The sequence below is a fragment of the Bradyrhizobium sp. i1.15.2 genome (genome assembly GCF_040548425.1).
Classification (GTDB): Bacteria; Pseudomonadota; Alphaproteobacteria; order Rhizobiales; family Xanthobacteraceae; genus Bradyrhizobium; species Bradyrhizobium canariense.
The window spans coordinates 1-41,097 of record NZ_JBEPRQ010000042.1 but is presented as its reverse complement, the minus strand read 5'-3'; the positions used below and the strand labels follow the sequence as shown (position 1 = coordinate 41,097).

Genomic DNA, 41,097 nt, shown 5'->3' with positions numbered 1-41,097 from the left:
GCTCCGCTGCAGAGGAATGCCGATACGCATTGATGGCGGAGTGTCACGGCGGCGCAGAGTGGAGCAATCCCGAATCCACTAAGCCGTCGTTCATGCGAGCCGGTGCAAGGATGAAGGCGGAATCGCGCATGAGCCGTTTCGGGCAGGCAGGAACCGTAGATCACGTCAGACGTCTGCATCATCCTTGCCGTTTACGCGCCGGCAGGAGTGGCAGGGCGCATAGCCGCTCGGTATCTTCGTCGTGCTGCACTTCCTGATTTTGGAATGGAGAAAGCATCTTCCGCTGAATGCCGCGACCGTCTCAAGCTGTGTCGCGTGTCCGCAAGCACTAGACCCTATGTTTGCCCTCTGAGGTGACGGGCGGCCGGCCCCGCGGCAAGCTCCTATCGAGGGTTGCGCCGGATGGTCCGGCGCCGAGCCTCAAGCATGGGGAGCGGGCCTGATGAACGATAGCATTTTCGTGGGGCTGGATGTGCACAAGGCGACGATTTCGGTTGCAGTGGCCGAAGCGATGCGCGGCGGGGAAGTTCGTAACTTGGGGATCATCCCTAATCGCGCCGATCAAATCGCCAAGCTGGCGAAGAAGCTTGGCAAGGGTGACCGGCAGGTAAGTTTTTGTTATGAAGCCGGCCCCTGCGGATACGGCCTGCATCGACAACTGACTGGACTGGGGTACAACTGCATCGTGGTGGCCCCCTCGCTGATCCCGACGAAAGCCGGGGATCGGGTAAAAACCGACCGGCGCGATGCGGCGATGCTGGCCAAGCTGCACCGGAGCGACGAGCTGACAGCCGTGTGGGTTCCGGATGCGGCGCATGAGGCCATGCGCGACTTGGTGAGAGCCCGCGCCACGGCGATGCGTGTGCTCGGCAAGGCGCGACAACATCTCCAAGGCTTCCTGCTGCGCCATGGGCGCATCTATGCCGGGAAGAGGGGGTGGACTCTGGCTTATCGTCGCTGGCTCACCACGGTGCGCTTCGATCACCCGGCGAGCCAAATCGTTCTGCAGGACTACATTCATGCCGTGACCGACGCTGAGGCCCGTGTGGACTGCTTGACCAAGCGGATCGAGGAGCTGGTGCCAAAATGGTCGATGACGCCATTCGTAGAGGCCGTGCAGGCCATGCGCGGCGTCGCCTTCATCGTTGCCGTAACGGTGGTTGCCGAGGTTGGCGACTTCTCTCGCTTTGACAACCCCCGCCAGTTGATGGCCTTTCTCGGCCTCGTGCCGTCGGAGTATTCGAGCGGCGCAACAGGCGGGCTCTGATTGAGGGGGCATGGACCTATCGCATGCAAGCTCGCATCAGTCGCAAGCTCCATGACCGTAACGAGCGCCTGCCTCAAGCTATCCGCGATATCGCCTGGAAGGCCCAGGTCAGGCTGTGCGCCCGCTATCGCCGCTTGTCGGCGGTCGGCAAACCCAAGGTGATCGTCACCACCGCCATTGCACGCGAGATGGTCGGCTTCCTGTGGGCGATCACTCGTCAAGTACAACTCGGGCCGGTCGCCTGAAGGGCGCTGCTCGACCATATCGGTGCCCAGGGCAGGAGGCAGGGCGCGGTGGGGAATCCTCGTGGCCTGTTATGAGCCGGCATTGCCGACGCTCGCCCCCTAGACCGAGGCAGCCCCAAGACGAAACCACGGTCATGCGGTAGCCAACCCGCGCATGAGAGCTTGATTAACCGTCGTCTTTGGCCCTGCCTCCTACCGTGGGCACCTTCGAAGTCCAGCGTCCGGGCGCTCAGCCGGAAGCGGCTCCGCTTGATCGAGTCCCTTGACAGCAAACATGAGAGCAGGCTGCTGAAAAATGGGTCTTGAAGGGCGAGTTTCCTGATGTGCGGGGCGAGGATGAGCCAATCGATGAGTGGTAAAGAGCGCTGTACGCGCAGTTTTCGCTGATGTTTGACGCTCCAGACAGGCTCATCCCGTTGCTGCCAGCATCTTCGGAATACGAACGAGATTGTAGGCTGCGGCGGTGAGCACGAAGAACCACTCGACCAGGCCTCGGCCACGATGCCGGGCCTTGCGCAGGCCGCCGACCGTCTTGATTCACCCCAATGGTTCTTCGATCCGATTGCGCCTGATCGTGCTGATGCGATAGCCGGGGTGCCGGGTCGTGCGCGCGTCGATCGCCGAGTGGCGGTTGGTTGGTTCTGCGAGACATGCAGCGTGCAGCCGCGCTCGCGGCAAGCGGTGACAAAGTCGGTGGTGTCATAGTTCACGTCGAGGCCCACGGTGCTGCCCGGCTTGGCGTTGTCCTCGATCATTTCGAGAGCGGTCGTTCGCTCCGCCGTACCGTTGGCCTCGGTGAGGCGCGCATCGACGATCAGCCCGTTGCGGTTCTCCATCATCAGTTGCCCCGTTTGGCAGAGCTTGGCCTCCCTGCCAGCGCCCTTGCGAGACAAGCGGGCGTCGGGGTCGGTCGTCGAAGAATGCGTGTCGTTCTTGCGCTTCTCGCCATGGAAGTCGCGCTCGACATTGCGTCCCTGACCGCTGCCCGATTGCTTGCCGGATGGGGATCGCCGCCACCCTCGGCGCGAAGCTCTTCATGCTGGCCGAGGTTTCGATCAGCTGCCATCGACGGACAAGTCGTCACTGGACAACAGCCCACGCACCTGCGGCAGGTTCAGCAACGGTGACAAAGAACTTGGCCGCGATTTCGCCGTTGAGCAGTCGATCCCGGTTCTTGCAGAACACGGTCGCATCCCACACCTGATCGTCCATAGACAGACGGACGAACCGGCGGAACAACAGATTGTAGTCGAGCTGCTCCATCAACTGCCGTTCCGATCGCACCGTGTAGAACGCCTGCAGCAGCAGCGCCCGCAACAGCCGCTCCGGCGGAACCGACGGTCGGCCATGGCGGGCGTACAGCCTGGCAAAGTCGCGCGACAGATCCTTCAGCGCAAGCGTCAGCCAAGTCGCGGATCGCACGCAGCGGATGATCCGCCGGAACGCGCTGCTCCAACCGCACGTAACTGAATATACCTTCCGACCGCTGATCTGCCCCGCGCATCGCATCCCCCAGCCAGGCGAAAGTGGTGGTGTTGGCCTTGCAGCCTTACTGAAGGCTGCTTCTGACCCGACCTTGCGTGGTTAGATTGGTCTTGGACCCAATGCACGGGTCTTCCTGATCAACACCGAGGGCGCGACAGATCCTCTCGTGTACGAACAGCTCGTCAATGCGACGCCAGCGCAAGTGACCGCGAAGAATAATAAGTCGGTCAAGAACGTGTCAACAGATGGGGCTAACTCCGTGAGCCTTTCGTAAGCCGTCCCATCCGTACGCCTTGGGAGACTGGCCAGCGTTCCGCCCTTAGAAGGCTCGTCGCCGCGCAGATGCTGCCCTCCGCGCACCGCGGAGAAACTCTGGCCCCCTACCGAAACCGTATTGGTCGCCCAAATCGACTAGCTCCCAATCCACAAATGGTAACTTTAGCCCGTCACCGCTGCGCCTGGCCGACCGGCGCGAGGAGCCGATGTGCTCCTCATGACCACGGTGCTTCACATGCGGGCATGCGGCCCTCGCATTCAAGCAACCGTTGACGATCCAAAGCGCCTCCATTCTAACGTCGGCCTCTCCGTCGGGCTGACGCCGCGCCGGTGTCCAGTTCGGCTTTCAGGCGAGCTCTCTCCAGCCGCTTCCTGAGCCCTGCAAGTCGGCTCGACAGTTTCACCATTTCCTCTATGCCAAGCTCACCGAAAACAAATTGATCCAGTTCATCCTGTTGTGCAGCGATGTTCGCGAGACGCTTACGGGCTTTGTCCGTTAACGAGAGCTGGACGACCCGAGCATCCCTGATACCAGTCTTGCGCCGCACAAATCCGACTTTCTCTAGCGCCTTCGAATGTAGCGTGATGAAGGACGGGTCGACTTTCATCAGTTTTGCGACCACGCCGGCGGGAGCACCGCCATCCTTGTCTAAGTCCATCACCGCCATCAAGATCGCCAATTGTGTTCCACTAATGCCGAGTGCCTCGGCTCGGACGTGAAGAAAATCCTCCAGACAGACGTTCAGGCATCTGATCTCCAACGTTAATCGCCGCACCAGCTCCTGACTCTCAGCAGAGCCGTTTCCCCGTCGCCTTGCTTGCTTAGCCAAATGCAGTGCCGTCGAATGTTAGGACCCTGCCCACAGCTCGTTCTCGCTGACAAGGTTTAAGACAGGACAATTTGTTGGGTCCCACGCGCTTACTTCCGTCGATTATTGGAGAATGCCGAGAAGTGGCCCGAAGTATGTGGCTCCCAGCGAGACTTCCGGCCTACATGTCGGCGGCTACTGCTTGCCAACCAATTGGCTTCGCCAAATATACGAGGCTCGCCGAGATGCACGTTCAAAAAGAGACCCTCGATTCGGAGTGTCGCGCACCGGCGCGACACTCCATCACTTGCGCTCTGGCCACGGCTTGCCCCAACGCGGAAAGACCGTAGTTCGGATCCGGGCAACGGCCTCGAATGTCTTTCTAACGTGCGGCAGCTCTGCGCTTAACAGAATCGCACTTTGCACAATCGATACGGTGGAATTCATCAAAAACGATCGCCCGAACGCCGAATTCAAGCGCCATCGCAGCGTTGCACCTCGTGTGTTGCCGCCCAGGAGCGGGTGTTGCCGCCCGACGAGCTAGAGGATTTGATCCGCGTCGAAAAACTCTTGATCCACCGTCGACAAAGCCGGATTGCTACTGTAGGTTAAGTCATCAATTTCGACGCTCTTCCCGCGAGCGCGCCATAATTACTTTGTTGCAGGTCCCCTGTATGTCCACGGGCTCGATCCCGTTCGGTACCAGCAGCACGAATGTCCGGAATCCGCGTCTGCTTTGCTAACTCCGTGAGTATCTCCACAAACCCCTTAGGGAAATAATGCGATGACTGTGCGCGAACAGCTCTTTGCCCTGTTACGCAACCTCCGGTGGATGATTGTCCTGTCGGTAGCCATCTCAATATTGCTATATCTGCCAGATCAGATCCAGGAGCTCTATCGGATAGCCGCTGACGACATTGGTTGGGTAACCGTCAGGGAGTTCTCCGCCCTAGGCGTAATTGCCGTAACGATCTGGGCAGGCGCGTTTCAGCTCACAACTGCGTCCCTGCCCGAAATCGCCCACGCTAGGGGCCGTTTGGCCTTTTACATAAGACTTGCTCCCGTTTCGCTTGGGGCGCTGCCGATAATCGCCGCGACGGCAGGTCAATTCGCGTCGCGCCCAGCGAGAAAGATCGGTGAGGTCGAGGAAGTCGGAAGTATCTTCCGCATTCAGGACCAGGCGCTCGCGTTGGAGCGTAACATACTGCTCATCCTCGCAATCGCCATGCTGATCATGCTCGTTTGCTTCGTGATATTTACGTGGCGGATGGGATCAAGAGATCGATCGATTGTTCTCGCGAGCCGCGCCAACAATACCTACTTCATCCGCTACAGGTTTCTCGCGCTCACGATCGGCGGCATCGTCCTGTTGACAACAGCATTCATTCTGCTGCCGGATACGCTCGCACAATTTTTCGGATCGTTCGGCGTGATCGCTCTCTTTGCGGTTTGCGTCGTTGGTCTCACCGTCCACTTTGCCCTATTGACGATCAAGTTTACCTTTCCATTTATACCGGTTGTCTTTGGCGGCTTGTTTTTGCTTGCCTCCCTGTTGGGAGGCGACGACCACGAACTGCGCACCGTCGCTGAAGCAAACAGCCTGCCGAAAGACGCGCGCATGTCTGCGGTCGCGGCGTTCCGTGAGTGGCTCTTACAGAAGCCGCGGCTGGAGGAGGCCATGAGGCTCGGCGAATATCCCGTCTTCATTGTCGCGGCTCAAGGAGGAGGCATCTATGCTGCGAATAATGCGGCGCGGTTTCTTGCGAGAATGCAGGATCTCTGTCCGGCATTTCGACAGCATCTGTTTGCGATAAGCGCTGTCTCCGGAGGCAGCGTCGGTTCCGCCATCTTCGCCGCTGCGCTCCACGCCGAGAATGCGTCCCTCGATTCGAATGCCGCCGACGGAAAGACATGCCCGAAAATCGCGGATTTTCTGGCCGGTGTCGGACGAGTCCAAGATATTGATGCCCCTGGGCCGGTGGAGCAGCGCGTTGCAAGCGTCTTGGCGACCGATTTTCTGTCGCCTTTGGTTGCCGGCTTCCTGTTTACCGATTTCACTCAGATGTTTTCTCCGGTCGCGATCCCCGCCTTCGATCGCGCGCGTTTTCTGGAATATACTTTGGAGAACGCCGGCGACAGAATGCTCGACAGCCACAAGGGCACCGGCGATCAATCCAATCTGCTAAGGGCCGACTTTCAGTCCCATTGGACAGCCGGCAACAACATGCCGGCGCTGTTGTTCAACACGACGGATGCCGGCAGCGGCAAACGGGCCGTAATCTCTCCCTTCGATTTCGATCCGCTACACCCGAATGACACGGACCTGTGTATTCTCGCGGGACTCGAACGCGTGACAACGGGGGCCGACCAAACGGTCAAGAGCCACTCACTTCGGATTCCGCTCAGCACAGCTGCATTCACGAGCGCGCGATTTCCATGGGTGACACCGGCAGCGACCATCTCATTGAAAAATGACTGCATAACCACGAATCCGCAGGCGCGCCTGGTGGATGGCGGATATGTGGAGAATTCGGGAATCGAGACCGCGCTCGACCTGATTGAGAAGCTTAACAGCATCAAGGGCACTTCTGACGCGCCAAAATTCCGGATCTACCTGCTGTCCCTGGTGAGCGGGCAATTCGGTGATCATGGTTCATTCATGTTCGGTGAGCTCATGGAGCCGGTACGCGCGCTCTTGAGCACGCGAAGCTCCCGAACCTATGTCGCGCTCAATCATGCAACCAGCATCGATCGTTCGCCGGACGCGGAAGTCACCCCCAGCGTGCAGCGTTTTCCCACCTTCGGCCGAACCGACATAACGGGCTTGTTCTATAGCCTTCCGCTCGGATGGACGTTGTCCCAGAAGACCGAAGATATCATCTCACTGAGCAGTGGCCGGTTTTGGGACTGCGTGCCGAAGGACGACTTCGATCAGTCCCGCCAGAGGCAGAGCAACGCTGATTGCCTGCAAGTGAAATTGTTTCATCTTCTGAATGGATCGGTCGCGTCCGCATTCGAAACGCTCAAAGACGCCAAACTCGCACAGGCTGCCTACACCGACGAGCTAGCCAAGGAACATCCACTAACTCCAAAAATCAAGCCGCAGCCATTGCTTGCCTGTTATGAGAGCAATTGGTTGCAAGAGCGCGGTTATGAGAAATATCAGGATCAAGTCGCCGCCTACGCGCGCCAGCTGACTGAATCGAGCAAGGACCATTCGCCGGCCCCTTCACCTGTTCCGCCATATCGCAAGAGCTATATGGCATATTTTCAGGCCGAGCAGGTCAAAGCCTTGTTGCAGGAATGGGATCGCGTCGACGAGACGGATCCCCGCATCCTGGCCTATATTTTGGGATCAGTCTCCTACGACAGCTCCGACTTTACGCGCAGCAGCGAGAACTTCTCTTACAGCGCGGTTTCTCAACTCCCGCAGAAATGGCACGATCGCATCGACAAGAACAACGCAAAGCTTGTGGCCGCAAACAGGCCGGCCGTCGACGTGAACTCATTGCTTAACCATCCCAAGGAGTTGGCCAACTTCGTTCTTGGCTACGAGGGCAACCCGTTCGGAAACCAGCCTGGAACCGATGACGGATGGCTGTTTCGTCCGCGAGGAATGTATCAATTGGTCGGGCGCGAACAATATCGGGAAGCGCAGAGGCAAACGCAACAGCTTGACGAGCTGGAAGGACTTGATCTGCTAGCGCTTCCCGACGCGCTAAGGGATGCAAAGATTGCAGCCAAGGTGACGTTCGCTCACTTTCGACTCCGTCCTTACGAAAACCATCAGACACTGTTCGAGTTGCTGAAAGATCGTGCGAAGGATTGGACGGCCGTGCGTGCATTGCAGACGGACATGGAACATGCCCCGGCTGACGGCGCGCACGTCAATGCAAGGAGTGAGATGTTCCTCGGCTGTATCGAGGAGGCGTTGCATCCGACGAAAATCAAGACCCTGCAAAGCCAGTTCTACGGTGAGGAATGAGAAGCTTGAGCCGCCGGTCCGTTTTTGCATGTTGAGTGAACGTTGCGTCGAGATTTCGACCACTGATGTTTGAACTGTTTGGTTTCAAAGGGTGATTGCCAATGACGGCAAGGGGTGAAATGCGCGGATCAAGGTTTCGTCGACGGCTTGCAAGAGGGTTTGCGGCGGGGGTGGTGCTCGTCACGGCTTTGGGGGTGGGAGCGGCTCCGGCGCAAACGGCCGCAAAGCCCCTTTCGCCCAACGATGTATCCATCCTCTTCCCTCCACCGCAGTCGTCGGCTGACCTGGCCAATCTGATCGCGGCATCCGATCTCGCCGGGCCCACAGGATCTCCGCAGCGACTTTTTTCCGACGCAGACTTTGCACGCTTTATCGCCAACGCCGAGAATCCCGAGCGTCCGGGAGTGCCCGACTCAGGTGTACGCCACATCCAGCTGCCCGATGCCGTGAAAAAGATCGACGCCTGGTTTGTTGCCGGCATCAGAATCGACCCGGGCGCGCCGGGATTGTCGCCGGATGTCATTGCCCAGTTTGGCCGACAACCGCAAATCCGCCTCATCATTCAGCCGGTAACCAATGGACCAGACGGATTCAAAGTTCATGACACCGCCGGCCACCTCATCTTTAACTTTAGCCTCGACCCGGATCCGCCTCTCGACGGTTGTGCGCCGTTTCCGCGGTTCAAGCCGGACGATGAAGTCTTCAAGGCAATCATTCGTGACGTCGCGACCTTGCGCGATCAACTTGCAGCCGGACATTTTGGCAATGTCAAAGTCTCGACTGCTGGTGATCTGAATGTGCATCCGGGCCTTGTTGGGGCATCGGCAAAGGCGTTTCGTGATGCACTCAAGGCTTTACTTGAGAAGCATCTTTCACCGCAGCGCCTCAACACCATGGCTGTCATGGGCATCTCGCCGCCCGAGCCCTGGATTTTCGTCTCGATGTTAAGGGTCCCGCAGGCTGGCTTAATACCCGTGCCCGGCCCGACGCTTGATGGCGTACACGCAGCGCAGATGTTCAGCATCGTCGGCGGAAAACACGTCATCCCGCAGCCGATTACCAACAATCAGAGTCCGATCACCTGTCGTCACGCGGCATTGCAAAATCCGCCTTTAGCAGCCGCCGATCGCAAGGGTGTTTCGACATCCGAGTTCATTGATGGCAACGTGCCCAACAGTCGCATACTCGAAATCGTCAATATCATTACCGACCCGAAGAAAAGCCACTTCTTCAATACCGATTGCGTCAGCTGTCACACCGAGACGGCGCAGCCACTCGCCAGGAAAGTTCCAAACTTCGCAGTGCCAGGCGTGGACCGAGCGGTCTTGCCAAAGGAAAACTGGAATGTTCGCAATTTCGGTTGGTTCCCATCGTTCTTGCAGGGCGGGCCGGCGGCGGCGACGATAACGCGACGCGCGGCAGCCGAGACGGCCGACGTGGTCGCCTTCATCAATAGAAAATTGCTGAACAAGTAACAGACGCTGTCGCCGTTTCCGGCTGCCCGCCGGCCCGGCTGAACGCGCGAAAGAGATAGATGGAGTACTTGCTATGGGGAGACGTTCTTTCGGCTCTCGCCTTTATTCCTGGGTGAGGCGCTGGCCTCATGTCGCCGGGCTGTTCTTCGCAATCGTCGTCGTCGCGATTGTGCCGGCCGGCTTGGTGTATTTCGCGCCTGAGAAGGTTCGCGATGCAGCTCTCAAAATCAAGAACGACGCAAATCTCCTCGCTCAACTGCTGCCTGCTACCTTGCCGGAGCCATCGAAAATCGAAGGCGCCTATTGGCTCCCGCAGAATTGGAGCTCGCGCCAGCGTTACTGGTTTCACCACACCTCGCAGGGGACGGCGACCATACCTGTCCCTTATCAATGGTTCCTGGCGTTGGAGCGCCCGGAGCTGTCCTTCTCTTACACGAGCTTGACGGACGACGAGTACTTGCGCCGTCTTGGCTTTATTCCGAGTCCTGGCTCAAAGGACTTCGCCCGTAACGCGCCCTCATACGGTTATCACGAAGATGGGTCGAATGCGGGCGGTGGGAGCCCCGGTTGGAATCCAGACCTACCGGACAATCCAAATGGCTTGCCTGTCGGGTTTGCCATCCTTAAGGGCGGTATCGACCCGGCGACGGGAGCCTCGTACGAAGATCAGATCGGATTGACCTGCGCCGCCTGTCATACGGGGCATCTGGAGTACAAAAATGTCAGCCTTCGGTTCGACGGTGGGCCGGCGATGGTGAATCTCGGGGAGGTTGAACGAGTCGTTGGGCTGTCTATCGGCTACACGCTGATTTTGCCGTGGCGGTTCGAGCGTTTCGCCAGCAGACTGGAGCAGATCAAAGGTCAAGGCGTTGATCGAAAGCAGCTTCGAAGCGATCTGGACCTTGCACTTCAAAAGATCAAAAAGCAAAAGGCGCAGGGCGATAGCCTTTTGACGGAACAGGGAGTTGCGGATCTCGATGAAGGTTTCGGTCGACTTGACGCGCTGAATCGGATCGGGAACCAGGTTTTCTATAGCAACTTACTCGACCCCCTGACCGGCGAACTCACAGATCCACTCCTCAGGGGCAATTTAGCGCGCCACGATGCGCCCGTGAGCTTTCCGCCGATCTGGGACACACCGTATTTCCTCTGGGCGCAGTATGACGCCTCCGTTCTCAACGAACTTGTTCGCAATTCAGGCGAGGCGCTCGGTGTCAGCGCAAAAATCAATATGACCGCGCCCGCGCCCGGACGGCCACTGTTTGCTTCATCGATACATCTATCCGACATCGCGCAGTTCGAAGAGCTTCTGCGCGGCGCCGATCCCTTTTCGGCGGCCGATGCAAGCGGCAAAAAATTTACCGGGCTCGTAGCGCCCAGCTGGAAGGACGCACAGGAGAAATTTCGGAGCGACCCGGCATGGGGCATTGACGAAAAGCTCGTTGAAAATGGCCGCGATCTCTATCGCGCGCACTGCTTTGAATGCCACCGAGGCCCGGTCAACGATCCTGCCTTCGACAAAAGATGGCCGGAGGATTCGTTCTGGAAGCCGGAGAACCCCGATCGCTCCGTCAAGAACGAGAAGAATTGGGTGGACATAGGGGGGCGGCATTATTTCAATGTGGTTCAGATGCCGGTCACGGCGATCGGTACCGATCGTCAACAATCGGATGTCCTCACGACGCGCCGCGTTCACCTACCCGAGTCACTTGGATTGAATCCAGTCGATGACCTCAACAAAGCCTGGGCTTGCGGGCTTCCAGTGAACAAAGGGGCAGATCTTCTTTTCGTACTCGCACTCATGGACGTGGTCGGAAAGACAATCGACCAATGGATCATTGCGAACGGCACCTCGGAAGAAGCCAAGCAGCAGATCTGGGGACCCAGGAAGAATTGCCAAAACCAACGAGTCTACGTTGGGGCTCGGGCGAACCGTAACGGAAAGGCCGAAGATGTTCTTGCCCTCGAACCTCAATATCGGGCGCGCCCGCTGGACGGTGTTTGGGCGACAGCTCCGTATCTGCACAACGGGTCCGTGCCGACGTTAAGAGACATGTTGTTGCCGCAGAACGAGCGGCCGACGTCCTTCTGCGTTGGAAGTCGGGAATTCGATCCAGTCAATGTCGGGCTTGTTACGAAAACACAAGCGAGCGACGCCTGTGCGGCCGGTCTGACGGAATTCAATGTGTCGCTGCTTGGGAACGGCAATCGTGGACATTCGTTTGAAGGCAAGGAAACCGACTTAACGAAGCTGCTCCCTGGTGTTATCGGGCCAGAATTGAGCGATGCCGAGCGGCGCGCACTTGTCGAGTATCTCAAGACCCTGTGAGAGGTCCATTGGCCGCACATGGAAAGTCAAAGCGGCACCTTTCATACGAGCAGCTCTTCCCTCGGTCGCTTCTCGTGTATTCCCCTGAGGTGGGTCAAACGCCGTCGCATATCACAGATTGTCGCGAAGGAATGTGGAACCAGCTTTCGAAGCATCATTCTTATTGACGCAGGAGGTTCGGCAGCGCCTGCGCGAGGATGACTACCGAACTGTCACGCGACTGCGCACGATGCGATGTTTCATAATTACAAGGTGGCATTTCTGTCAGACCTGACCGGCCCAGTATGGGCTACGGAGCGCTCTATCCGGAGAGGTCGATTCTTGCGACGCTCTCGATTTGGCTTCTGTACTGCGCACGTGATGACTGCCGATGACGTGCTAACTCGCATGGAGGTCCGTTAACGAGAGGGCCGAAAAGGCCACTGGATAATGGCCGACCGTGTTGATCATCATCGGGCCGCTGATCGTCACGACGACAAGTTAGGAAAAATCGGATCTTCACTGAACGGATGGTTGATAACCGATAGCGCATCAGGCGCAGTGAATACGCGGTTGCGGGCATAGCCGGTCCGTCCACAAGAAACTTGCGCTCGACGAGCTGCTCCACTGCTCGGGAAGCTGCCTGCACGGTGATGTCGAGAAGCTTAGCCAGGCGCTTCATGCCATTCGAAGGCGTTGCTCCGCCGCCTTGAGGGAATCGTAATAGGCTACTTTATAGTATCCATTCGGCGTATGCCACAGGGTTAGCACCTGAGCAGTCCAGAGTTCTCTTTGTAGAACCTGCCATCTCGATGAGACGTTCGATGCCGAAGTCGGTGAACGCCTGGATGCCGTCTTCGCCGACGCCATAGACTCTGATGGCTCGGTCCTCGATCTCTATTTCATTGGCGACGTCTCGCAGCCAATCTTCGTCTTCGCCGCGGTCCCTCGCGACCTTGGTGACGGTGGTGACGTGATGGACCGTATTGAGGTGGGTGGTCATGGCGCTCGAGCGGAGATGGCTGATGCTGGCGTCCAATTCCATGGCAGAAGCTCGTTCAGACGGTGAACTCTCGATAACCCGGCAGATGCTCTATCGCTTCGTGTCGCCGGAGGGCCAACTGCGGGCGGATGCCCAGCGTCTTCTTGGCATAAAGCCCCAACGGCTCTGCAGCATCAATCAAACAACAAGAAGAGGAGGAAATTGCATGACCGCAATCATGCTCACCCCTAGAGAGATAGTGGCTGCCGCGGAGCGCCGGCTATCCATCAATCAAAATCCGGCCGCTGGCGGCGAATTTTAGGACAGCCCAGACGCGGTGGTCCGACCCAAGGAGCTGCCGATGATTGGGTGTTTTTCTTGCTTCGATCACCCTTGCGCCAAGGCGCCAACAGCAAGCACTAGCGGTTCGTGGGCGCCGTATTCGCGCTGTACTTGCTCGCAGAAGTCCTCGCGTTCGAACGTGTGTCTGTTCGCCAACCAATAGTCGTCTTGGTCGGCCTTCTCCCGAGCATGGGCGGCCTCGATCGGTTCGAAGTTATACGCATCCGTGTAGTATCGTTCTGGCTTCCTTCGCGAAAAGTCCGGGGGGCAGCTTGGGCAATGTCGAAGGCTCGCTCGGGCGCATGTGGATCGGCGCCGTGTTTCTCGCATTAACGGATGCGCCCGCTGTAGGAGCACATCCCGTCGTCCATACCTGGTCCTACAAACTCGCCGACCCCGCCTGATATGATAAGAACCAAGAAACGCTGACTACAACCTCCAGGTTGACTTGCCGCGCTTCCTGTCGTGCATTCGCATCACAGTCTCGTACTGCGGCTCGGTCAGGTAGCCCTTCGCCTCGTAGTACTCGGACAGCGACGCGAGAAACATGACGGTGCTCGGGTCGTGTCTGCGCTTGGTCAATTCCTTGAGATAGGTTCCGATGTTGTCGTCGTATATCTTCTTGTCTTCGGTCTTCGGACTCCGCGGATCGGCCCTGCCGTACTGCCTCGTCGCGCGCTGGCTCGGCGGAGTTCGGTAGTCGCTCGGGGCGGGGGAGCCGTAGGACTTGGGCGCCGGAGCCGCGACGCCGGACACGACATCCTCCCACGTCTTGCCTGCGGAGCGTATCAGCTTGTTGGCCATGCGCATGGCGGCGATAGCCTCGCCGTCGTGGTCGGACTCCGTGAGCCTCATAAATTTGAGCAGGCGCTCGCGGTCTATTATCATCCCCTCTTCTCTTCGATGGCCATTGCGAGCCACGTCCTGATCCGCGCTAGGTTCTTGTGACCGACACCCGGAAGCAGCAGCATGTCCCGGTCAGACATCGCCGCCACCGTCTCCAGTTCGATTAGCGCGATCGCGAGATGGCGCTTTGGCGTGGCCGCCGCGCATCTGCCACAGCGGCATGAGCACCGGGTCGAAGAGACGGAAGCGCGACAGTCGGCGCGCCGATAATCGGAATCGACAACTGCAGAGGCCCCGAGCGGTCGGTGACCAGACGACAGGCGGTGCGAAATGCGCGCGGAGATCGAGGAGGCGCTGTCGGCAACGCACAAGAAGATAGCGAGTATCTTCATCTGATGCCGGATGTTTGTGGGCTTGCACCTGAGTTTCCATTTCGAATGAGCCAGGCAGTACGCGACGGCCTGCCGCGTCTGGTCGGCCTCGTCGGGGGCCAGTCCATCGGTGGCGTCGGCGAGGCTCCCTTGTGCCGGCCTCTTTCGTTCCGTCGGTGCCGATGGCAAGCGAGGCCGATCCTGCTGGTGTCCGGACCAGAGATCGCAGCCGCGGCGCGTACATACCCGCGAAATTACGAGCAAGAACGAGTCTCCGGGCTCGTTCATTGCGTGTGTCATGCAGACGATGGAGCGTCCACTACAAGATCCGGTAGATGCCAATTCCAACTTAAGGCCCTAGGATCCCGCACTGTTCCCCCGCCGATCATCACCGGAGGAAACAGATGTGAACGCAAACGACGAGAAGCCAACAAGGGGCTGAGCGGCACAATACTAGGTGGCCACGCCACGCACACCTCAATCGGGTCCTCGCTATTCTGCTAAGGCCCCTAGACGGTTACGATAGGCGGGGGGTATGCCTACGGAAAATCGATCTGCAGCGACGTCGTCGTATTGGCGCCGAACGACGAAACGATCGCCCGCATCAAGTCCTGCGCAGGGGCGACCTGCACGAACGTATTGGACGCGGCGCACGACGCATTGCCAATTACCGAATCCTCTACCGGATCACTGTTGAGGGTTGCTCGATGACAAAAATGCACCGGTTCGGGATCCTGAATAAGGCGGAGAGCCGCCTGCTTCGCGCCTTCAAGGCTGAACTCTCGTCCGGGCCACCTAATTCGGAAAGTAGCTTTTCGACCGCTTCTGCGATGGCGTCCTCATCTCCTGGCGTGCCTCTGCGCGAAGCCGTGCCCCCGTGGGCGGGCCTTGCGCTCAGCGCCAACACGACCAACCGTCACATCAATCCCTTTTGAGGGAATCCATCGTCAAAAGGATGCAGAAAACTCAACTGAGAGCAACTATCAAGCTCGGTAGTGAATAGAACCTCCGCACCGCTATAAGCAACAGAGGTGAGGTAAGTGCAAGATGCTGCCGTTCTCAAAATCGACCGCGGCTTGACCGGCTGCGAACTCATGATGGACTTTCTTCGATCGGAAAATAAATGGACCAGACGGCACATCGGCGCGTGGGCAAGCCGGCCATGCCGATCAAACATTCGTAAGAGTGGTTTCCGACCGTCATTCACGAGCTACTTCATGCAGTATATCGTGCACCATGATGATCGCCGCGCCAGAGGGCGCATCAGTCCGAAGATGAGATTCCCCACACTCGCGTGCGTCACTCGACAACGTTGCGCCAAGAGGTATCATGCGCGTGCGCCAGACAAAATCGTTCAGAACAACATCGCGAAAGATTTTGCACTGCCGTGCATTATCTTAAGCTTACCTCGAAGAATCGAAAGCTAACGACAAGCGCAGCTTGTTTGGACCATCGCTCCTCGTTTAAAGGGTCGTCACGGAACGGGAGTGGTTGCGATGGAGCATGGGCAGGCCGAATTGGTCGGACGAAAACCTGTAATCTTCGGGCAGCGTAAGGTGCGGCCGCGAGCCTGCGTGGCCGTCGGCAAGCAGCATCTGCGCGCCTTTCTACGAGATGTGCTGGAGGATATAGGATTTGTTATCAGCGAATGCAGCACTGCTGACGAGCTGCCGCACGTACTCTGCACGGAGCTCCCTGATCTGATCCTGCTCGGCATTGGCTCCGATCGCATCGAGCCTGGAAGATTGCTCGAGATACTCGTACGCGAAAAATTTGCAGGCAGAGTGCTGGCATTCGGCGCCCGCGAATCGATCATCATGACGGCAGTGCAGCAGGTCGGGAGCGAATATGGACTTGCTATGCTGCCGCCGCTGAGGACGCCGTTTGCGGCCGAGACGCTGCGCGATCGGGTCGCCATGCTCTTGCCCAGAGAGCCGGCGCCCCGTCCCGCGGTCCATGTCGGAGAAGCCTTACACGCTGGATGGCTTGAGCTCTGGTATGAGCCGAAGTTTGACGCGTGTACCCTCAGCCGCCGCGGCGCCGAGGCGCTTGTGCGAATGCGGCACCCGACCTGGGGCGTTGTTCCGCCGGCCTATTTCATCCCAGAGCCTCACGATCCGCATTTTAGGGAATTGTCGGAGTTCGTGATCGACCGCGCAATCAAGGATTGGCGCTATCTTTTGGAGCAGAAAACTTCAATCGATCTCTCCATCAATCTCCCGGCAGTATTCCTGATGAACCCGCAGGCGGTACGCGATCTGTGTCAGCGCATGCCGTCGCACCCCGCTTTCGGCGGTTTGACGATTGAAATCGAGAGCGAGGAAGCCATCCGGAATCTAGATCTCCTGATCGAGGTCGCGCGTGAGGTTCGCTTTTACAACATTGGCCTTGCAATCGACAATGTCGGCGCCAATTGGCCGCAGCTGATGGGGGTGGAGAGATTCCCGTTCAGGAAATTGAAAGTGGACCGGCAGTACGTCTCCGGTTGCGGAAATGGGCCCCTGAAGCGAACGGTGTGCCGCCAGATCGTCGATCTAGCCAAAGAATACAGTGCGCGCACCGTCGCCGAAGGTGTGGAGAGCCATGCCGACCTGATCGCTGTGACCGAACTCGGCTTCGACCTTGCGCAGGGCCATCTGTTCGGAAAAGCCATGCCGCTGAAGCAATTTGCACAGTCATCTTTCAGCACTCCTCCACTTCTTCCAAACTAGAGGCGTGAGGAGTGGCTGAGCACAGTCAAGCAAAGCCTAGCAGCGCTCGCCCACACCGCCCTGCTTACCCGGCGCCAGGCACGAGGCTGACTGCAATTACCGGTCAGTTTGCAAGGCCAGTGTCGCTCCTCCTGGCGGGCATCATTTCCCTCCGAAGCGACACCGAAGCTTATTGTAGCACAAATCCGTTTTGGCAAGCCTCCAGCGAGTCAATCCGCGGAAGCAAAGTTGCAGCCATGAGCGAGGCTTGTACAAAATCTCCAGTCAGGGCGTGTGACCGGAGGTTTGCCGAGATCCGGCTAGACGTGCCTGGCTCGCGGCTTCTAGTCGCGCCGCCGGTTTCGGTATCATCGAGCGTCGCGTGGCCCCGCGCTGCCGTGCCGGACAAACCGACGGAAGCTCGCGACGGTCGAGTCGCGACTTGCTCTCGGAGTACTGCCGAGGGCTCTCACAGCTTGAATTGAAGCGGCCTTGTTGCTGTAGGAGATGCAACATGGTCTCAGCCCCGGGACAGCACAATGCGCAAATTGCCCGCCATTGAGCCTGTGTGTTTGGCACGGCATTTGAAGGCATCGCCAATGGCATCGCTCGCCTAAGGAGTCGGAAGGCATGGCTTACAAGATCGTCGCTTCGCAATGCACCATTTGTGGTGCATGTGAGTTCGAATGTCCCAACGCGGCAATCAGCCTAAAGCGCGACATTTACGTTATCGATGCCAAAAAGTGTACGGAGTGCGAGGGCCATTCCGACACGCCGCAATGCGCGGCCGTCTGTCCGGTGCCTGACACCTGTGTCCCGTCTAAGACAGCATAAGCAGCCCGTGTAAGGCTTCATCGATGTCGCGAACGAAGTAGTCGAGGTCGAGCTCGAAGGGGCTCTGTCGGAAGACACCTCAAATTTATCTCGAATAAGGACAAGGCCGCTTCGATGCTCCAGTGGCCGCGTTGAGGCTTGTCCTCGCTGGCTGACGAGCCGAGGCGAGGTGGACGGGCGTCGAATGTATCAAGATCGCTTGCAGAATATCTAGAACTGGTCACTTCGGAGCCGAAGAGCCGGCCTCCTCGCGCGATGAGATCGTTCCGGAGATCCTGAAGCGGTACGAGAAGCTCGACCTCCGCTTACCGGTGGTCACCGTGCACGAGGGCCTGGAGTGTAGGGTCATAGTCCGACCCCGCCGCCCGCGCTCTGGCTGCTTACTCCAGTTTCGCAACTCAGAATGCAGCCCGAGGTCAGCAGCTATTCCTGCATATTGCCCGCGTCCAGGCTCCACTTGCCAAGCGGTGGCGGACGCATCGACGGCGCGCGCCAAAGTCGCTCAGCACGTGAATACCTACCGCACCGAGGAGATCATCTTGGCCAACGGCACCGAGGCGATCGAGCTCATGGCTCGTCGCGGGGCCAGCCGAATACCAAGCTGTCCGACCTGATCATCCCTGCGGTTCTAGAGTAATCCGGCATTGGCAATTCCTAAGGGGCCTCATGGCGGTGTGACCAAACGGACGCCGGCCGAGGATGATCGCAACTTCCTGACGGGCGGGTTTGAGAAGCTGCTGACGGAAAAACCAGGCCCGTCGCGATCACACAGATATCGAAAGCGGCCCAGGCTCGTTCCGGCCGCGGAGCTCATCCGGTTACCCGAACGGGGTATCGACCGCGAACCCATTCACAGGCGGAGCCTGCAGTAGCTTATGGTGTTGGTGCCGCAGCGAGTGTCTGATCGGAAGCTCTGGATCAATCCCGGCTGCGGGCTGAAAACTCGAAAGTCGGAGGAGGTGCGTCCCGCGCTCGTCTGCCGATCGAAGTCATTAACGCTCGACGCTAACCACAGCTCTACTATTCACTATCCAGCGCGTGGATGCGTCCCATCACAACAATCTATTTTACCTCCCTTACGGAATGTCATAGGAGATTGGCGCCTTGGCGCGATCTTCGGGAAGATAATCGAGCGTTTCTGGTGTTTTGGGGAAGCCAAATGCTGCTGCGCGACGGCAAGCGGCTCCAGATTTGCGCGGAGGCGATATCCGCTTCTCGTTGTTTGACGGCGAATGCCCTTGCCGTAAATCGATCGCCGGTAGTCCTCCCTACCGACGAAAGCTGGTGCGATGCGTAAAGCAGCGTCGCTCCTGCGTGACTTTCGCCCGGCCCCCCGAGTAGGCCGGGCGCTTTTTTATAGGACTGGCTATGAGAGACGGCATGGGATGATTCATTTTGACGTCTTTGCGCGACCCCGGGTACGTGAAAGGCATCTGCTACACCAAGCATGAGGCCGGTGCTGTTAAATCCTATCTGTCTATGGAAGGCTTTGGCCTCATGTTCGTACGCGTGGGTGGTGTCGGATACTTGATCTTAGGTACCCGCCCAGTCAGGGAATACAGAAACGCTACGATGTCGTTCTCTTCCTCGTCGTTAACCTGGCGCAGAGCTGGATCTCAATCATCAGGGCAACAGCTTGCTTCACGCTCTAAACTTGGCCCGAGGGGCTCGCCACGCGACGTTCCGCAAGGGCGCTGCGCGGGAGACATATTCGTCACCGACTGCCTTGGTGACCGCGAACCAACCCTTATCAGCGGCCCGGAAGCAGGCTTGCGTCAGGCTTTTTCATCACGCCGAATGGGAAGTGGGCCTGTCCACCGACGTTGATTCCCTTGTGGCAAGCGGAGCATCCGTTCTCTATAAACAGTGCCAACCCTGATTTCTGCTGATCAATCCGGAGCATGTGTATTGCCCTCCACATACTGATCGAATGGGGCCGCAGGTGAAATGAGGGCCGCTTCATTAGCCTCGATTGCCTTCGCATAGTTTTCAAAGGTGACCGGTCTCGCTTCGTTCGGGAAGGCATTTTTGACCAAGGCGACATAGCTGGCCATTGCGTTCAAGCTGTCGAGCACATGATTCGGAGTCGGACTCATTTCGGCACTCGCCTGCACAGGGCCGGTGGCTTGCGCCTTCAGGTCCGCGGCGCGGCCGTGCCAGAATGGCGCCACCTTGAACACCGCGTTGTAGACGGTTGGCGCCCGACGTAAGCCGACCTTCCAGACGTGACCGACTGAGGTCGGACCGGGATCGACTCCGCCGGTGCCGAGATTGCGGCACGTATTGCAGCTCATGATCTCGCTTGCCGATAGCCGCGGATCCAAGAACAGCATCTTGCCAAGATAAACCCTTCCATGTGTGACTGAATTGTCCTTTACCGCAGGAATGACTGAGGGGATCGGATGGAAGATCTGATTGGCGGTTCTCATCAGATCATCGTCAGCGTTAGCTGCTGGCGACATCAGCAGCTCAATCGCCAAAACAGATGCTTCAGCCGCAAACCGAAGCTTCCGGATCGATTTGTTCATAAACCCACCTCATCAGCTTTGGTTGTTATCGCGGAAACAGTCGACAACGAGGCCACCCTCCGTTCTTTCAACAAGTCGGCGCAGTATGCACCGCATCCTCTGAAAGGGAGGCTGCATCAAACGTGGGATTTCGAGGTGCTCGCGGCCGGTGTGCGCCCAGGAGGGAGGTTTGGCCCTTATTTGATTCGCGAGTTCGCTTTGAGCCAGATCACGACATTCGTGTTGGTAGATCAGACTAGCGCCTCGCCTTCGGCGTGATGGTCGATCTGACAACAACGGGTGTGCCGCATAAGGGTAAGCTGTCCGGTACCTGCATCGGTGCTCCATCAAGCGATTGGGTGGCCACTACGCTCCCTCGAAGTTGATCGTATGCGTCTTACACCGCCGATCGCGCTCAGCGCTGACGGTGTGGCTGGACCATAGCAACCGCCAGGCCAGTTGTATCTGACGTGCAAGCAGCTGATTTACTTTTAGAACGAGTCCGGGCGAACAAACAGCGTCGGATGTCTTGGCTTGATGAATACATGCAGTGTTACAGGTGCGACAAGCGTCGGTCCCGGCTAGACATCATCGCACAGAGAGTCTTGTGATGAGATCGAACTGCTGCTTGCGCGCCGAACGCGAGAACGGCGGTAATAAGGTCTACGCAGGTTTGGCGAGACACTGGACCGAGGCGCCAGGCGGTGCGCATCGCTCACGATTTCGTCGAGCCCTGCCGACTGAAGCCTCTCCGACTCATATCCGGGGCCGCTTCGGGGCGCGACCGCCGCGACATCCCGCCCTTTGTAAGGACCGACCTCGAGCCTGAACATGGCCTTGCCTCCCACCTGAGGTTCGCTGGCATGACAATTGCCGTTCTCAATCCGAAAGGCGCGGTTACCCAGAGCTTGACGGTGCGACGGCCCGATTAGTCAGATACTCCCATTCGGCACCAGCTTAATTCTCCGGCCTGACACCGGATCAGGCCGGGTGTCGGTTGGAATAAGATAAACCAGTTCGGCCCGCTGGCGGGCGAGTGGCAGCTTTTGAAGTCCTGCGCGCTGATGGCAAAAGGCGCTGAACTTCTGCAGAAGCAACCGTCACTTCGTGCCCTTGCGTTGAAAGACTGCGATACAAGAGGACATGCTGGGAGGAGATCGTGACATCATATCCGCAGATGGGCAGGTCGTGAGATGTCATCGGCGTCTTCCCGGGATCGACGTGATTGACCAGTTGTCGATGGCTGGTTCAGGCTAAATATGGTATGGGTGATGGCTTCGATTGACGATCGCTTGAATGAGATTAGATACGTGCGGAATGACATTTGGCGCTGTCGCAGAAGGCTTCAATGTGAGCTGACTGATCTCGAGCGTAAGATCCTCGAAGAGGGTCTGCTTGAGCGGCAGTCTGCCTTTGACCAGCTCCTGGCGACCACGTTTCCTTTTACATTGACACTGTGAAGAAAATTGCGGGACCTGTGCCGCGGGGGGCAATGGCGCGGAAATGGCATTCGCCCGCAGAACGCCTGGGCCCGCGTCAAGAACGTAGCGCTCCGGCCGCGGGCCGTCGCGCCCCTGATGGCCGCCGCCGAGCTGAAAGGCGTCGGTCCATAGCCTCGGTTCACCGACGTGCTGGCTCGCTGCGCGCCGTGAACGCGGATAATGGAATCGTTCGGGTACCCATTCAACGGCCATCGCCGGGGGATACCGATCGCCTCGTTTCTGCGACACCGCGATTACCGTGAGTAGCTTTCACCCGACAGAGTGATTGAAGAAGCTTGAATCGGCCGTAGCGTCAGATTGTACAGAGCAGGCGGACGATATTTCAAACCAGGTGCAGCCGAATGATAAGGTCCGTTCTCGCTTGTATATTATGTTCCGCTCTCGAGTTGCTCGGGCCAAGTACGGGCGCGGTTGCGGACACAAGGCGGTACGCGTGCACGATCACTGCCGCCGATCGAGAGCCGGTCGGAGTTCCGAATGAGCGGGTCATTCTCAGCGTTCAATATGGCTGTTGGATCGCGGGTGGTCTCTTGAGCGAAGCGGGAATCAAAGTGGTGTCGGTCAGCGAGTGGGCTGCTGACAAAGGGTCATACTTGGCTTCCCTGGAAATTCACCGCGCGCTGGAGGGAGTTGCAATCGGACAACTCTACGAGGCGGCCGGCTTCTCAATCATCGAAGGCGAGCAAGGCATTGCGGTCGCTACTTCCGGCACGACAGTATTCAAATCCGCATCTGGCTCGTTGGCAGCCCTTTCAGGGAAGACCCTTAAATTCACGACCAAACCCACTGGCCTACGTAGCTTCGAATTGGAGTTCACAGATTGGCCAGAATCTCTTCTATGGAAGTGAACTCGTGTCTTACGCTGATTTCCGCAGGCGCGCGGACGCACGAATTACCGTCCATACTCTTAGCCGCACACAATACGTGCTCCCCGGCCTGTGTGCTGTCCTCCAAGGCGAGCACGCCCGCAACAAGTTAAGCTAAAACTCCGAAGGTAGTCGGGCCCTGTAGAGCTTTCAAATTAACCTTCACCCGAGCCGATCAGCAGCTCTTTAAGGCGCTGATCAGCATCAGGGACGAACTGGTCTCGCAGAAGGGGCATCTCTTCGGCAGCGCCTGCGCGACACCGAAGCTATCGACAAGGAACAGACGCAGCCCGATGTTGAGCACGAAGAAGAAGCTGCCGGCCCACAGCCGGGGCTCCAGAAACATTTTTGCTGATCTCGGCCTGGCGAACGCCCGGGAGTACCAACTCAAGGCAGCACTCGTCCTATAACTGAAGCGGTTGATGGCGGAGCGGGAGATCACTCAGACCGAAGCCGCGAGGCTGTTGGGCGTGAAGCAGCCCAACCTGCCCAGGATGCTTCGTGAGCAGTTCAGGCCGGTTTCTGTGGTAAAGCTGCTGCGTATGCTGACAGCGTTCTAGTCTTACGAAGGTCGCGGGCGTTGTCCTGTGAGAATCAGTTAGCGGTTGAGATTCAGGCATCGGCAACGGGGGCTGATATGGATCTCCGGACATCAGGCGGCAGTGAATGGCGATTTTCGGCTTTTGTCGGGGGACTTGTGAGCGTGATCGGATATGCGGAAAGGGCCCGGCCCTTGTTTGATTGTCGCATCGGCTTAATCATGCCGGGGGAGCATAAAGGCGTTGAGCCGATGGCAGCGGTGACAGCACCTGATCGGACGTCGGCGCAGCATCAGTCGCTGCTGCACTTCGTCGGCCAATCGCCTTGGTCCGACGAGGGCGTTTTGGCCAAAGTTGGCGAGATGGTACTGCCGGCGATGGAGCGCCGTGGACCGATCGAAGCGTGGATCATCGATGACACCGGTTTTCCCAAGAAGGGAGCGCATTCGGTCGATGTGGCGCGTCAATATTGCGGGCAGCTCGGCGAGCAAGATAACTGCCAAGTCGCGGCGTTCCTGTCGCTTTGCCAATCACCACCCAGTCTGCCGGCGATGTATCGTCTCTATCTGCCGCAGGATTGGGCAGCAGATAACAAACGTCGGCACAAAGCGGGCGTGCCCCAGGAGATCAGCTTTATCCAAGAGATCGCACTTGAGCAAATCGAAGCAGCCTGCAGAGCCGGGCTTACTCGCGGCGTGGTGCTGATGGATGCCGGATATGGCTGCAACAGACCTGCGGACCAGCATCAGCGCGTTGGGGTTGACCTATGTGGCCGGTATCTTGCCAAACACCACGGTGTGGACATCCGACACGGCGCCGCTGCCGCCAAAAAAATGGTCGGGTAAGGGGCGACCACCAAAGCTGCTCCGCCGCGACCACAAGCATCACCGATTTCGGTCAAGGAGCTTGCTGTTTGCCTTCCTAAGGGGGCTGGCGCACGACCGAGTGGCGAGAGGATGCGGCCGAGCGGCTATCGTCGCGCTTCGCCCGCGCGCGCGTTTGCGTCGCGCATCGAGATTACCAGCTCACCGGACGCCGACCGGAAGAATGGCATTTGATCGAATGGCCAGAAGGTGAGGACGAGCCGACCAAATACTGACTTTCAACGTTGCCGGAAAAGGATCACTTTCGGAAAGCTAGTCGATCTAACCAAGCTGCGATAGCGCATCGAGCGCGATTATCAGGATCTCAAACAAGAGGTCGGGCTCGGATATTTCGAAGGGCGAGGTTGGCGTGGCTTCCACCACCACGCTACGCTGTGCATCGCGGCCTACGGATTCCTGGTCTCCGTGAGGGAGACGATTCCCCCTCGGGATCTCGTTCCGCTAGGCCGTTCAAGAAACTTGCGGTTTCGAACGGTTACCAACCCAGAGGCTCCGCCACTAAGACCCGAACGTCACATCCCGAACTCGGTTGCGACCATGCGGCGACGAATGATCATTGCCATCGCCTGGAACCTCTAACGCTGTCCCTGTTCCATTCGGCAATCGAAGCGTCTTCTTTTGTGACGCGGTAAGACTAGGTCCAGCGCGGTTTCATAGCGAACCTTCAAGAACCTGGCGGCGTGCTCATGGATTCTTAAGTTTTGAGCCAACAACGCCGCATGGATTGTAGCTATCCACGCCTCAAGCCAAGCTGAATACGCCGGAGAAGACTGGCAGCTCATATCGGGCGACAATATTGTTGAAGCGAACATGGGTGGGCAATCGGCGTGCCACAAGAGATGGTGTGCGAGACGTTGACGAAACGTTGCGTTTTGCACAGCGCCAACGTAGAACCGCGTCTCGGTGTCGGGTCACTGCCACGAACGTATCAAACCGAAGAGTGCTGAACGCGACAACACGGAGCGTTCATCGATATCGAAGCCTGGAGCATCGTTTCCTTTTAAGAACTTCAACAACTCGATGGCTGGATAACGCTTGAGGCGTTTGCCGATGACGGAAGCCCGAGCCTGGATCTGGCTTTATGAGGAATGACTGTACGATACGATATTCGATGCGAGACGAATGGCTGGACGGTTTACTACATCCGCACTGGTTTTGCTGCGCTGATCAATGACGTCGCCCCATAGCCTTCCCCTGGAAGACGCCGACGACCTGGCCGATCTGTTGAATCACCTACAATCAGAGCAGGCCTACGTCAGCAGTCACTAGCGCCGCGATTTTCGCTCTGGTCGCCGCGCTTTGGTGTGGCGGAGGATAAACGGTGTATCGACGGGAGCTTCCACGGGTCTCCGAACTTCGCGACTTTGTCCAGTATTCATCATCGCGAGACGTATTTCCAGAATTTTGCGAAATCGCTGTCGGAGATCCCTCAAAAACTGAAGCAGTTCCCGCGACATCGAGCGGGACTTCCGATGTCGACGAAGGCCTTGGCCATGCCGTGAAGGCCCAGCGCGTTGAGCTGACCAGCGGTCAAGCCGCCAATCGGGGCGATTGGCGATGGTGGTGGCATATGATCTGCACCCGCCGACGGTGACAACTGCTGACTCTAGTAGGTTTGTTGTTCCCACGCATGAGCTAGTAACTAGGTGGTTTTGACAGACACGCTTCGGGCACCAACAATGCAAGCCCTGCACAGGAGATCCTCTATGTCGTCGACCGCACTGCGCAGCAGCTCTGTTGCGTTGATCCTTTTTGCCAGCGGGATCATGGGGAGCGCGCAGGCAGACAATCCGCCCCCGCGCGCCAATGCCACGACGCCAGCCGGCCAGAACGGCGGCCCCGGCGAACGCGCCGGCCAAGCGCCGAGTACGCCGTCGGCCGCCGAGCAGCATCGCCTGCCGCCGGACTCCAGCACCAGGCAAACGCTCGATCTCCCTGGGCGGACGCTTTCTTTCATCGCGACGGCCGGCTCCATCCGCCTGTTCGACGAGAAAGGCGAGCCGGAGGCCGACATCGTCTATACCTCCTATCAGCTTGACGGCATCGATCGCGGTACGCGCCCGGTAACGTTCTTCTTCAACGGAGGACCGGGCTCATCATCGGCCTGGCTGCAGCTCGGCAACGCCGGACCGTGGCGGCTGCCGATCAATGCAGACGAGGTCACGCCATCCACTTTTCCGGAGGTGAGGCCAAACGCGGAGACTTGGCTCGATTTCACCGATTTGGTGTTTATCGACCCCGTAGGCACAGGCTATAGCCGTTTCGTGGGAACCGGCGATGATGTGCGCAAGCGGCTCTTTTCAGTTGACGGCGACGTCAACGCGCTCGCGCTGGTGGTCCGTCGCTGGCTCGAAGAGCATGACCGGCTGTTGTCGCCGAAATACATCGTGGGTGAAAGCTATGGGGGCATTCGCGGGCCAAAGGTTGTGCACCAGTTGCAGATGCGGCAGGGCATAGGAGTCAAGGGCCTGATAATGGTCTCGCCGCTCTTCGACTACGGCCAATTTGCCCGCACTGGCTTGCTGCAATACATCGCAACACTGCCGAGCTACGTCGCGACCCTGCGTGAAGCCGAGGGTCCGGTAAAGCGAGCCGATCTCGCCGACGTGGAAGCTTATGCACGCGGAGAGTTTCTGACCGACCTCATCAAAGGTCAGGCGGACAGGGAAGCGACCACGCGTCTGGCCGACAAGGTCGCGGCGCTGACCGGCATCGATCAGGCGGTGAGTCGCAGGCTCGCGGGCCGCTTCGACCTCGCCGAGTTTCGCCGTGAGTTCGATCGTAAGAACGGCATGTTAATCGGCAGATATGACGCCTCAGTGCGTGGCCTCGATCCGTTTCCGGACTCGGATTTCAATCTTTCCGGCGATCCGTCGAGCGACACGCTGCTCGCACCTCTGACCAGTGCCACTGTCGATCTCCTTACGCGCAAGCTAAACTGGCGGCCAGACGGCTCCTATGAGCTAGTCAACGGCGCGGTCAGGCGGGCTTGGGATTTCGGCCGCGGGCCTCCGGAGTCGCTCTCGGAGCTGCGCCAGATTCTGGCAACGGACCCGAAGATGAAATTGCTAGTCGGGCACGGCCTGTTTGACCTCGCCACGCCTTATCTCGGATCACAGATCGTGCTCGACCAATTGCCGCCATTTGCCTCAGCACCGCGCGTCAAACTCGTAGTCTTTCCAGGCGGCCACATGTTCTATTCACGAGATGGCTCGCGCTACGCGTTTCGTGCAGAGGCCGAAGCGATTATGGAGTAACCCGCACCGCGAACTAGGTCCCAAGCATGCTCGTGTTCGCACGAGCATAGTTACAGATGAAGCTGCTCATGGCGCCGGCTTCGGCATGTAAGTTCATGGTTCCCCCGGGTTTGGTTATGGGTTAGGGGAACCTACTTCTTTTCACTTGTGCCGCATCATTGTTGCCGACTCGGGTGAGGTTTGCCTTTCCCGACTCTGCGCGGTGCTGGAAAACGGCTTCTTGAGTGCTCCTATCTGCCCCGCATTGCGCCAAGCTTGTTGACGTACAACCTGAATCTCTCCAGAGAGCAGTTCTGCACAACTGGCATCTTCGGAGCGTCAATGGGAAGCACCTCTGGAGTGTCGTTCACAGCTAGTCGTAACTGTACACGGAATACCGAGAGGTTCGGTTGCGCGAGGCAGTCCTACCTTGCGCGGTATTCCGCCGATAGTTCTGGCTACGCCAGCGCCGATCACGCACCGTGCCGCCGAGGAACAATTGGGGCTCGGTTACCTGGCCAGTATTCTCAGAAAGCAAGGGGGCGAATATTCAAATCATCGACGGTTGGCTGGGCGGTCTGACGAGTGACGAGATCGTAGATTCGATAGCCCGGGTGCCGCTTCCGCTGTGAATTGGAATTTCCTGCTAGCAATCCAATATGGCTCGGGCAATAGAAGTCATGCAGCTGCTTCATCAGCGTGGTCTACAACCCCCGACGATCGCCTGCGGCTACGGGCCGACCTTTCATCCGGATGAGTTCCTGAACGCTGCGTTCGACGTCGCGGTCCTCGGCGAGGCCGAAGAAACTGTCTGCGAGTTGAGCGAGCACTCGCATTCGGTAAACTGGACCTCTCCGACATTCAGGGATCAGCTACAAACCTGCGGCAAGATCGTTCGTGGCGGGCGCAGGCCAGCGGTCGCGAACCTTGACGCCATACCTTTAGCCGCGACACGATCCTCGCCTCACTTGAGCGACGGAGCGCTGTGCCCGTGCTTTCGTCACGCGGCTGCGCGGCCCACTGCACGTTCTGCGTTCTGCTTGATCGTTGCCTTTGCGAAAGTATCGGATGGTTCGCATTGGAGGCAGCGTTCGATCGAACACTTCGTCGACGGGCTGGAGCAGGTTAACCGATCTTCGGCGGCGTCAATTTCCCGGAGAGCGCAACTGATTGTTTTGTTTCGGACAGGCCGTTGGCGGGTACGCCTCTCGGTGTCTGAAAGGGTCAGGTTTCTAACAATCGGCATCCTGCCAACTATCTAGCTCTACAGATGTGGGTTTTTGTATTCAACCAGCGCTGGCACACTCATTGCAAACCCCTGCGCAGGAGGCGGCTGTTAGCCCTTTGCAACAACATGCAGAGGGACACGCCCCTGATGGCAGGCAGTGAGTAAAGAAGCCGATATGACCACCCGCCGGAGAATAGGCATGACTTCACCGAGACGCACCTTGGTCAGCGATCCCGTCGATAAATCAACAGCGTCACACACACCGCGCTCGCAAGCGCTCAGCCGAGATGAACTACAACATCGTGAACGACCGCTGCCGCATGATCCAGAAGGCCGCGAAGTTGCGATCAGTAGGACCGGTCACGGAGATTGCACGCCTTACACCTGAATGCCGGATCGGAAATCCGTCCGTCTACCAGAAACACGTCGCTTCATGGTCTGAGGCGACAATCAAGGGAAATTTCTATGAGCCGAGCAACTACCCAGAGCGTCGCTGAGATCAAGGCGCGCAACAAGCAGCTAATCGATGAGGTGTTGAAGGCCTACCCAGAGAAGACCGCCAAAAGGCGCGCCAAGCATCTCAGTGTTCACGAGGCGGGGAAGTCGGATTGCGGCGTCAAGTCGAATATCAAGTCCATTCCGGGCGTGATGACCATCCGTGGCTGCGCCTACGCAGGCTCCAAAGGCGTGGTCTGGGGCCCGATCAAGGACATGATCCACATTAGCCACGGTCCGGTCGGCTGTGGTCAGTACTCATGGGGCTCGCGGCGCAACTACTACGTCGGCACGACCGGCATCGACACCTTCGTGACACTGCAGTTCACCTCCGATTTCCAGGAAAAGGATATCGTGTTCGGCGGCGACAAAAAGATCACAAAACTGATCGACGAGCTCCAGGAGCTATTTCCTCTCAACAGGGGCATCACCATTCAGTCCGAATGTCCGATCGGTTTGATCGGCGACGATATCGAGGCGGTCTCCAGAGAAAAATCAAAGGAATATGGCGGCAAAACCATCGTGCCTGTGCGGTGCGAGGGCTTTCGTGGTGTGTCACAATCGCTCGGACATCACATCGCGAACGATGCAGTTCGAGATTGGATCTTTGACAAGAGCGCCCCAGAGGCCAGCTCTAAATTTGAGCCGACGCCATATGACGTTGCGATTATCGGCGACTACAACATCGGCGGCGATGCCTGGTCGTCACGGATCCTGCTCGAAGAAATGGGCCTGCGCGTCATCGCCCAGTGGTCCGGGGATGGATCGCTCGCTGAATTGGAGGCGACGCCGAAGGCGAAGCTCAACATATTGCATTGCTATCGCTCGATGAACTACATCTCACGGCACATGGAGGAAAAATTCGGGATTCCCTGGTGCGAGTACAACTTCTTCGGCCCTTCCAAAATCGCGGAGTCGTTGCGCAAAATTGCAAGCTTCTTCGACGATAAGATCAAAGAAGGCGCCGAGCGCGTCATCGCGAAATATCAGCCGCTTGTCGACGCGGTGACCGCGAAATACCTGCCGCGGCTCGAAGGCAAGACCGTAATGCTGTTCGTCGGCGGCTTACGTCCTCGCCATGTCATTGGCGCCTACGAGGACCTCGGCATGGATGTTGTCGGCACTGGCTATGAGTTCGGGCATAACGATGACTACCAGCGCACCGCTCAGCACTACGTCAAAGATGGCACGCTGATCTACGACGATATCACCGGCTACGAATTCGAGCGCTTCGTCGAAAACATCCGGCCAGACCTCGTCGGTTCCGGTATCAAGGAAAAATACGTCTTCCAGAAAATGGGCGTGCCGTTCCGCCAAATGCATTCCTGGGACTACTCGGGTCCTTATCACGGCTATGACGGCTTCGCGATCTTCGCCCGAGACATGGACATGGCGATCAATTCCCCGATCTGGGGGAAGACCACGGCACCTTGGAAGGACGCTCCGCGGCCGAGCCTTCTGGCGGCGGAATAGGAACCCCGACGCCCGGGCCCTTTCTTCCGCGGAGGAGGGGAAGGGCAGGAGAACGAACACAAGAACCTAAAGAGTGCCATCATGACACAGAACGCCGAACACATACTCGACCACTCTGAGCTTTTCCGGGGAGACGAATACCAGCAGATGCTGGCCAATAAGAAGGCGCTATTTGAGAATCCGCATGATCCCGCCGAAGTCGACCGTATCAGAGAATGGTCCAAGACACACGAATACCGCGAGAAGAACTTTGCCCGCGAGGCGCTAACGGTTAATCCGGCGAAGGCTTGCCAGCCGCTAGGTGCGGTGTTCGCCGCGCTCGGGTTCGAGCGCACACTGCCGTTCGTCCACGGCTCACAGGGCTGCGTCGCGTATTATCGCAGCCATCTGTCACGGCACTTCAAGGAGCCGACCTCGTGCGTCTCCTCGTCGATGACGGAAGACGCGGCCGTGTTCGGCGGGCTCAACAATCTTACCGACGGGCTTGCCAACAGCTACAACATGTACAAGCCGAAAATGATCGCGGTCGCGACGACCTGCATGGCGGAAGTCATCGGCGACGACCTCAACGCCTTCATCAAAACATCCAAGGAAAAAGGTTCAGTCCCCGCGGACTACGATGTACCATTCGCTCACACTCCTGCATTCGTCGGCAGCCACGTTACCGGCTACGACAACATGCTCAAGGGCATCCTCGAGCATTTTTGGGACGGCAAAGCCGGCACGGCGCCAAAACTCCAGCGCAAAGCGAACAACACGATCAACTTCATCGGCGGCTTCGACGGCTACACTGTCGGCAACATGCGTGAGATAAAGCGCATATTCGAACTGATGGGGATCGGCTACACCATCCTCGCGGATGCCAGTGACGTATTCGACACCCCCACCGACGGCGAGTTCCGCATGTATGACGGCGGCACCACGCTGAAGGATGCCGCGAACGCAGTCCACGCGAAGGCAACCATCTCCATGCAGCAATATTGTACGGAGAAGACGTTGGCCTTCGTCAAGGGGCACGACCAAGAGGTCGTCGCCTTCAATCACCCCCTGGGCGTCAGCGCTACGGACGATTTCCTGATGACGCTGTCGCGTATCACCAACAAGGCAATTCCAAATGCGCTGGAGCGGGAGCGCGGGCGTCTGATAGACGCAATGGCTGACTCTAGCGCGCATGTTCACGGCAAGAAGTTCGCGATCTACGGCGATCCAGACCTCTGCTATGGCCTGGCCGCATTCTTGTTAGAGCTCGGCGCTGAGCCCACGCACGTGCTCTCGACGAACGGGGGTAAGGCCTGGCAGCAGAAAATGCAGGCGCTGTTCGCGAGCTCGCCGTTCGGTAAAAACTGCCGCGCCTTCCCGGGCAAGGATCTCTGGCACATGCGTTCGCTCCTGTTCACAGAGCCGGTCGATTTCCTGATCGGAAACACCTACGGCAAATATCTCGAGCGTGACACTGGAACACCGCTAATCCGCATCGGGTTTCCCATCTTCGATCGCCATCATCACCATCGTTACCCAGTGTGCGGCTATCAGGGCAGCATGAATGTGCTGGTCAAGATTCTCGACAAGATCTTTGATGAGATCGATAGAAAAACCAGCTCGGTCGGCAAGACAGACTACAGCTTCGACATCATACGCTAAGGCGAGCGCCCCGCCTCATCGTCCGCAGGAACAGCGGCGCTGTGGCGGGGATCACAGGTTATCCGCCGGCCATCCTCTTGGTCTGTGCGGCGTCTTGATATCCCCGAAAGAGACACCATGACTGCGCTTTCCACGACCATACTGGACGTCTTTAACGAACCGGGCTGCGCCAGGAACGCGAGCAAATCGAACATCGAGCGCAAGAATGGATGCACCAAGCAGCTGAAGCCGGGCGGGGCCGCCGGCGGGTGTGCCTTCGATGGCGCCAAAATCGCACTGCAGCCCTTCACCGATGTCGCCCATCTTGTGCATGGTCCAATCGCCTGTGAGGGCAATTCCTGGGACAATCGCGGTTCCGCCTCCTCCGGCTCCGATCTGTGGCGCAGAGGCTTCACCACTGACATGAGCGAGAACGACGTCGTGTTCGGCGGCGAGAAACGGCTGTACAGCGCAGTCAAGGAGATCACAGAGAAATACGACCCACAGGCCATCTTCGTCTACCAGACGTGCGTGCCCGCGATGATCGGTGACGACATCGATATGGTCTGCAAGGCGGCCTCCGCCAAATTCGGCAAACCGGTCATTCCCATCAATGCACCGGGATTTGTGGGGTCGAAGAACCTTGGTAACAAGCTCGCAGGCGAAGCACTGCTGGAGCACGTCATCGGTACCGGAGAGCCCGATTACACCACTCCGTATGACATCAACATCATCGGCGAATATAACCTGTCCGGCGAGCTCTGGCAGGTCAAGCCGCTGCTCGATGAGCTCGGAATTCGGATCCTGTCCTGCATCTCGGGGGACGGCAAGTACCGCGAGGTCGCTTATTCGCACCGAGCCAAGGCCGCGATGATGGTCTGCTCAAAAGCAATGATCAACGTCGCACGCAAGATGAGGCAGCGCTACGGCATCCCGTTTTTTGAAGGCTCGTTCTACGGTGTTGAGGATTCCAGCGATTCACTGCGCCAAATCGCCCGCATGCTAATCGAACGTGGCGCGCCGGCTGAGCTGATGGAACGAACGCAAGCCCTGATCGTACGCGAAGAGACCAAAGCCTGGACTGCGATCGAACGTTTCAAGCCGCGTTTTGTCGGCAAGAGGGTCGTTCTCATCACCGGTGGCGTGAAATCCTGGTCGATGGTAGCCGCTTTGCAGGAGGCCGGGCTCGAAATCGTCGGCACGTCCGTGAAGAAATCGACCGAGAAGGACAAGGAACGTATCAAGGGAATATTGGGCCAGCACGCCCACATGATCGAGGACATGTCACCGCCCGAGATCTACAAGTTCCTCAAGGACGCAAAAGCCGACATCATGCTTTCGGGCGGCAAGTCGCAATTCGTCGCACTAAAGGCGGCGACGCCATGGCTCGATATCAACCAGGAGCGCTGCCACGCCTATATGGGCTATGTCGGGATTGTCAAGCTCATGGAGGAGATCGAGAAAGCGCTCTACAATCCGATATGGGATCAGCTCCGCCAAGAGGCGCCTTGGGATGAGTTCGATTGGAAGCGTCAGGCAAAGACGGTTGCGCAGATGGATGCGCAAACCGTTGATCCAGTTCGGAGCGCGAACACGAACGGCGTCAAGACGATAAGTTTCTCCAACAAAAGTGAGGTCGGCGATGGTGAGCGCGCGAGTGCGGCGCATGGCCCGAACTTCGTCGAGCCCGCCAAGCCGTGCACCAATTCCACCGCAAGGGGCCTTGCTTGTAAGGACACTCTTTCCGATCTCCAGCCCCCGGCGCTGCAGGCGGCGGAGTAGGAGAACGACATGGCGATCGTCACTGCCTCGAAGAAAGCCTGTTCGGTCAATCCGCTCAAGATGAGCCAGCCGATCGGCGGCTCATTTGCCTTCATGGGCCTGCGCGGCGCGATGCCGCTTTTGCACGGCCCGCAAGGTTGCGCCTCCTTCGGGCTGACGCTGTTCGTGCGCCATTTCAACGAAGCCGTGCCGATGCAGACGACCGCCATGAACGAGGTTGCCACCGTGCTCGGCGGTCTCGAGAATCTCGAACAGGCGATCCTCAGCATCTACAATCGCGTCGAGCCCGAGATCATTGGTATCAATTCGACAGGCGTTACCGAGACCAACGGCGATGACGTCGAGGCCTTCATCCGGTTGATCCGGCAGAAGCATCCGCAGCTCGAAAAGCTTCCCCTTGTCTACGTCTCGACGCCGGATTTCAAGGATGCCTTTCAGGATGGCTGGGGCAAAACAGTGGCGCGGATGATCGAGGTGCTCGTGGCTCCCGTCGACGCAGCGAGATCGCGCGATGGCTCCCGCGTCAACGTGCTACCTGGCTGCCACCTCACGCCCGGCGATCTCGACGAGCTTCGCACGATGTTTGAGGATTTTGGGCTCAAGCCCTCCTTCCTGCCGGACGTTGCCGGTTCGCTGGATGGCCACATCCCCGACGAATTCACGCCGACCACGATCGGCGGCATTGGAATGGACGAGATCACGACCATGGGGCAGGCGGCCTGGACGATCGCGATCGGCGCGCAAATGCGCCGTGCGGCCGAGATCATGCAGGCGCGGACAGGCACGCCGTTCCGTCTGTTCGAGCGGCTCTGCGGCCTTATGCCAAGTGACGAATTCATCGCGTTTCTGAGCGAGATCAGCGGCCGGTCGGTGCCCTCGAAATACCGCCGGCAGCGTGGACAGCTGGCAGACGCCATGCTGGATGCCCATTTCCATATCGGCGGCCGCAAGCTCGCGATCGGCGCCGAGCCGGACTTGTTATTCGATCTCTCCAGCTTCCTTCACGAGATGGGGGCGCAGGTAACGGCTGCGGTGACGACGACGAACTCACCGGTGCTCCAGCGGGTCAGGACCGAGGACGTCCTGATCGGCGATCTGGAGGATCTTGAAGAGCTCGCCAGGTCACGTGACTGCGACCTCTTGATGTCGCATTCACACGGTCGCCAGGCCGCTTCGCGACTCAATGTTCCGTTCCTCCGGGTGGGCTTTCCGATGTTCGATCGCCTTGGCGCTGCGCACCTCACGAGCGTTGGCTATCGCGGCACGCGTGATCTGATCTTTGATATCGCCAATCTGATCATCGCCGACCGCGAAACCAACCATGGGCCGACGCCCGACACCTGGCCATCACCTGCGGTGACCTGCAGGTCCATCCGCCCCAGTTGCATTGAGCAGGAAGAGAAAAAACACGGATGAAAGTTGCATTCGCCACTCAGGACTTGAAGCACGTCGATGCGCACTTCGGCTGGGCCAGGAACATCGTGATCTACGAGGTCGACTCGGACGGGCATCAGTTTATTGAGGCGGTTCAGTTCGGCGGTGACCTCACGGAAGACGGCAATGAGGATAAGCTGACGCCGAAGATCCAGGCGATCAGGGACTGCGCCATCCTCTATGTTGCGGCGATCGGCGGCTCGGGTGCTGCGCGAGTCGTCGCGAGCAACATCCATCCGATGAAGGTGCTGCAACCAGAGCCCATCGACGACCTTTGCGTCAAACTCGAGACCGTGCTGAAGGGGTCGCCGCCGCCCTGGCTGCGGAAGCTGCTCACCAAAAGCTCGCAACGTACGGTGGATTTCGAAGCCTGAGGGAAAGAGGATGCCCGATCGGTCTGAAATCACTCCAGCCGCCCCCGCGGCAGAGCGGCCATTTCTCAAAGAGCTCATCAAGATCTGGCGCGCCCAGGACACCCACGGCGCCTGGGAGGGCAAGAAGGACCTCGACCTGCTAGACCCCTACATTCTGGACAAGTGCAAGCGCCGTGCGCTGCCGATCGTTGGCAATCCCGACCCCGACACGATATGGCGACTGCAGTTGTTCTTTGACGCCATTGCGCTCTCGATCGAGAAGGCGACGGGCGTGATGATCTCGCCAATGCTGAAGATGCATCATGAAGGGTTCGGTCGGATGGTGCTGATCGGGGGCCGGCTCGTTGTCGCGAGCAAGCAGCTACGGGACGTGCATCGCTTTGGTTTCAACAATCTGTGTCATCTTGCCGACCAAGGCGACGAAATCGTCAATAGTGGTGTTGAGATGATCCGCGAGTTCCCGGAAGTGGCGAATTATTGAGGCAAGTATGAGCGATCATGAAAGCCTGAAAGCGGAAATAAAGAAGCTGTCGGCCAAAGCGACCCAGGCCAAGATGGACCTCCACGACCTCTCCGAGGAACTGCCCGTCAACTGGACCGCGATCCTGAGCGTGGCGCAGAAGGCTCACGACGCCTTCAGCGAGCTCGAAAGCAAGCGCCAAGATCTCCAGGCGCTACACAAAGCATAACGGACTTCAAGCGATGTCATACAGGACCCGCGACGGCCGCGATTGGAGGCCGGACTACCTGGTTTGGATCGATCCAAACAAGTGCATCGGCTGCGGCCGCTGCTACAAGGTCTGCGGCCGCGAGGTCATGACGCTAAAGGGCCTGAGCGAGGACGGCGAGATGATCGATCTCGATGAGGACGATGATGAGGTCGAAAAGAAGGTCATGGTGATGAAGGACGAGGGGGCCTGCATCGGCTGCGGCGCCTGCGCCCGGGTCTGCCCGACAAACTGTCAGACCCACGCGCCAGCTGCTTGAACCGACTCTTCTCTCGCTTTGAACAGGGGTGGTTTGTCACAAACAAGGGTAGCTCGGGAGATCCGGCATCGCGCCGACGAACATGTACGGCGCGAAGCCTTGAACCCTGTCGAAAGTGCGCGTCAATGCTAAGCTTGGAGTGAACCATGGTAAAAAAAGGTGTGCCGTTGAAGTCGCGGATTGAAAGGCCAACGGCCTCGACTCCAGATGATGATCCCTATCTATGGTTGGAAAAGATCGAAGGCGGACGGGCGTTGAACTTCGTCGAGCGGCAGAATAGCAGAACGCTGCGGCTGTTCGGCGGAGCGGCCGCGGGACGAGATCGCGATGCGCTGACCGCGATTTACGATCGGGCTGACAAGATCCCCTATGTCAGGCGCCGCGGCAGCCATCTTCACAATCTCTGGAAGGATGCCACCAACCCGCGCGGGCTGTGGCGGCGGACAACAATGGCGGAGTTTCGAAGACCCAATCCGGCGTGGGAGATCGTGCTGGATATCGACCAGCTTGCAGCAAGCGAGCGCGAAGACTGGCTACTGAGCTCGATAGGCTCACTGCCGGGAAGCCCGCGATACATCTTAAGCCTCTCGCGCGGCGGCAGCGATGCCGTCACCTTGCGGGAATTCGACGCCAACACGAGGAGTTTCGTTGCGGACGGCTTTGCGATGCCGGAAGCCAAGGGCAGCGTCGACTGGCTCGACACGGACACGCTGCTGCTGTCCAGCGCCCATGGCGAGGGCATGGTCACGAGCTCCGGATATTCGAGGACCGTTCGCCTGTGGTGTCGTGGCGAACCTGTGGATCGAGCAGAAGTGATCTTCGAGACCGCGGCTGATCACATGCGTGTCTATGGCCTCGCGGACCATACCGGCGCGGTCCCGCGTACCTGGATCATCGATCGGATCGACTTCTTCAACCAGCGCATCTGGCTGCGCGATCACGCCGGCACCACCACGAAGCTCGAGCTCCCGTCCGGCATCTGGATGCAGGCGCATGGCGACTGGTTTGCGATGAAGCTGCGCCAGCCCTGGTCGACCGGAGGCCGAACCTATGCCACCGATGCCGTCCTCGGCATCTCGCTTTCGGCTTTCCTTGCAGGCAGCCGCGACTTTTCGCTCCTGTTCGAGCCCGGACCGCGGCGCGCATTGCAGGACTTGTTCTGGACTGCCGGCAGACTGGTGCTCTCGATCCTCGACGAACTTAAGCCGCAATTCCAGATCTGCACGCCATTCGCCACGGGCTGGAGCCGCGCGATACTCGACGGGCTTCCCGAAATCGGCGTGGTCGACGTCTGGCCGCTCGATGGTCATCCGTCTGAGAGCAACGGCGACTTGCTCGCCGAAGTGCAGGACCCGCTCACGCCGCCCTCGCTGCTGTTGATCGAGCGTGGCGTCGAAAGTCCTGTCGTGTTGAAGCAGGCATCGAAGACCTTCACCGCCGATGGCTTGGTGGTGACGCAGCATGAGGCGATCTCGATCGATGGCAAGCATATCCCCTATGTGCAGACCGGCCCCGCAGGCGAAACGGGGGATGCGCCGGTCTATATGACCGCCTATGGCAGCCTCGGTCGCTCGGTGAAACCATATTATAGTTCGTCGCTCGGCAAGCTGTGGCTGGAGCGCGGCGGAACCGTTGTGCAGGCGAATTTGCGCGGCGGCGGCGAGTTCGGCACGCGATGGCACGAGGCTGGCCGGCTCGCCGGCAAGAAGCTGTCGCATGACGATTTCGCAGCTGTTGCCGCCGATCTCATCCGCCGCGGTGTCACGAAAGCGAAACGGATCGCAGCCAAGGGCGGATCGAACGGCGGCATCCTCATTACCAACATGCTGACGCGATACCCGGAGCGTTTCGGCGCGCTGTTCTGCACCGTCCCGCTGACCGACATGCGCCGCTACACCAAGCTGCTTGCCGGCGCGAGCTGGATCGCGGAGTATGGCGACCCTGACAAGCCCGAGGACTGGGAATGGCTGAAGACCTATTCCGCCTATCACAACGCAAAACCCGGCCAGCCCTACCCGCCAATCCTGATCGCCACGAGGCGGCGGGACGACCGCGTCCATCCCGGACATGCGCGCAAAATGGCCGCAAAGCTCCAGGCGATGGGCTATGAGGCTTATTTCTACGAACCGGCGGCGGGCGGGCACGGCCACGGCAAGGACAACAAGGAGCGCGCCGGCCTCGAAGCGCTGGGCTTTGAATTTCTGAAGAGCAAGATTGGCTGGCATGAGGGGGAGGCGTCAGCCAGGTAATGCAATTGCCAAATGACATTCGTACGATATCGACCAGTGCGAGAGCGCTGTGACCGAAGTCCAGAACTCCCGCACGACCGATTCAAGATCCTGCGCGCTTGAACCAACGCATGGTGGAGTTAGCGTCTCGCCGGGACTTTGATAACGACCGTTTCTCTTCACCAACTCTATGACCTCACTTGCGTGCTGTATCTCAGCCCGGTACTGCGCGTGATCTTCCAGGACCGTGACTGGACTGCGTCTTGTCTGCCCTTTAGAATGTATCCTCACAAAAGCTCGCGATTTAAAGTTCGAATTGCCTTTTGTACGTTCCGCAGGCGGTCAATTCGGCGACAGGATTATCTTCCAGCAGCCGCGGCCGCGCTTTCTTTTGGAAGCAGTCAGACGGGCAGAGCGAGCGAGGCTCATACCAACAGCTATTTGCCGGTGCCGCGCGCCGGCGGTTACGGCAGCGATCGTCAAAACGCCATGAGCGATCGCCATGATGGGCGAGGCACAAACCCCGCGGCCCGAAGCGCACGACCCGCGTCCGATGTCTGACATCGAACGAGACCGTTAGCTACAAACGCACGTCGTATTGAGCCGCCGAGGCAATCTTGGACCGAATCAGGTGCGTGGTGTTCGTTGCCGGCGTTGGCACGGGCATTGCTGCTGAGATTGAGCACGGTGTCGGGCGGAGTGCATGGAGACGTGCTCTCTCGTTCATTGAACTCGTGCCGCGTTTCTTAGAGACAAACGAGCTTGCGCTTACAATCGCGCGAAGGTTTGGGCATAGATTCGGAGAACAACATGATTCTTCGTATGGAGTCGCCAGCTCCTCCGATCAGGGTGGAAGGCTGGATACGTGGCGAGCCCCTCACCAACTTTAAGCCGGGGACGCTGTATATTGTCGAGTTTTGGGCGACTTGGTGCGGCGGATGTGTGGCGGAGATGCCCCATCTCGCGAAGCTGCAAGAGAAATACGACGATAGCCGAATTGAGATCATTGCAGTTGCAGCTTCCGAGCAAGGCTCAACGGCCGAGGAGGCGCGAACAAACTTGGATGCGTGGTTGACCAAGAAAGGCGCCAAGCTGAACTTTCGGATTGCGTTCGATTACGCGGGAAAAATGAAGAAGTCTTGGATGGCGCCCAGTTTTTCTAACACTATCCCCACCTCATTCGTCATCGACCGTGACGGTCACGTCGCCTTTATCGGTCACCCGATGCAACTGTATGACGTGTTTCCAAAAATCGTAAATGGCACCTGGCGCACCAGCGATGAAGCCGAAGCAGCGGACGCTGGGCGAATCGCTGAAGCAGAAGCTGAAATGCGCGAGAAAGCCCGGATGCAAGCATTCTGGGGCAAACTTGGACTGCCGCTGAAGGCGCAGAATTCGTCGACGGCGCTTTCGGACGCTAGAGAGGGCGTCGCAGTGATGCCGGACGACATCAACGTTCGGCTAGTGCACGCGGATCTGCTCCTGCACAAAATCCAGGACATGCAGACGGGAGTACCCGTTATGCGTCAATTGGCTCGCGATGCGATCGAAAAACAATCCGAGTTGTGGAAGGTGCAAGCGATCCGCAAACTCTCTAATCCAGCGGAGAAGAACTCTGATGTCCCGCATTCTGATCGCTTTGCGATTGGCAAAGACTTGGCCGAACACATCCTCGCGCTGAACTCTCCAGAAGGCCCGGCCGGCCCCAAGTTTCTGTCCTATGTGGCGGTCGCTCAGTATTATTACCAAAGCGGCGACAACGATCGTGCGGTCGAGTTAGTTGAGTCGGCGGTGAAGTCGCTGGACGGCCCGGGGCCCATGGGGGCTGAACAGAAGGCGCACTACCTGCGTCTGTTGCTTGAGACCTTGGCCAAGTACAAGGATGAGGAGGCAAAGCCGTTCTCGGGGACGAAGAGCGCCTTGGGCTGAATTCTTGGCCTGAATTTAAGAAAATGCGGCTCGCGAGCGGACGAGCGGTGACCCAGAAGCGGGTGCCGCGGGACGCCCAAGGTGCGCCGAAGATGGCG

The 41,097-nt window shown here is 58.5% G+C and carries 26 protein-coding genes and 3 pseudogenes; 23 read left to right on the top strand and 6 right to left on the bottom strand.

What is annotated here, in order from left to right; all coding sequences use genetic code 11:
• The first annotated feature begins 442 nt into the window (after positions 1 to 442).
• Positions 443 to 1,512: pseudogene (locus ABIB80_RS37065) on the top strand (IS110 family RNA-guided transposase).
• Between the two features lie 408 nt (positions 1,513 to 1,920).
• Here ABIB80_RS37065 and ABIB80_RS37060 read toward each other — a convergent pair.
• Both ABIB80_RS37060 and ABIB80_RS37055 read right to left on the bottom strand, forming a co-directional pair.
• Positions 1,921 to 3,016, bottom strand: a pseudogene (locus ABIB80_RS37060) (IS5 family transposase).
• A gap of 550 nt (positions 3,017 to 3,566) precedes the next feature.
• Positions 3,567 to 3,953 carry a MarR family transcriptional regulator gene (locus ABIB80_RS37055; RefSeq protein WP_354129405.1) on the bottom strand — a complete coding sequence of 129 codons (387 nt, stop codon included), beginning with the start codon at positions 3,951 to 3,953 and terminating at the stop codon, positions 3,567 to 3,569.
• Between the two features lie 913 nt (positions 3,954 to 4,866).
• Here ABIB80_RS37055 and ABIB80_RS37050 point away from each other — a divergent pair.
• The 3 genes from ABIB80_RS37050 (at position 4,867) to ABIB80_RS37040 (ending at position 11,871) form a co-directional block, all read left to right on the top strand.
• Positions 4,867 to 8,067 carry a hypothetical protein gene (locus tag ABIB80_RS37050; RefSeq protein WP_354129404.1) on the top strand — a complete coding sequence of 1,067 codons (3,201 nt, stop codon included), beginning with the start codon at positions 4,867 to 4,869 and terminating at the stop codon, positions 8,065 to 8,067.
• Positions 8,068 to 8,168: 101 nt separating this feature from the next.
• The gene (locus tag ABIB80_RS37045) at positions 8,169 to 9,542 is read left to right on the top strand and encodes a hypothetical protein (protein WP_354129403.1); all 1,374 of its coding nucleotides are present in this window, start codon (positions 8,169 to 8,171) and stop codon (positions 9,540 to 9,542) included.
• Positions 9,543 to 9,615: 73 nt separating this feature from the next.
• The gene (locus ABIB80_RS37040; protein ID WP_354129402.1) at positions 9,616 to 11,871 is read left to right on the top strand and encodes a di-heme-cytochrome C peroxidase; all 2,256 of its coding nucleotides are present in this window, start codon (positions 9,616 to 9,618) and stop codon (positions 11,869 to 11,871) included.
• 712 nt (positions 11,872 to 12,583) lie between these two features.
• Here the strand turns inward: ABIB80_RS37040 and ABIB80_RS37035 are convergent.
• The gene (locus tag ABIB80_RS37035) at positions 12,584 to 12,895 is read right to left on the bottom strand and encodes a hypothetical protein (protein WP_354129401.1); all 312 of its coding nucleotides are present in this window, start codon (positions 12,893 to 12,895) and stop codon (positions 12,584 to 12,586) included.
• Between ABIB80_RS37035 and ABIB80_RS37030 the strand changes: the two genes are divergently transcribed.
• Positions 12,876 to 13,154 (top strand): hypothetical protein, encoded by a 279-nt coding sequence (locus tag ABIB80_RS37030; protein ID WP_354129400.1) that lies wholly within the window; start codon positions 12,876 to 12,878, stop codon positions 13,152 to 13,154. The genes ABIB80_RS37035 and ABIB80_RS37030 overlap by 20 nt on opposite strands.
• A 449-nt stretch (positions 13,155 to 13,603) precedes the next feature.
• Here ABIB80_RS37030 and ABIB80_RS37025 read toward each other — a convergent pair whose 3' ends face one another.
• Complete coding sequence (locus ABIB80_RS37025) at positions 13,604 to 14,062, bottom strand: hypothetical protein (protein WP_354129399.1); 459 nt, start codon at positions 14,060 to 14,062, stop codon at positions 13,604 to 13,606.
• Positions 14,063 to 15,887: 1,825 nt separating this feature from the next.
• On the opposite strand from ABIB80_RS37025, the gene ABIB80_RS37020 reads away from it, so the two are divergent.
• From ABIB80_RS37020 to ABIB80_RS39545, 3 genes and pseudogenes are all read left to right on the top strand, one after another.
• Positions 15,888 to 17,102, top strand: coding sequence for an EAL domain-containing response regulator (locus tag ABIB80_RS37020; protein ID WP_354129398.1), 1,215 nt, complete (start codon positions 15,888 to 15,890; stop codon positions 17,100 to 17,102).
• A gap of 609 nt (positions 17,103 to 17,711) precedes the next feature.
• On the top strand, positions 17,712 to 17,915 hold the full coding sequence (locus ABIB80_RS37015; RefSeq protein WP_354129397.1) for a 4Fe-4S dicluster domain-containing protein: 204 nt from the start codon (positions 17,712 to 17,714) through the stop codon (positions 17,913 to 17,915).
• Positions 17,916 to 18,805: 890 nt separating this feature from the next.
• Positions 18,806 to 18,892, top strand: a pseudogene (locus tag ABIB80_RS39545) (hypothetical protein); the annotation flags it as partial.
• Between the two features lie 912 nt (positions 18,893 to 19,804).
• Here the strand turns inward: ABIB80_RS39545 and ABIB80_RS37005 are convergent.
• On the bottom strand, positions 19,805 to 20,443 hold the full coding sequence (locus ABIB80_RS37005; RefSeq protein ID WP_354129395.1) for a cytochrome-c peroxidase: 639 nt from the start codon (positions 20,441 to 20,443) through the stop codon (positions 19,805 to 19,807).
• A gap of 2,011 nt (positions 20,444 to 22,454) precedes the next feature.
• Here ABIB80_RS37005 and ABIB80_RS37000 point away from each other — a divergent pair.
• The gene (locus ABIB80_RS37000) at positions 22,455 to 22,772 is read left to right on the top strand and encodes a hypothetical protein (protein WP_354129394.1); all 318 of its coding nucleotides are present in this window, start codon (positions 22,455 to 22,457) and stop codon (positions 22,770 to 22,772) included.
• Positions 22,773 to 22,965: 193 nt separating this feature from the next.
• Here the strand turns inward: ABIB80_RS37000 and ABIB80_RS36995 are convergent, their stop codons facing one another.
• Positions 22,966 to 23,136 (bottom strand): hypothetical protein, encoded by a 171-nt coding sequence (locus ABIB80_RS36995; protein ID WP_354129393.1) that lies wholly within the window; start codon positions 23,134 to 23,136, stop codon positions 22,966 to 22,968.
• Positions 23,137 to 23,212: 76 nt separating this feature from the next.
• On the opposite strand from ABIB80_RS36995, the gene ABIB80_RS36990 reads away from it, so the two are divergent.
• The 14 genes from ABIB80_RS36990 to ABIB80_RS36930 all read left to right on the top strand — a co-directional run bounded on the left by ABIB80_RS36990 (position 23,213) and on the right by ABIB80_RS36930 (position 40,999).
• Positions 23,213 to 23,350: an XRE family transcriptional regulator gene (locus ABIB80_RS36990; protein ID WP_354129392.1), complete on the top strand. Its 138-nt coding sequence runs from the start codon at positions 23,213 to 23,215 to the stop codon at positions 23,348 to 23,350.
• Positions 23,351 to 23,427: 77 nt separating this feature from the next.
• Entirely contained in the window at positions 23,428 to 24,174 is a 747-nt protein-coding gene (locus ABIB80_RS39540; protein WP_502918772.1) for an IS701 family transposase, read from the top strand.
• Positions 24,098 to 24,406, top strand: coding sequence for a hypothetical protein (locus ABIB80_RS39535; RefSeq protein ID WP_502918773.1), 309 nt, complete (start codon positions 24,098 to 24,100; stop codon positions 24,404 to 24,406). The genes ABIB80_RS39540 and ABIB80_RS39535 overlap by 77 nt, the downstream gene beginning before the upstream one ends.
• Positions 24,407 to 25,979: 1,573 nt before the next feature.
• Positions 25,980 to 27,470 carry a S10 family peptidase gene (locus ABIB80_RS36980; RefSeq protein WP_502918771.1) on the top strand — a complete coding sequence of 497 codons (1,491 nt, stop codon included), beginning with the start codon at positions 25,980 to 25,982 and terminating at the stop codon, positions 27,468 to 27,470.
• A 1,672-nt stretch (positions 27,471 to 29,142) separates the two neighbouring features.
• A complete protein-coding gene (nifD, locus tag ABIB80_RS36975; protein ID WP_354129390.1) occupies positions 29,143 to 30,645 on the top strand; it encodes a nitrogenase molybdenum-iron protein alpha chain in 1,503 nt (500 codons plus the stop codon).
• 81 nt (positions 30,646 to 30,726) lie between these two features.
• Positions 30,727 to 32,286 carry a nitrogenase molybdenum-iron protein subunit beta gene (gene nifK, locus ABIB80_RS36970; RefSeq protein WP_354129389.1) on the top strand — a complete coding sequence of 520 codons (1,560 nt, stop codon included), beginning with the start codon at positions 30,727 to 30,729 and terminating at the stop codon, positions 32,284 to 32,286.
• A 117-nt stretch (positions 32,287 to 32,403) separates the two neighbouring features.
• Positions 32,404 to 34,047: a nitrogenase iron-molybdenum cofactor biosynthesis protein NifE gene (gene nifE / locus ABIB80_RS36965; RefSeq protein ID WP_354129388.1), complete on the top strand. Its 1,644-nt coding sequence runs from the start codon at positions 32,404 to 32,406 to the stop codon at positions 34,045 to 34,047.
• A gap of 9 nt (positions 34,048 to 34,056) precedes the next feature.
• Positions 34,057 to 35,463: a nitrogenase iron-molybdenum cofactor biosynthesis protein NifN gene (gene nifN / locus ABIB80_RS36960; protein WP_354129387.1), complete on the top strand. Its 1,407-nt coding sequence runs from the start codon at positions 34,057 to 34,059 to the stop codon at positions 35,461 to 35,463.
• Complete coding sequence (gene nifX / locus ABIB80_RS36955) at positions 35,460 to 35,855, top strand: nitrogen fixation protein NifX (protein ID WP_354129386.1); 396 nt, start codon at positions 35,460 to 35,462, stop codon at positions 35,853 to 35,855. The genes nifN and nifX overlap by 4 nt, the downstream gene beginning before the upstream one ends.
• Before the next feature lie 10 nt (positions 35,856 to 35,865).
• Positions 35,866 to 36,336 (top strand): NifX-associated nitrogen fixation protein, encoded by a 471-nt coding sequence (locus ABIB80_RS36950; protein WP_354129385.1) that lies wholly within the window; start codon positions 35,866 to 35,868, stop codon positions 36,334 to 36,336.
• A gap of 7 nt (positions 36,337 to 36,343) precedes the next feature.
• Complete coding sequence (locus ABIB80_RS36945; RefSeq protein ID WP_354129384.1) at positions 36,344 to 36,544, top strand: CCE_0567 family metalloprotein; 201 nt, start codon at positions 36,344 to 36,346, stop codon at positions 36,542 to 36,544.
• A 13-nt stretch (positions 36,545 to 36,557) separates the two neighbouring features.
• Complete coding sequence (gene fdxB / locus ABIB80_RS36940; protein ID WP_354129383.1) at positions 36,558 to 36,842, top strand: ferredoxin III, nif-specific; 285 nt, start codon at positions 36,558 to 36,560, stop codon at positions 36,840 to 36,842.
• 146 nt (positions 36,843 to 36,988) lie between these two features.
• Positions 36,989 to 39,091 (top strand): prolyl oligopeptidase family serine peptidase, encoded by a 2,103-nt coding sequence (locus tag ABIB80_RS36935; RefSeq protein ID WP_354129382.1) that lies wholly within the window; start codon positions 36,989 to 36,991, stop codon positions 39,089 to 39,091.
• A gap of 789 nt (positions 39,092 to 39,880) precedes the next feature.
• Positions 39,881 to 40,999 carry a TlpA disulfide reductase family protein gene (locus ABIB80_RS36930; protein WP_354129381.1) on the top strand — a complete coding sequence of 373 codons (1,119 nt, stop codon included), beginning with the start codon at positions 39,881 to 39,883 and terminating at the stop codon, positions 40,997 to 40,999.
• Positions 41,000 to 41,097: the final 98 nt, after the last annotated feature.

Bases quoted from the DNA above. Each gene is read 5' to 3' on its own strand.
- ABIB80_RS37025 (WP_354129399.1), bottom strand. From the start codon at position 14,062: ATGATAATAGACCGCGAGCGCCTGCTCAAATTTATGAGGCTCACGGAG.
- ABIB80_RS37015 (WP_354129397.1), top strand. From the start codon at position 17,712: ATGGCTTACAAGATCGTCGCTTCGCAATGCACCATTTGTGGTGCATGT.
- ABIB80_RS39540 (WP_502918772.1), top strand. From the start codon at position 23,428: ATGGATCTCCGGACATCAGGCGGCAGTGAATGGCGATTTTCGGCTTTT.
- nifX (WP_354129386.1), top strand. From the start codon at position 35,460: ATGAAAGTTGCATTCGCCACTCAGGACTTGAAGCACGTCGATGCGCAC.
- nifK (WP_354129389.1), top strand. From the start codon at position 30,727: ATGACACAGAACGCCGAACACATACTCGACCACTCTGAGCTTTTCCGG.
- ABIB80_RS36950 (WP_354129385.1), top strand. From the start codon at position 35,866: ATGCCCGATCGGTCTGAAATCACTCCAGCCGCCCCCGCGGCAGAGCGG.
- nifE (WP_354129388.1), top strand. From the start codon at position 32,404: ATGACTGCGCTTTCCACGACCATACTGGACGTCTTTAACGAACCGGGC.
- ABIB80_RS37040 (WP_354129402.1), top strand. From the start codon at position 9,616: ATGGGGAGACGTTCTTTCGGCTCTCGCCTTTATTCCTGGGTGAGGCGC.
- ABIB80_RS37050 (WP_354129404.1), top strand. From the start codon at position 4,867: ATGACTGTGCGCGAACAGCTCTTTGCCCTGTTACGCAACCTCCGGTGG.
- ABIB80_RS37020 (WP_354129398.1), top strand. From the start codon at position 15,888: ATGGAGCATGGGCAGGCCGAATTGGTCGGACGAAAACCTGTAATCTTC.
- ABIB80_RS36980 (WP_502918771.1), top strand. From the start codon at position 25,980: ATGGGGAGCGCGCAGGCAGACAATCCGCCCCCGCGCGCCAATGCCACG.
- ABIB80_RS36930 (WP_354129381.1), top strand. From the start codon at position 39,881: ATGATTCTTCGTATGGAGTCGCCAGCTCCTCCGATCAGGGTGGAAGGC.
- ABIB80_RS36945 (WP_354129384.1), top strand. From the start codon at position 36,344: ATGAGCGATCATGAAAGCCTGAAAGCGGAAATAAAGAAGCTGTCGGCC.
- nifD (WP_354129390.1), top strand. From the start codon at position 29,143: ATGAGCCGAGCAACTACCCAGAGCGTCGCTGAGATCAAGGCGCGCAAC.
- ABIB80_RS37035 (WP_354129401.1), bottom strand. From the start codon at position 12,895: ATGGAATTGGACGCCAGCATCAGCCATCTCCGCTCGAGCGCCATGACC.
- ABIB80_RS36990 (WP_354129392.1), top strand. From the start codon at position 23,213: ATGGCGGAGCGGGAGATCACTCAGACCGAAGCCGCGAGGCTGTTGGGC.
- ABIB80_RS36995 (WP_354129393.1), bottom strand. From the start codon at position 23,136: ATGTTTCTGGAGCCCCGGCTGTGGGCCGGCAGCTTCTTCTTCGTGCTC.
- nifN (WP_354129387.1), top strand. From the start codon at position 34,057: ATGGCGATCGTCACTGCCTCGAAGAAAGCCTGTTCGGTCAATCCGCTC.
- fdxB (WP_354129383.1), top strand. From the start codon at position 36,558: ATGTCATACAGGACCCGCGACGGCCGCGATTGGAGGCCGGACTACCTG.
- ABIB80_RS37045 (WP_354129403.1), top strand. From the start codon at position 8,169: ATGACGGCAAGGGGTGAAATGCGCGGATCAAGGTTTCGTCGACGGCTT.
- ABIB80_RS37005 (WP_354129395.1), bottom strand. From the start codon at position 20,443: ATGAACAAATCGATCCGGAAGCTTCGGTTTGCGGCTGAAGCATCTGTT.
- ABIB80_RS37030 (WP_354129400.1), top strand. From the start codon at position 12,876: ATGCTGGCGTCCAATTCCATGGCAGAAGCTCGTTCAGACGGTGAACTC.
- ABIB80_RS36935 (WP_354129382.1), top strand. From the start codon at position 36,989: ATGGTAAAAAAAGGTGTGCCGTTGAAGTCGCGGATTGAAAGGCCAACG.